The sequence below is a fragment of the Paraburkholderia sp. SOS3 genome (assembly GCF_001922345.1).
Classification (GTDB): domain Bacteria; phylum Pseudomonadota; class Gammaproteobacteria; order Burkholderiales; family Burkholderiaceae; genus Paraburkholderia.
Map to the genome: position 1 here is coordinate 1 of NZ_CP018812.1, position 54,774 is coordinate 54,774.

58 protein-coding genes, 1 tRNA gene and 2 pseudogenes (1 of these 61 only partly in view) are annotated in these 54,774 nt (G+C 63.0%); 38 read left to right on the forward strand and 23 right to left on the reverse strand.

Annotated elements, in window-relative coordinates:
* The first annotated feature begins 45 nt into the window (after positions 1-45).
* The 17 genes from BTO02_RS20040 (at position 46) to BTO02_RS20120 (ending at position 12,792) form a co-directional block, all read left to right on the forward strand.
* On the forward strand, positions 46-1,074 hold the full coding sequence (locus BTO02_RS20040) for a hypothetical protein (protein ID WP_156884064.1): 1,029 nt from the start codon (positions 46-48) through the stop codon (positions 1,072-1,074).
* Positions 1,075-1,102: 28 nt separating this feature from the next.
* Positions 1,103-1,537, forward strand: coding sequence for a hypothetical protein (locus tag BTO02_RS34385; RefSeq protein ID WP_156883922.1), 435 nt, complete (start codon positions 1,103-1,105; stop codon positions 1,535-1,537).
* Between the two features lie 2 nt (positions 1,538-1,539).
* A complete protein-coding gene (locus BTO02_RS20050; RefSeq protein WP_075159034.1) occupies positions 1,540-1,917 on the forward strand; it encodes a hypothetical protein in 378 nt (125 codons plus the stop codon).
* Positions 1,918-2,082: 165 nt separating this feature from the next.
* Positions 2,083-2,370: a hypothetical protein gene (locus tag BTO02_RS20055; protein WP_156883923.1), complete on the forward strand. Its 288-nt coding sequence runs from the start codon at positions 2,083-2,085 to the stop codon at positions 2,368-2,370.
* Between the two features lie 291 nt (positions 2,371-2,661).
* Positions 2,662-3,156 (forward strand): hypothetical protein, encoded by a 495-nt coding sequence (locus BTO02_RS20060; RefSeq protein ID WP_156883924.1) that lies wholly within the window; start codon positions 2,662-2,664, stop codon positions 3,154-3,156.
* A 16-nt stretch (positions 3,157-3,172) separates the two neighbouring features.
* Complete coding sequence (locus BTO02_RS20065) at positions 3,173-3,472, forward strand: hypothetical protein (RefSeq protein ID WP_156883925.1); 300 nt, start codon at positions 3,173-3,175, stop codon at positions 3,470-3,472.
* 4 nt (positions 3,473-3,476) lie between these two features.
* On the forward strand, positions 3,477-3,878 hold the full coding sequence (locus BTO02_RS20070; protein ID WP_075159038.1) for a hypothetical protein: 402 nt from the start codon (positions 3,477-3,479) through the stop codon (positions 3,876-3,878).
* Positions 3,875-4,582: a hypothetical protein gene (locus tag BTO02_RS20075; protein ID WP_075159039.1), complete on the forward strand. Its 708-nt coding sequence runs from the start codon at positions 3,875-3,877 to the stop codon at positions 4,580-4,582. Before BTO02_RS20070 ends, BTO02_RS20075 begins: the two co-directional genes overlap by 4 nt.
* Positions 4,582-5,058 carry a hypothetical protein gene (locus tag BTO02_RS20080; RefSeq protein ID WP_075159040.1) on the forward strand — a complete coding sequence of 159 codons (477 nt, stop codon included), beginning with the start codon at positions 4,582-4,584 and terminating at the stop codon, positions 5,056-5,058. Before BTO02_RS20075 ends, BTO02_RS20080 begins: the two co-directional genes overlap by 1 nt.
* A 29-nt stretch (positions 5,059-5,087) precedes the next feature.
* Complete coding sequence (locus tag BTO02_RS20085; RefSeq protein ID WP_075159041.1) at positions 5,088-5,594, forward strand: hypothetical protein; 507 nt, start codon at positions 5,088-5,090, stop codon at positions 5,592-5,594.
* Between the two features lies 1 nt (position 5,595).
* The gene (locus BTO02_RS20090) at positions 5,596-6,714 is read left to right on the forward strand and encodes a hypothetical protein (protein ID WP_075159042.1); all 1,119 of its coding nucleotides are present in this window, start codon (positions 5,596-5,598) and stop codon (positions 6,712-6,714) included.
* Positions 6,711-7,355: a hypothetical protein gene (locus BTO02_RS20095; RefSeq protein ID WP_075159043.1), complete on the forward strand. Its 645-nt coding sequence runs from the start codon at positions 6,711-6,713 to the stop codon at positions 7,353-7,355. Before BTO02_RS20090 ends, BTO02_RS20095 begins: the two co-directional genes overlap by 4 nt.
* Before the next feature lie 10 nt (positions 7,356-7,365).
* Entirely contained in the window at positions 7,366-7,752 is a 387-nt protein-coding gene (locus BTO02_RS20100; RefSeq protein ID WP_075159044.1) for a hypothetical protein, read from the forward strand.
* Positions 7,742-8,926, forward strand: coding sequence for a baseplate J/gp47 family protein (locus tag BTO02_RS20105; protein WP_075159045.1), 1,185 nt, complete (start codon positions 7,742-7,744; stop codon positions 8,924-8,926). Before BTO02_RS20100 ends, BTO02_RS20105 begins: the two co-directional genes overlap by 11 nt.
* The gene (locus BTO02_RS20110; RefSeq protein ID WP_083615276.1) at positions 8,926-9,585 is read left to right on the forward strand and encodes a hypothetical protein; all 660 of its coding nucleotides are present in this window, start codon (positions 8,926-8,928) and stop codon (positions 9,583-9,585) included. The genes BTO02_RS20105 and BTO02_RS20110 overlap by 1 nt, the downstream gene beginning before the upstream one ends.
* A 65-nt stretch (positions 9,586-9,650) precedes the next feature.
* Positions 9,651-11,246, forward strand: coding sequence for a hypothetical protein (locus BTO02_RS35420; RefSeq protein ID WP_075159046.1), 1,596 nt, complete (start codon positions 9,651-9,653; stop codon positions 11,244-11,246).
* Positions 11,247-11,466: 220 nt separating this feature from the next.
* Positions 11,467-12,792: a radical SAM protein gene (locus BTO02_RS20120; protein WP_198039298.1), complete on the forward strand. Its 1,326-nt coding sequence runs from the start codon at positions 11,467-11,469 to the stop codon at positions 12,790-12,792.
* Between the two features lie 20 nt (positions 12,793-12,812).
* On the opposite strand, the gene BTO02_RS20125 is transcribed toward BTO02_RS20120, so the two are convergent.
* Both BTO02_RS20125 and BTO02_RS20130 read right to left on the reverse strand, forming a co-directional pair.
* Entirely contained in the window at positions 12,813-13,493 is a 681-nt protein-coding gene (locus tag BTO02_RS20125; RefSeq protein WP_075159048.1) for a hypothetical protein, read from the reverse strand.
* On the reverse strand, positions 13,493-13,783 hold the full coding sequence (locus tag BTO02_RS20130; RefSeq protein ID WP_075159049.1) for a transcriptional regulator: 291 nt from the start codon (positions 13,781-13,783) through the stop codon (positions 13,493-13,495). Before BTO02_RS20130 ends, BTO02_RS20125 begins: the two co-directional genes overlap by 1 nt.
* A gap of 182 nt (positions 13,784-13,965) precedes the next feature.
* Between BTO02_RS20130 and BTO02_RS20135 the strand changes: the two genes are divergently transcribed.
* The 7 genes from BTO02_RS20135 (at position 13,966) to BTO02_RS20165 (ending at position 17,055) form a co-directional block, all read left to right on the forward strand.
* On the forward strand, positions 13,966-14,361 hold the full coding sequence (locus BTO02_RS20135; protein WP_075159050.1) for a hypothetical protein: 396 nt from the start codon (positions 13,966-13,968) through the stop codon (positions 14,359-14,361).
* 2 nt (positions 14,362-14,363) lie between these two features.
* Complete coding sequence (locus tag BTO02_RS20140) at positions 14,364-14,813, forward strand: glycoside hydrolase family protein (RefSeq protein ID WP_075159051.1); 450 nt, start codon at positions 14,364-14,366, stop codon at positions 14,811-14,813.
* 139 nt (positions 14,814-14,952) lie between these two features.
* Positions 14,953-15,459: a hypothetical protein gene (locus tag BTO02_RS20145; RefSeq protein WP_075159052.1), complete on the forward strand. Its 507-nt coding sequence runs from the start codon at positions 14,953-14,955 to the stop codon at positions 15,457-15,459.
* Positions 15,456-15,659, forward strand: a complete 204-nt coding sequence (locus BTO02_RS20150) for a hypothetical protein (RefSeq protein ID WP_075159053.1) — start codon at positions 15,456-15,458, stop codon at positions 15,657-15,659. The genes BTO02_RS20145 and BTO02_RS20150 overlap by 4 nt, the downstream gene beginning before the upstream one ends.
* Positions 15,656-15,844: a hypothetical protein gene (locus BTO02_RS20155; RefSeq protein ID WP_075159054.1), complete on the forward strand. Its 189-nt coding sequence runs from the start codon at positions 15,656-15,658 to the stop codon at positions 15,842-15,844. Before BTO02_RS20150 ends, BTO02_RS20155 begins: the two co-directional genes overlap by 4 nt.
* Before the next feature lie 24 nt (positions 15,845-15,868).
* Positions 15,869-16,321, forward strand: a complete 453-nt coding sequence (locus tag BTO02_RS20160) for a hypothetical protein (RefSeq protein ID WP_075159055.1) — start codon at positions 15,869-15,871, stop codon at positions 16,319-16,321.
* Complete coding sequence (locus BTO02_RS20165) at positions 16,321-17,055, forward strand: hypothetical protein (RefSeq protein ID WP_075159056.1); 735 nt, start codon at positions 16,321-16,323, stop codon at positions 17,053-17,055. The genes BTO02_RS20160 and BTO02_RS20165 overlap by 1 nt, the downstream gene beginning before the upstream one ends.
* Positions 17,056-17,110: 55 nt before the next feature.
* On the opposite strand, the gene BTO02_RS20170 is transcribed toward BTO02_RS20165, so the two are convergent.
* On the reverse strand, positions 17,111-17,434 hold the full coding sequence (locus BTO02_RS20170; protein WP_075159057.1) for a hypothetical protein: 324 nt from the start codon (positions 17,432-17,434) through the stop codon (positions 17,111-17,113).
* Positions 17,435-17,645: 211 nt separating this feature from the next.
* Between BTO02_RS20170 and BTO02_RS20175 the strand changes: the two genes are divergently transcribed.
* Both BTO02_RS20175 and BTO02_RS20180 read left to right on the forward strand, forming a co-directional pair.
* Positions 17,646-18,725, forward strand: coding sequence for a hypothetical protein (locus BTO02_RS20175; RefSeq protein WP_083615279.1), 1,080 nt, complete (start codon positions 17,646-17,648; stop codon positions 18,723-18,725).
* 25 nt (positions 18,726-18,750) lie between these two features.
* The gene (locus tag BTO02_RS20180) at positions 18,751-19,440 is read left to right on the forward strand and encodes a hypothetical protein (RefSeq protein ID WP_156883926.1); all 690 of its coding nucleotides are present in this window, start codon (positions 18,751-18,753) and stop codon (positions 19,438-19,440) included.
* A 149-nt stretch (positions 19,441-19,589) separates the two neighbouring features.
* Here BTO02_RS20180 and BTO02_RS20185 read toward each other — a convergent pair.
* The 6 genes from BTO02_RS20185 to BTO02_RS20210 form a co-directional block, all read right to left on the reverse strand.
* Positions 19,590-19,677, reverse strand: a tRNA-Ile gene (locus tag BTO02_RS20185).
* A 182-nt stretch (positions 19,678-19,859) separates the two neighbouring features.
* The gene (gene rpoD, locus BTO02_RS20190; RefSeq protein ID WP_075159059.1) at positions 19,860-22,259 is read right to left on the reverse strand and encodes an RNA polymerase sigma factor RpoD; all 2,400 of its coding nucleotides are present in this window, start codon (positions 22,257-22,259) and stop codon (positions 19,860-19,862) included.
* A gap of 149 nt (positions 22,260-22,408) precedes the next feature.
* A complete protein-coding gene (gene dnaG / locus BTO02_RS20195) occupies positions 22,409-24,292 on the reverse strand; it encodes a DNA primase (protein WP_075161221.1) in 1,884 nt (627 codons plus the stop codon).
* A gap of 168 nt (positions 24,293-24,460) precedes the next feature.
* Positions 24,461-24,907: a GatB/YqeY domain-containing protein gene (locus BTO02_RS20200; RefSeq protein ID WP_075159060.1), complete on the reverse strand. Its 447-nt coding sequence runs from the start codon at positions 24,905-24,907 to the stop codon at positions 24,461-24,463.
* Between the two features lie 161 nt (positions 24,908-25,068).
* Positions 25,069-25,281 (reverse strand): 30S ribosomal protein S21, encoded by a 213-nt coding sequence (gene rpsU / locus BTO02_RS20205; protein WP_075159061.1) that lies wholly within the window; start codon positions 25,279-25,281, stop codon positions 25,069-25,071.
* Positions 25,282-25,381: 100 nt separating this feature from the next.
* Positions 25,382-26,617, reverse strand: coding sequence for an NAD(P)/FAD-dependent oxidoreductase (locus BTO02_RS20210; protein ID WP_075159062.1), 1,236 nt, complete (start codon positions 26,615-26,617; stop codon positions 25,382-25,384).
* 98 nt (positions 26,618-26,715) lie between these two features.
* Here BTO02_RS20210 and tsaD point away from each other — a divergent pair, with 98 nt between their 5' ends.
* A complete protein-coding gene (gene tsaD / locus BTO02_RS20215; protein ID WP_075159063.1) occupies positions 26,716-27,741 on the forward strand; it encodes a tRNA (adenosine(37)-N6)-threonylcarbamoyltransferase complex transferase subunit TsaD in 1,026 nt (341 codons plus the stop codon).
* 105 nt (positions 27,742-27,846) lie between these two features.
* On the opposite strand, the gene folE2 is transcribed toward tsaD, so the two are convergent.
* The 4 genes from folE2 to BTO02_RS20235 all read right to left on the reverse strand — a co-directional run bounded on the left by folE2 (position 27,847) and on the right by BTO02_RS20235 (position 32,003).
* Positions 27,847-28,656: a GTP cyclohydrolase FolE2 gene (gene folE2 / locus BTO02_RS20220; protein WP_075161222.1), complete on the reverse strand. Its 810-nt coding sequence runs from the start codon at positions 28,654-28,656 to the stop codon at positions 27,847-27,849.
* A gap of 155 nt (positions 28,657-28,811) precedes the next feature.
* Complete coding sequence (gene dxs / locus BTO02_RS20225) at positions 28,812-30,722, reverse strand: 1-deoxy-D-xylulose-5-phosphate synthase (protein ID WP_075159064.1); 1,911 nt, start codon at positions 30,720-30,722, stop codon at positions 28,812-28,814.
* A 103-nt stretch (positions 30,723-30,825) separates the two neighbouring features.
* A complete protein-coding gene (locus BTO02_RS20230) occupies positions 30,826-31,710 on the reverse strand; it encodes a polyprenyl synthetase family protein (RefSeq protein ID WP_075159065.1) in 885 nt (294 codons plus the stop codon).
* Positions 31,707-32,003 carry an exodeoxyribonuclease VII small subunit gene (locus BTO02_RS20235; protein WP_075159066.1) on the reverse strand — a complete coding sequence of 99 codons (297 nt, stop codon included), beginning with the start codon at positions 32,001-32,003 and terminating at the stop codon, positions 31,707-31,709. The genes BTO02_RS20230 and BTO02_RS20235 overlap by 4 nt, the downstream gene beginning before the upstream one ends.
* A gap of 308 nt (positions 32,004-32,311) precedes the next feature.
* Between BTO02_RS20235 and BTO02_RS20240 the strand changes: the two genes are divergently transcribed.
* Together BTO02_RS20240 and BTO02_RS20245 are read left to right on the forward strand one after the other, a co-directional pair.
* Positions 32,312-33,418 (forward strand): aromatic ring-hydroxylating oxygenase subunit alpha, encoded by a 1,107-nt coding sequence (locus BTO02_RS20240; RefSeq protein ID WP_075159067.1) that lies wholly within the window; start codon positions 32,312-32,314, stop codon positions 33,416-33,418.
* 150 nt (positions 33,419-33,568) lie between these two features.
* Positions 33,569-34,453 (forward strand): sulfurtransferase, encoded by an 885-nt coding sequence (locus BTO02_RS20245; protein WP_075159068.1) that lies wholly within the window; start codon positions 33,569-33,571, stop codon positions 34,451-34,453.
* Between the two features lie 84 nt (positions 34,454-34,537).
* On the opposite strand, the gene BTO02_RS20250 is transcribed toward BTO02_RS20245, so the two are convergent.
* The 4 genes and pseudogenes from BTO02_RS20250 to polA all read right to left on the reverse strand — a co-directional run bounded on the left by BTO02_RS20250 (position 34,538) and on the right by polA (position 39,778).
* Positions 34,538-35,407: a dienelactone hydrolase family protein gene (locus BTO02_RS20250; protein WP_075161223.1), complete on the reverse strand. Its 870-nt coding sequence runs from the start codon at positions 35,405-35,407 to the stop codon at positions 34,538-34,540.
* Positions 35,408-35,605: 198 nt separating this feature from the next.
* Positions 35,606-36,415: pseudogene (locus tag BTO02_RS35650) on the reverse strand (NAD(P)/FAD-dependent oxidoreductase); the annotation flags it as partial.
* Positions 36,416-36,561: 146 nt separating this feature from the next.
* Positions 36,562-37,054, reverse strand: a pseudogene (locus BTO02_RS35655) (NAD(P)/FAD-dependent oxidoreductase); the annotation flags it as partial.
* Between the two features lie 63 nt (positions 37,055-37,117).
* The gene (polA, locus tag BTO02_RS20260; RefSeq protein ID WP_332262281.1) at positions 37,118-39,778 is read right to left on the reverse strand and encodes a DNA polymerase I; all 2,661 of its coding nucleotides are present in this window, start codon (positions 39,776-39,778) and stop codon (positions 37,118-37,120) included.
* Positions 39,779-39,932: 154 nt separating this feature from the next.
* On the opposite strand from polA, the gene BTO02_RS20265 reads away from it, so the two are divergent.
* Positions 39,933-40,676, forward strand: a complete 744-nt coding sequence (locus tag BTO02_RS20265; protein ID WP_075159070.1) for a TIGR00730 family Rossman fold protein — start codon at positions 39,933-39,935, stop codon at positions 40,674-40,676.
* A gap of 36 nt (positions 40,677-40,712) precedes the next feature.
* On the opposite strand, the gene BTO02_RS20270 is transcribed toward BTO02_RS20265, so the two are convergent.
* Positions 40,713-41,603: a transcriptional regulator GcvA gene (locus BTO02_RS20270; protein WP_075159071.1), complete on the reverse strand. Its 891-nt coding sequence runs from the start codon at positions 41,601-41,603 to the stop codon at positions 40,713-40,715.
* A gap of 110 nt (positions 41,604-41,713) precedes the next feature.
* On the opposite strand from BTO02_RS20270, the gene BTO02_RS20275 reads away from it, so the two are divergent.
* Both BTO02_RS20275 and BTO02_RS20280 read left to right on the forward strand, forming a co-directional pair.
* Positions 41,714-42,379: a chromate transporter gene (locus tag BTO02_RS20275; RefSeq protein WP_083615281.1), complete on the forward strand. Its 666-nt coding sequence runs from the start codon at positions 41,714-41,716 to the stop codon at positions 42,377-42,379.
* On the forward strand, positions 42,376-42,906 hold the full coding sequence (locus BTO02_RS20280; RefSeq protein ID WP_075159072.1) for a chromate transporter: 531 nt from the start codon (positions 42,376-42,378) through the stop codon (positions 42,904-42,906). Before BTO02_RS20275 ends, BTO02_RS20280 begins: the two co-directional genes overlap by 4 nt.
* A gap of 205 nt (positions 42,907-43,111) precedes the next feature.
* Here BTO02_RS20280 and BTO02_RS20285 read toward each other — a convergent pair whose 3' ends face one another.
* The gene (locus BTO02_RS20285) at positions 43,112-44,638 is read right to left on the reverse strand and encodes an AMP nucleosidase (RefSeq protein ID WP_075159073.1); all 1,527 of its coding nucleotides are present in this window, start codon (positions 44,636-44,638) and stop codon (positions 43,112-43,114) included.
* Between the two features lie 187 nt (positions 44,639-44,825).
* Here BTO02_RS20285 and BTO02_RS20290 point away from each other — a divergent pair, with 187 nt between their 5' ends.
* The 5 genes from BTO02_RS20290 to BTO02_RS20310 all read left to right on the forward strand — a co-directional run bounded on the left by BTO02_RS20290 (position 44,826) and on the right by BTO02_RS20310 (position 49,442).
* The gene (locus BTO02_RS20290; protein WP_075159074.1) at positions 44,826-45,236 is read left to right on the forward strand and encodes a hypothetical protein; all 411 of its coding nucleotides are present in this window, start codon (positions 44,826-44,828) and stop codon (positions 45,234-45,236) included.
* Positions 45,237-45,416: 180 nt separating this feature from the next.
* A complete protein-coding gene (locus tag BTO02_RS20295; protein ID WP_075159075.1) occupies positions 45,417-46,412 on the forward strand; it encodes a homoserine kinase in 996 nt (331 codons plus the stop codon).
* Positions 46,403-47,200 (forward strand): BPSS1780 family membrane protein, encoded by a 798-nt coding sequence (locus BTO02_RS20300; RefSeq protein ID WP_075159076.1) that lies wholly within the window; start codon positions 46,403-46,405, stop codon positions 47,198-47,200. Before BTO02_RS20295 ends, BTO02_RS20300 begins: the two co-directional genes overlap by 10 nt.
* A gap of 127 nt (positions 47,201-47,327) precedes the next feature.
* Positions 47,328-47,783, forward strand: a complete 456-nt coding sequence (locus tag BTO02_RS20305; protein WP_075159077.1) for a MarR family winged helix-turn-helix transcriptional regulator — start codon at positions 47,328-47,330, stop codon at positions 47,781-47,783.
* A gap of 141 nt (positions 47,784-47,924) precedes the next feature.
* Entirely contained in the window at positions 47,925-49,442 is a 1,518-nt protein-coding gene (locus BTO02_RS20310; protein WP_075159078.1) for a cryptochrome/photolyase family protein, read from the forward strand.
* A gap of 61 nt (positions 49,443-49,503) precedes the next feature.
* Here BTO02_RS20310 and BTO02_RS20315 read toward each other — a convergent pair whose 3' ends face one another.
* Complete coding sequence (locus tag BTO02_RS20315) at positions 49,504-49,680, reverse strand: DUF3563 family protein (protein WP_075159079.1); 177 nt, start codon at positions 49,678-49,680, stop codon at positions 49,504-49,506.
* A 92-nt stretch (positions 49,681-49,772) separates the two neighbouring features.
* Entirely contained in the window at positions 49,773-50,951 is a 1,179-nt protein-coding gene (locus BTO02_RS20320; RefSeq protein ID WP_075159080.1) for an extracellular catalytic domain type 1 short-chain-length polyhydroxyalkanoate depolymerase, read from the reverse strand.
* A 330-nt stretch (positions 50,952-51,281) separates the two neighbouring features.
* Here BTO02_RS20320 and BTO02_RS20325 point away from each other — a divergent pair, with 330 nt between their 5' ends.
* Positions 51,282-51,992 (forward strand): phosphatase PAP2 family protein, encoded by a 711-nt coding sequence (locus BTO02_RS20325; protein ID WP_075159081.1) that lies wholly within the window; start codon positions 51,282-51,284, stop codon positions 51,990-51,992.
* Between the two features lie 31 nt (positions 51,993-52,023).
* Here BTO02_RS20325 and BTO02_RS20330 read toward each other — a convergent pair whose 3' ends face one another.
* Entirely contained in the window at positions 52,024-52,866 is an 843-nt protein-coding gene (locus tag BTO02_RS20330; protein WP_075159082.1) for a TOBE domain-containing protein, read from the reverse strand.
* Between the two features lie 64 nt (positions 52,867-52,930).
* On the reverse strand, positions 52,931-54,774 hold the 3' portion of the coding sequence (locus BTO02_RS20335) for a CHAD domain-containing protein (RefSeq protein ID WP_075159083.1). 7 nt of this gene lie beyond the right edge of the window; the window shows 1,844 of its 1,851 coding nt (coding positions 8-1,851); its start codon lies beyond the right edge, outside the window; the stop codon is at positions 52,931-52,933.

Genomic DNA, 54,774 nt, shown 5'->3' on the forward strand with positions numbered 1-54,774 from the left:
GGCGCCGGCTCGATCGCCCTGACGGTCAGTGTGTGGCTGAACCTCGTGAACGCCGTGAACAACGGGCAATCCGGGTTGCGCGGTCCGTCGCAGAACGTCATCGCGACGCTCGGCACGTCGCCGAATGTGCCGAACCTCACGGCGACCTACCAGCTGTCGGGCGGCACCGATGGCGCTGCAGGCGTGTCGGACAACACGCTGCTCGGCGCCGATGGCCTTGTGCGCTCGGGCATGTATGCCCTGCGCAAATCGGGCGCACAGGTCGGCAACCTGATCGACTGTACGAGCCAGAACACATGGAGCGCGCAGCTCGCCTTCGGCCTGCAGGAAGGCATCTATTTCCACGGCGCGAACCCGGCGGGCACCAGCATCACGGACAGCGCGACGAATCTCGCGAATTCTGGCGTGGACGGGTATGGCTTCATGTGCCTGGTAGGCGACTGGACGTTCTTCAACGATACGGTCAACGGTGTCCAGCGCATGGTCTCGCCGGCGACGTACACGTCGGCGCTTCAGGCCGCGACGAGCCCCGAGCAGTCGATCCTGAACGCTCCAATCAACGGCATCATCGCGACGCAAAGTAGCCTGCAGAACCTGACGTATAGCGACGCGGAGATCGCGCAGTGCTCGACGTCGCGTCTCGATGTCGTGACGCTTGGCGCGCCGGCGGGCAGCATCTTCGCGTGCCGCACCGGCCAGAACGCGAGCAGCAATAGCGCAACGAATGGCGACAACTACACGCGCATGACGAACTACATCGCGTTCACGATCGCGAGCGCGTTCGGGTATGTGCCGGGCAAGGTGCAGACGATCAACCTGCGCCGCAACGTGAAGGGCGCGATGGACGCGTTCTTCGCGAACCTGCAGACCAACAACATGATCGGCAACGTCAACGCGCCGACACAACCCGGCTGGTCGGTGGAAATCGACGCGAAGAACAACCCCTTCAGTCAGGTCGCGCTCGGCTACATGCAGGCGCTCGTGAAGGTGACCTACCTGTCGATCGTCCGCTACTTCCTCGTGAACATCGAGGGCGGTCAGACCGTGACCGTAACGCCTGTCCAGAACCCCTAAGCCGTCCATCACCCTGTTGGAGTAAGCCATGCCGCAAAACGGTTTAAACCTCGGCGCGCGACTACAAGTTCGACATCCTGACGGCGACGGGCCCCCTCGTGCTGCCGACGCTGCTGAACTTCAAGCGCCGCAAGATCAACCAGAAGCTCACGGTCAAGCCGCTGAACAGCTTGCCAATCCAGCTCAACTTTCAGGAGGGCGGCTGGGAGGCTCGTTCGAAGTGTCGCGCGCCGATGCGACGCTGGACGCCTACTTCGCCTCGATCGAAGCCTCGTATTACGCGGGTGTGAACCAGCCACCCGGCTTTATTCAGGAGACCATCGAAGAAGTGGCCGGCGTCGTGAGTACTTTCCAGTACCAGGGCGTCGTTCTCTACTTCGAGGATGCCGGTGACGCCGAGGCCGAGAAAAACGTGATCCAGCGCGTGTCGTTTGCTGCCAGCACGCGCATTCAACTCAACTGACCATGACCGAACTGAACGTTACCGAAACCAGTGGCGACAAGCTGAACGACGAGCTCATGATCACGGGCGATACGCTCAACGTGCCGGTCGGCGACGGCCGCACGCTCACCCTCACCTACCCGGGCCCGCTCGCGCAATACGACATGGTGCAGGCGATGGGAGCGGAGGCAGCCGACAACGCGCGTCTCGTGCGTATGTACCTGCCGCTCATCTACCTGAGTGCGATCAACGACGAGCGTCTCTCGCCGTGCACCACGTTGCGCGAAATGCGCGGCCTCGTGACCCGTCTCGGCCATAAGGGGCTCGCCGCGCTTCAGCGCGGCGTGAATGCTTTCGACAGGCGCGACGAGAAAGATCTGGTCGATCAGGCAAAAAAATAAGCCGGACTCGGGCCTGCGTCAGGTGCTGATGCTGACAAGGTCGGGGGTCCCGTGGGAAGTCGCGACGAAGCTTTCGCGCTCGAATCTCCTGGGCTTTTGTATTGCCGTCGGCGAGCTTGAGGGCCGCAAGTGGTCGTGGTCACAGATGGAATGGGCGCGCCCTGAATGAAAACGTACCAGTCCTTCGGTGCCTTCGCGCGAGCGATGGAGCGCGCGGTGGCCGAGCTCGACGTCGCCTATGCCGCAGCAATGGAGACGGGCGCCATCCTCGTCACGGCAGAGGCCAAAGCCGAGTTCGGCCACTACCAGCGCGAAGACATGGGGCCGCTGACTCCCTGGGCCGAGCTGAAAGACGAGACGAAGCAGGAACACATTCAGGCGATCGTCGACGGCGAGGCAGCCGACGACGCTGGGCCGAACACGCCGCTGCTGGGTGAAAGGTGGCCTTCGTGACAGCGTCGAGCATGAATCTGACGCGCGCCAGTTTATAGTGGGTAGCGAGTCGGAGATCATGGTCTATCAGGAAGAAGGCACCGGAAGGCATTCCGCCGCGCCCGGTGCTCGCGACGGCGATGTACCGGCACGCCGAAAACATCGTGAATATCGTCGGACAGGCCGTCGAAGACACTCTGGCAGGCAAAAAATGATCAACGCGTACGCAATCGGCGTCGGCGCCACGTTGGAGGACAACGTATCCGGCCCGCTGATGCGCATCGTGGAGTGGCCGACAAGGCCAACGCCGCCATGCTCGAGTTCGCCTCGAATGCGCGCAAGGCGTCGGCGGCCGGGGCGAGCATCGCGCGCAGCTTCGACAAGGCGGCGACCGCAGCTACCGCGCTCGGTGACAGCGCAGGCAGTCTCACGCGCGCCAGTTACGTGCTCGACACGATGGCGGCCAGCAGCGCTGACCTCGCGCGCAATATGGCGGCCGCGCGAACCGAGGCTGCCGGCATGCGCACGCCCGGCGTCCCCGGCGGTCCGCGGGTGCCCGGTGGTGGCGGCCCGGCAGGTGCGACCGCTGAGCCGCGCGCGAGCGGCAGCATCGGCACGGCGACGGGCGTCGCCACGGCCGGAATGCTCTTTGGCGCATATGAGAACGCCCGCCTGACCGATCAGAACGTCAAGCGGTCGCTACCGCGCAGGTGCCGTTCGACCAGTGGCAGCCGAGCATCGAGAACCTGCGCGATCGCGAAATGGCGTACGCGAGCAAGTACGCGTGGCTACGGGCGGCCGCATTGAGCCGTTCGGCGAGTCGATGCTGGAGGGTTCCCGGCTGCTGCGTACGCTGTCGCCCGACAAGCAGAAGCAGATGATGGACTTCGCGATGCCGTACATCGCGCTCGAGGCGAAGCTGAAAGGCGTCTCGATGACCGAGTCCACGGACGCGTTTATCGGCCTGTCTCACATGGCGGTGCGTACGATCCGAAGCAGGCTGAGCCGCTTTTCGAGTCGATGCTCCAGGCGTCTCTCACCTCGCACGCATCGCTCGGGCAGATTGCGCGCGCTGCGAGCTACGCACTTCCGGCACTCCATGCGCCGGCGCAAATTCGAGTGATGTGATGCTGCTCGTCGCCACGATGATGCAGGGCGGCATCATGAACACGAAGAGTGGCACGTGGCTGAACGCAATGGCGGGTAACACCCTGCCGAACACGCTCGGTAGCGGGCTGTTCTCGAACAGGAAACAGAACGAGGCACTGCACGATCTCGGTCTATATCGCGGCAACCAGGCGCAGTTCTATGCGAATGGCAGCATGGACCTGATGAAAATCGTATCCATTCTTGCCGACGACCGGCAGAAGATGGAGCCGCTCAAGTTCAACGCCCTTCTGAAGATGGCGTTCGGCACGCAGGGTCAACGCGGCGCATCGTTCTTCAGCGAAGACACGACGCTGCAAAACCTGCATGCTCTGTCGGGGCTGAAGGACCTGTCCCAGCCGCCGATGGACGTGGCAGGATGATGCAGCAGGTCAGCACGGTCGGCCTTGCGGACCAGACCATCGCGAACGCCAACATCATGCTGATGAACGGCACAGCAACGCTCATGGGGCCGATCAACTCGGCCCTTCGAGGCGCGGGCTCGTTCTTCGGAGCGACAGCCGATTTTTCGAAAGACCATCCCATCGCGGGAGGCGCGCTCGACTTCGGATTGCTCTTCGGAGGCGCGGTTGCCGGTCTCACCACGTGGAAAGGCGCCAAGAGTGCGGCCGGATGGGTCGAAAAAGGCGTCGTCAGCCTCACGAAATATCTGACGCGCACGACGGCGACGCTGATTGCCGAAGCGGCGACGTCGCTCACAGGCGAAGCGATCGGCGCTGCCGCGATCGCGGAGGCCGGCGGCGCAATCTCGATCGGCGCGCTGGTGCTCGGCGGCATTGCCTACCTGATCCATCACGCGATGGATAGCGTGACGTCCAAGATGTCGCCGGACGATCAGGCGAAGTTCTATCAGGACGTCGCAGGCGGCGAGCCCATCTCGTTCGGGAACAAGGTCACGGCTCCGCCGCACCCGGCCAAGGCGCCTGACGTCCACGTGAACGTGAACGTCGATGGTCACGAAGTCGCGTCGCACGTTCAGTCGAAGATGATTCCGCCCAAAACTACGGGCCCCACCGGCATGAATCCGGACGCGGCGCCGTTTAGCCCTGGCATGGGGATGTACTGATGGCCGCACCTTTCGTCACGCTCACGCTCGACACGCCGAATGGGTCGTTCGTGTTCAGCGGCGCGGAGGTTCCGGAAAACATCCCATTCGGCGGAGCGCAGCTGCTCGACAAGCACGTCATGATCGGCGGCCGTCGTCGCATCAATGCGCTGGGCGCCGACGACATACCGTTGCAGTGGTCGGGGCTCTTCCTGTTCGCATCGGCGGTGCCGCGCGCCCGGTTTCTCGATTCGGTGCGGCGCGAAGGGCTGCAATGCACGCTGTCCTGGGATCAGCTGCGGTATCAGGTCGTCATCGACCAGTTCCGGGCGACGTACAAGTACCCGTTCCGGGTCCCTTACTGGATCAGCTTCGAGGTCATTCAGGACCAGACCGCGACGGTCGATTCCGTGCCTGCCGTTACGCCGGCACAGTCGCTAGCGACCGATATGGCGCGCATGGGACGCTTTCGAATTGCCTCGGTGATTCGACGTTAAACGGTCTGGTCGGCGACCTGCAAAGCGCGATGAGCGACATTCAGGCGGCCGCGCAGCCGATTGCGAACGGACTGAAGGCGGTCACGTCGTTCATCAGCGGCGTGGCCAACTGCGCCGATCAGGTCGTGAATGCAGCGGTGTCGACTGTCGCTGCAGCCGCGGCTCCGCTTGCCGCCGTTGCGACGCGCGTGCAGTCGATGATCGCGAACGCTGAAGGCGTCGTGGCCACTGGCGCTGGCGTGATACCCGGCTTGCCAGCATCGCAGAACGTCTTCAACGCACTGGCGAAATTGAACGCGACGGTGCAGTTGCCCGAACTGTACGAATTGCGCAGCATCACCGCGCGTATGCAGACCAACCTGCCGCTCGTTGCGACGCCGACCAGCCCAAGGTCGATCACGGTCGGCGGCGGCGATCTGTACACCATCGCGTCGCAGCAGTATGGCGACGCAAGCCGATGGACCGATATAGCGGCAGCCAACGGTCTTACGGACCCTGTTCTCACCGGCATCAACACGCTCATCATTCCCGCCTGACATGCTGAACCAGCTACCCACCACAGGAACGCTCGCCGCGCCGCGCGCGATCCTGAAGGTGGGGTCGAAGATCATCGAATGGGACCTGTGGGATGCCGAGCACAACGGTATCTATGAGGCGGGCACGATCCGCATCGAGGTGCCGGGCAACTATGCGGACTGGCCGTGGTGGACGCAGCAGACCGAGATCCTCGTTGACGTGTACGTCGGGTTTCCGAAAGACCCGATGAACTATTCCGCCGGCGATATGACGTTGCTCCAGACGTACCGGATCGATTCCATCCGGCCGAACTGGCAAACGCTCGGCATTTCTCTGGCCGGCCGCGACCTGACCTCGTTGCTGACCGATCAGAAGATCGACGTCAAATTCCCGAACCAGACCGCGAGCCAGATCGCGACGCAGATCGCGCAACAGGTCGGCCTGACGCCGAACGTGCAGGCAACGACGGATCTCGTCGGCCGGTTTTTCACGCTCGATCACGTGAGCCTGCACCACGAGAAAACGATGTGGACGCTGCTCACGTACCTCGCCCAGCACGAAGGGTTTCAGTGCTTCGTGCTCGGCCGCACGCTCTACTTCGGCAAGTTCAGCAGCGCGCTCTCGAACGAGCCGTTCCTGATCCAGTGCGACCCGCCAAACACTCAGCGCCCCTACCCGACCAGCAATGCGACGAACCTCGAGTTCGAGCACGACCTCACGCTCGCGCAGGACGTGAAGGTGCGCGTGCGCAGCTATCACGGCGACAAGAACGCGGTCTACACGTCGATTGCAACGGCGAGCCGCACCGCAAAACGCATCGAGCGGGACGCGGACCTTGCGCAGAGCGTGCAGACGTTCGACTTCATCTTCAACGGCCTGACGCAGGCGCAGTGCGACGCAAAGGCGCAGGAACTGCTTACGCAGATCAGCAAGCACGAGCTGAAGATGAGCGCCCGGCTGCCTGGTGAAACGCTGATTTACCCGTGGACGCCCATCGTCGTGCAGGGTACCGGAACGCCCTTCGACACCACCTATCAGGCCGCGCGCGTGCGCCGCACGTTCCGTGCGAAGCCAGCGAGGTTCGAGGTCACTGTGCACGGTAAGACGGTGACCGCTCAACAGACCGTGGCGCTTTCATGATCGAGCACATCAAGCGCGTCGTCTCGGAGTTCATGGCGAACTTCATGTCCACGAAGTACGGACAGATCAGCGCCTACAACCCCGACGACTACACCGTGAAGGTGCTGCTCATGCCGACGCTGAAGGAAACGGGCTTCATCCCGCTAGGCGCGCAATGGGTTGGCAACGGGTTCGGCGCGGTATTCGGGCCCGCGATCGGCGACGCAGTGCGGCTCGATTTCGTCGACGGGCGCGTTGAGGTAGCGATCGTCGGCTCGCGATTCTTCAATAACTCCGCGCGGCCGCCGGTTGTTCAGTCAGGTCAGGCCGCGATCGTCGACAGCACCGGATCCTTCGTGAGGCTGAACAACGACGGCACGATGACGTTCGGCGCGCCGGAGCAGATCAGCATGGCATCGAAGTCGATCGTGCTGCAGGCGACGCAGACCATTGGTCTTACCGCTGGCACCGAGGCGACGGTCTCCTCGCCGCAGATCGAACTGGACGGTCAGGTCACGCAGGGGACCGGTCCGCAGGGCGGCGAAGCCACGTTGAACGGCCCCGTGACCGTCAACAACGACCTCACCGCGCAAGGCAAGAGCGTGCACAACCACACCCACCTTGAACATGGTGCTGGAAGTCAGACCAGCCCACCGACCTGAGAGCAAGGCAATGCCCGATTCCTTCCACTGGTGGGGCCAGGACATTCAGTTCTCGGCCTCTGGGGACGATCTGCTTGCGACAGGCGTAACGGAACTCAACCAGCGCATCGTGCGCGGGCTGCTTACGCCTCCCGGCACGTACATCTGGCATCCGACGTATGGAGCCGGTCTCGGCCGCTTCGTCGGCCACGCGCTCTCGCCCGAAGAGCTTGCCGAGATCCAGTCGCTGATCAATTCGGTCGTGATGGTCGAGCCGGATGTGCAGAAGCAGCCGCCGCCGACGATCACATATCAGCACGACGCGACAGGGTTGCTGAGCGTGACGATCCAGTACATCTACGCGCCCACGGGCGTGCCGCAGACGCTGAACTTCAACGTGCCCGCATATGGCTCTTAACACGCAAAGCTTCACGACGATCGTCCAGCAGCAGGTCGCGGCGATCCAGTCGGCGGTCGCCTCTGCGGCGACGGGCGTCGCGGTCTTCCTGTCGTTCGTTATCGGTTCGCTCGAGCTCGCGCGCGTCGAGGCCGTCGCCGGCGTGACGATGTGGCTGCAATCGCTCGTGCAGCAGGTGCTCGCGACCGCGCGTCTTTCGACGTCCGAGGGCAACGACGTCGACACGTTCATCTCGGACTTCGGCTGCCCGCCGCGCGAGCAGGCTGTCGCATCGACCGGGCAGGTCGTCTTCTCGCGCTTCACGCCGACTGCGCAAGCGACGATCCCTGCGGGCGTTTTCACGCCCAATCCGGACGGCATCGGCGGCACGTATTCCGGCGGGGCAATGGTGCTCACCGCGGACGGTACGCAGCCGTTTCAGGTGATTCCCGATTCGTCCCAGACCTACTACAACGCAGCGGCGAATGCGTACATCATCCCGGCCGGTGTGACGAGCGCGCAGGTCACCGTGCAGGCGCAGAACGCTGGCACGCAGGGCAACGTCGCAGCAGGCAGCATCACGACGATCTCGACCGCTATCCAGTACGTCGACACTGTCACGAACCCGAGCGCCTTTGCGAACGGCGTGAATCAGGAGAGCGACGAAGCAGTGATGGCGCGCTTCCAGCTCTACATTCAGGGCCTGCGCGCAGCTATCAAATCGGCGGTGGAATCCGCCATCGACGGCCTCGAACAGGGCATCCAGTACGAAATCGTCGAGAACGAGGCGATCGACGGCACACCCTTCTACGGCTATTTCTATGTCGTCATCTCGCCGTTCACGGACACGCTGCAGGAAGCTGTCTATTCGGCTATCGATGCGATTCGCGGGCTGAGTATCCGCTTCGACGTGTTCGCCGCGTCGGACCTGACCGCGAATGTCACGGCGACGGTCACAGCGGCGCCAGGGTACACCCTTCCCGATGTCGAGGCTGCCGTGAAGAATGCGATCGAATCGTTCATCGCGTCGATCCCGCTTGGCGGCTCGCTGCTCTGGACGCAGCTCTTCTCGGTCATGTGGGCGGTCCCCGGCGTGGCGTCGGTCGCGAACAGCATGACCATCAACGGCAGCAACGCTGACCTCGTCGCAACCGCGCAGCAGACGATCGTCGCGGGCACGATCACGGTGAACTGATGGCTAAGGGCGATCAACAGGACATCTTCAGTCGCCTGAAGGCGCAGTTCCCGAAGTCGTGGTTCAAGGCATCGCCGAACTTCGACGCGACGCTACAGGGGCCCGCGTGGGCACTGTCGTCGATCTACGCGCAGATCACCTACGCGGCGCTGCAGACGCGCATCGCGACGGCGACCGACGGTTACCTCGACCTCATATCGAACGACTTCTTCGGCACGTCGCTGCCCAGACTGACGAACGAACCGGACGGCGATTTTCGCGCGCGCATCCTCGCGAACCTGTTCGTGAAGGGACCGACGCGCGCGAACATGTCGGCGGTCCTCACGCTTGTCACCGGGCGCACGCCGGACATCTTTGAACCGAGCAGGACCGACGACTCAGGCGGCTTCGACGGTGCTTTCTACTGGGACACCGGCGTCGGCAAGTGGGGCGCGCCGATGCCCTATCAAAGCTTCGTGACGGCCTATCGGCCCATCACCAATGCTCAGTCGCTCGGCGAACTGGATTCCTGGCGCTGGTCATTCGACTCATACGGTGCCTGGTCCGACGCGCAGATTACATCGGTGACGGATGCCGCGATCATCGCGGCCGTCGAGTCGACCAAGATGCTTGGCACAGTCGTATGGCTGCGTATCGCCAATAACCCGGTCACTCCCTGACCCACTCTCACCTTCCGCTTTAACGAGCCGCCTTCGGGCGGCTTTTTCTTTTTTCTGGAGCCTGAATGGATCGCGCAACCGTCTATACGCAGGAACAGGGCCGCAGCGTCGATTTCCTGTTCGCGCAGCGCGCCACGATGATCGCTATCGCGAAGCTCGCGCAAGCTGCGCTCGGCAGCAACACGATTGTGCGAGGTCTCGCCGTTACGCCGAATTCGCCGGCCGCGCTGAACGTGCTCGTCGGCATCGGCGAGATCTACACGATGGCGCAGGTCGATGCGACGACGTGGGGATCGCTGGGCGCCGACTCAGACGTCATCCTGAAGCAGGGCCTCAACATGGCGGCCCAGACGATCTCGACCCCCGCGCCGTCGACGAGCGGCTTCAGCATCAACTACCTGATCGAAGTCCAGTATCAGGATCAGGACACGACACCGGTCGTATTGCCCTTCTTCAACAGCGCGAATCCGCAGCAGCCGCTGAACGGTCAGGGTGGCAATGGCGCTCCGCTGCCCACCGAGCGTCAGGGCGTCTGTGCGATTCAGGCGAAGGCCGGTGTCGCGGCGACGACCGGCACGCAGGTGACGCCTTCGGTCGACGCGGGCTGGACCGCGATCGCGGTCGTGACGGTCGCCAATGGCCAGAGCACGGTGACGACCGGCAATATCTCCGTTCCGGCCGGCGTGCCGCAGATCACGAGCCTGCTGAAGATGATGCAGCTCGGCTCATCGCAATATGCAGTAGACAGCAGCACCACGGCAAACCAGGTCGCGCTCGCGCTGACGCCGCCCATCACGTCGTACACCGATGGACAGGAAATCGTCTTCAAGGCCGCAAACAATAACACCGGGCCGTGCACGATCAACGCGGGCGGCGGCTCGGTTCCTCTGGTTGGTGCGGCCGGTGCGCTTCAGGGCGGCGAGATCGTCGCGGGCAAGCAATACACGGTGCTATATAGCGCATCGCTCACGGAATTTGTTCTGAGCGGACAGACTGGCGGCTCTCTCCAAATATCTCCCGCTACGGCAAGCAATCATGCGGTGACGTTGGGGCAGGTTCAGAATCACGGCCTCCAAACCATCACTGGCACCGGAAACTTCACGGTCCCCGCGAACGTGTTTTTCCTGCGGTATCGCATGTGGGGCGGTGGTGGTGGCGGCGGCGGCGTCGGGTCGGCCGGGAATGGTGGCGCTGGTGGTGCGGGCGCCGGAGAATTTGCTGAAGGCGTAATCGCAGTAACGCCGGGCCAGATCATTTCCTGCGCAATCGGAGCGGCGGGAGCCGCTCCGGGCCCTGGCGGCGGTGGCGGCACAGGAGGAACGACGTCGTTCACGGCTGGTAGCACTACCATTACATGCGCAGGCGGTAGCGGAGGAGCGGCAAACGCAGCCGGCGGAGGCAATGGCGGAAGCGGTGGCACCGGCGGAACGGGGGCCGCTGGAACGCGCATCCCGGGCGCTTCGGGTGGATCAGGTGCTGGCGCCAGTGGAACAGGCGGCCAAGGCGGATCAACTGGGGGCGGAGGTGGTGCAGGAGCGGGTGGCGCCACTGGTTTGGCAGGTTCTGGCGCTGCGCCTGGCGGTGGCGGCGGTGGTTCCGGCGGCGCTGCTTCGAATAATGGTACGTCAGGTGGACGCGGTCAGATTAACTTCGAATGGTGATTTATGGAGATGCAAACCTACGCTCTTGTAGAAAACGGAATCGTAGTAAATACGATCGTTTGGGATGGCGACACTCAAGACTGGTCGCCTCAATCTGGGCAGACTGCCGTTCTTGTCCCGGCCAATGCAGGACCGGTATCGATCGGATGGACCTATAGCAACGGAGTTTTCTCCGTCTCGACATGATACGATGCACCCCAATAACATGGGGTGCAATGACATGATTCAAACGGGTGTTGGAGCCGCAATATCTCGGCTTTCCATGTCTATAAAGCACAGGATCGTCGGGCGGGCAATCTCCAGACTGGATAGCAGCGAGAAGTTGTCCGCCCCTGAAATTGAGCCGATCAATCCGGAAACGGATGAGCAGGTGCTTGCCCGTGCTGAGGCGATTATCGGTCGTGCGATTGATCTCGGCAGAAAGGGTCGATTGAAGGCGGTTCCCGAGGCGATCGCAGTCGGTGCTACTGAAAATTGCAACCTGGAATGCATCATGTGCCCGGGTCACGCTGGCATGAAGGGGCCGATGATCTCGGTCGATGAAGCAGAAATGCTTTTCGCATCGATGGCCATCGAGGGCGCTCATTTCGGCAGCCCTAAAATTTTAGACATGACGTCTGGTGAGCCGACGTTAAACCCTGAACTCGGCACGATTTACGGTCGATTCAAGGAGCTTTTCCCTGACGCCAAGATCTCAATGATCAGCAACGGGACCATCCCGGTACGCGGACGGATAAAGGAGGCATTCGAACATGCCGATCGCGTTGGCCTTTCAATGGATGGAGCGACTCAAGAAACGTATGAGCGAATCCGCCAAGGATCAGTCTGGAAGAACGTCGTGCGCAACGTGAAGGAAGTTGCCGAGATCAAGAGGTTAGGCGAGAACTGCGAGACGTTACAGATCATGATGGTTGTCATGGACCAAAATATCCATGAACTCCCGGAAATGGTGCGTTTCGCGCATTCGGTAGGGATCCCCCAAGTGTTTGCGCAGGCGGCCGAGGTACGTGGCGCCCCGTTCAACATCAAAGGTCTAAATGTTTCCTTGGATATGTCCAAGGAAAATCTTGCGCCAATCATCCGTGAAGCTAAAGATGAGGCGGAGCGCTTAGGCGTCGACTTATCGCTAACCTCTCATCTGGAAGACGCGTTACGAGATGACGTGCCGCAGCCGGTTTCGCCCGTGATACCGAATCGCGCAAAGGAAGCGCACAAACTGAGCGTGGCGATTAAGACTTGCAACGTGCCGTGGGTGCATGCTCCGCGTATCTCCAAGAACCGGCAAGGAATTTATCCAACCGTCGTGTGCTGCCATATGCCCCAGGTGCATGGGGCTGGAAATCTCACACATCATCCCGAGTTCATCGACAAGCCGATCAACGACATTTTTAACTCGGATTTCTATTGGGGAATTCGGGCAGGGTTGCTCGACGGTTCTCTGGCGGAGGACGCTTGCAGGGGCTGCCAGTACCATCAAATGACCCAATGGACGGCAGCCCAATTGCGAGAGCTTGAACAAGCATCGGATGCCGCAGAATCGGCGTAAAGCACTCCACAGAGCGGGAGTCAAAACTTGACCTTCATTTCCAGCACGTCGGCGTCATTCCACAGCGGCGGGATGTTCCGCGAGTTGCTATTGAGGCGCATGAAGTAGTGCCGGTATGACAGCGTGAACCGGCCATTGCCGACCGAAGCGCCGACGACAGGTGCAACGGACCAGTATGAGTCCGAGATGCTGATGTTCTGCTTCGGAACACCGGGCCATGCCTGCCAGTCGGATACGCTCTCCGACCAGCTATCCCGGTGGATGTATGCGCCGGCCTCGACGCCCAATCGCACGCCATGGAGCCAGTAATACGGCTCTAACGTGAGTGCAGCCCCCTGAGACCGGCCCTCGCCTGTGAAGTAGGCTTGAGGAACGTTCACTTTTGTCTGGTACCTGTGAGAGTTGGCGTCGTAGTTGTCGTCATTCGGCGTGCACCAGCATTCAGCGGCAGCGCGCCCAAGATTGACGTATTCGGCATGCCAGTCGATTCCCCACTTGCCGCGTGTGATGAGCGGGCCGGTGAGGCCTAGAGAGAATGCGGGCGGCTTGCTGGTGACGCTCGATCCGCCGGGGATGCCTTGCTGCAGCCAGCGGCCGTCTTGCGTTTGATACTTCGCGGCGCCGATGCCGATCTCGCCCTGCACGTAGTCGTTGATATAGTCGGCTCGCGCCTGCGTCGCGGCCGCGCAGCCGAGCGTCATTACGACGGCGGCTGCTCTCCAGCGGGAGCCGACAGGTCGATGGTTGCGCCGGCTTTGCGCATGCGATCGAGGATTCGCTCGATAGCATCGGCGCTCAATTCGAGTCGCGCCATCGCGAAGAACAACATGTGAGCGCTGATCTCGCGCCGGTTGTTCCCTGACGGCGACGTATATCGCCGAAATGCCCGATTGCCGGCCACACCGAACAGGTCGGCCATCTGCTGACCGGTGAGTCCGAGCTCCGTTTTCAGGCGCTCGATGTCCTCTGGACTCGGCGGCGTGTATTGCATGTCGTTTTGAGAGAGCGCGAAAAAGCGCACGAAAGCTGAGCTTCATGATCGTCCTTTCGGGGTGTCGGACCGCGCGAAGTGCGAGGTGCCAGTGCGATCAATGCTAGGACCAACGGTCCCATAAGTCAAGTGCGTCAAAACCAGCCGCCCACGAGGCGGCTTTTTCTTTTCTCGGGGACCCAATGACAGAGCAGAAAGCTGGCGCGTCCGCGCGCGTCGAAGAGCGCCTGAAAGATGGCGACCGGCGGTTCTCAAAGCTCGAGCAACGGCTCGACCGTAGCGACCGAGAAGTACGCGAGCACCTGCAGTCGCAAGACGAAAAGATCGCGGCTATCGCGGCCGCCGTAACGGAGATCAAAAAGGACACGCGCGTGATCGTCGAGACGTGGGACGAAGGCACGCGCGCCGTGCGTTTCTTCTGCCGGATCGCGCAAGGCTGGCGCTTCGTTTTGCGCCAGGTGCTGTTCCCCGTCGTGATCCCCTGCTTCGCCCTCTACGCAGTGCTTTTCTATGCGGTCCACGGCCATTTCCCTTTGTGGCTCGCTGACACCGTCAAGCTGATTCTCGCGATCGTCTAGCCATGAACATCACCCTGCTCGAAGCGGAACTGCGGCGCGACGAGGGCACGAAGTACTCGCCCTACATCGATTCGACCGGCAATCAGACGATCGGTGTCGGCCGCAACATGAAGGCGAACCCGATACCGAAGGACTGGACCTTCCCGCTCACGGATGCACAGGTCAACCAGCTGCTCGCCGAAGACATCCAGACCGCGTGCGCGAGCCTCGACCGGTTTCTGCCATGGTGGCGACAGCTCGATGAAGTGCGCCAGCGAGTGATGGCGAACATGTGCTTCAACATGGGCATCGGCACTCTGCTCACCTTCCGCAACACGCTCACAAACATCAAGCAGGGCTTTTACACCGCGGCCGCCACCGGCATGCGCGCCTCGCTGTGGGCGCGACAGGTGCACGGCCGCGCGCAGCGTCTCGCGCAGGCGATGGAGACGGGCGTCATGCCGACGACATAAAAAACGGCCCCACCACTTTCGAGACGGGGCCGAGGACGAGATTGCTCAAACGTCGAGCATCTTTACCTTAGCAACCGTTCCGCCTTCCACCAAGGTTTGCAATCGCCCCGCCGCGCGCGGGGCTTTTTCGTTTACGGCCATGAGCGTCCAACAAGTCCACGAACAGAAAGAAACCATCGAGGTCGACGTGCTGCTGCCCGGCCACGACCCGCGCACGACGACGTCGCTATTCCGGCGCTCACGCGCGCAACTCCTCGAGCGCGATGGCGCGCGGTGCTTCATCTCAAACAAGACGGCCGAAGAACTCGGTGCGCCGCTCGAGGCGCACCACCATCCGATCGAGCGTTGCTACGCCGAGATCATCGACTGGCCGAAGTTCGCCGCCGATTGCAAGCGAGGCCTGTGGGGCCCGCACGCCGCCGCGTTCGACTGGCTGTCATTTCTCGCCGCGAAGCCGTTCGACCCGTATCGCTTCGTCGACGACATGACCGTCAACGGCGTGCTTCTCGGCAAGCAGTTCCACACGGCAAAGGACGCCGGCATTCACATGCTGCCGTACCCGATCTGGATCGCGCAGAAATACGCGCGCGAGGGTTACCAGTTCTCTCCAACCGAAGTGATTCACCACGACCCGGAGCATCTATGAACCAGACGTCCCCTTTGAATACGGCGACCGCAGTCGGCGCGGGCGCTGTCGTCGCACCCGTTGTCTCGTATGTCGCAGGCCTGTTTCACGTCACGCTGCCGCTCGACGTGCAGAGCGCGCTCGTCGTGCTGATCGTGGCCGGCGCGCACAAGCTGACGCAGATGCGTGCCGCGAAGCAACCGGCCGCGCCAGCGCAGTGATCGGCGCTGCGTTGCTGGCGCTGGTAACACACGTACAAGTGCTGCCAGTGCTCGATAAGCAGTTCGACGTACAGCCCGGCGCGATCGTCTATGCCGAGATCCCGCCATCGACTCGCCTGAGCCTTTCCGTCGTGAAGGGCGCCGAAGCACCAACCGTCAAAGCCAGCATCCGCTGGAAGTTCTAACCACCTCTCCTGGAAACACTCACCATGAAGAAACTCATGCTGCTCGCGGCAGGCCTTGTCGCGTCCATCGCTATCCTCGCTGGCTGCACGTCGGCACAGCAACAGAACCTCGCGACGCTCGCCGCGCAGGCTCAAACGAACGTTGTAAAGGCGTGCGCGGTCGTGCAGCCGACGCTGCTCGATCTGAGCGCATCGATTCCGGGCGATCCGAATCTCGCGCTACTCGCGCAGGACAACGGCAAGCTGTGCGCGGCCGTCGCAACGCTCGATCCGTCGAACGTGCAAAGCCTCGTGAACACGGTGATCCCGCAGGCTATCGGCCTCCTATCGCTGCTGCCGATCGACGCCGGCACGCGGGCGACGATCCGTCTCGCGCTCGGCGCCGCGTCGATCGCGCTGTCGAACTGGCTGGCCGTCTACGGCACGCCCACCGCCGCGCCGCCGGCGCCGGCGTCGACCGCGGCCGCGAGCGCCTGATGGATCTCGCCGCGCTCTACGCAGCAGTGCTCCGTGCACAGGCTGCGTATGTGATGGATCCGGCGAAAGCGCAGGCTGCGTTCGAAGCTCTCGGCTGCCAGTGGATCGGCCAGTACAAGGATGGCGATAGCCAGGCGGTGCTGTCGCGCGACGCCGCCGGCGAGGTGTGTCTCTCGATCAGCGGCACGCGCTTCAGCGATCATCAGCTCGGCGATCTGTTCGATGACGTCGACCTGTGGCCGGTCGATGTTGGCGGCGGCGCGAAGGTCACGCGCGGCGCGTACGACGGCTGCCATGAGATCTGGCAGTGGGCACTCTCGCAGGTCCCGGCCGGTACCGTGTTCAACGTCGAGGGGCACTCGCTCGGCGGCTGGCGCACCTCGTACACGCCACTGTTCCTGCCGGCCGCGCAGATCGGCAAGCTACACTGCTTCGAGCCGCCCAAGGGCGCGAATGCCGCGTATTACGCGCGCTTCGAGAAAGAACTGGCCGGCATGGTGATCGTCGCGAATGGCCGCGACATCTGGTTCGGGTATCCGCGGCTCGACGATCTATTGCCGTTTCTCGTCGACTGGATTCACAGGCCGGGCGATGTGATGTGGCTGCACGACGTCGGCTATACGACCATTCAGGCCGATGCGTGGCCCGGGGGATTCGATGAGGACGATCACAGCATCGATCTCGTCGCGAGCCGCATTACGGCGATCTACGCGCCGCAGCCGAAGGCCGCTTAACAGGCTATCAGCTGTATTTTCGTTTTACAGTCCAAAGGCTGTATTTCGGCGACGCTCACGCGGGCGTCGCCGCACCTCCGTCATCACCCGCATCGCGCGGCTGCTCGTCAGCCTTCCCCTTGTATTCGCTGATGAAGCCCATCCTCGAGCGTTCGGTCTGCATCAGTATCCGGAACTCATAAAGCGCAACGAGCTGGCCTAACCCTTCAGCTTTCCAACACTTGTCGATCGTCTCGCGACAGGCATCCGCGTCAGCTACCAGCTGGCGCAGCCGTATGACCTCCAGCACAACATTGCGCACGTCCTGATCCGAGCGTGCGTAGATCGCGCGCAACTGCTCCGTCGTCGGTGACGGGAATTCCGGCAGCTTCGGTCGCATATTCTTCACACAAAAAATACTGTATGGATGTACAGTATACCCGTCGCATGCGACCTAAATCACCGCAACCCATGCGGTGAATATCCGCGCATTCTCCGCACGGCCTCACCCCGTGCTCCCGCCATTTTTCCGCGCGGATCGTAACGACGGCTGCCACGGCCGACACGTGGTCGTGGCCTTTCAACGTGCTTGATGATGGAGCTCAACAAGTATGACGACGTACACCGCAAACAACCCCGTCCCGATGCCGGCGTTGCCGACCATCTCGGGTGTGAAACAGGAATTTCTTGTCGCCTCGACCAACGACGGCGTTTCAACGTATGCGCCGGATGGCCTCGCACCAGCGCCGATTTTTGGCCTCGGTGGTCAACAGCTTCAAGGTAATGAAATCGTTGCAGGCGGCATCGCCACGCTCGTTTCATTTGTCGAACCGCTTTTGAATGACGGCGAGCTTTGCTGGATCCTCGTCGGGTGCACGGCAGGCGCAGTGCAAGTTGCCCCCGCAATCGCCAGCGAGCAGGCAGCGCAGTTGAGCCAGGTAACGACGGTTGCCGGCGCAACGCGAAACCTCGCGGCCATTCAATCAGCGGCCGCGTCGACTCTCACATTCACCGCCGACGAGCTGGTCCTCAAAACAGGTCTCGGCGGCCTCCCGATCATCCTGTCGTCGTTCAACGAGACGCTCAACCTGGCCGGACCGGTAGGCATCGGCGGAATGGATGCAGGATCGCCGCCGGCGAACGGCTATGTCGGCATCTACGCGGCCTGGAATCCGACGGCAGGAACGCGAGGCATTTTCGCGACGAACGCAACCAGCTCGATCGTCGGTGAAACGTACGGTGGCCAAAACTTGCCTACCGGCTTTACGTACACGGAACTGATCTCGGTCTGGCCCACTGACTCGGCCGGCAAACTGAAAGTGGGTTTTCAGAAAGAGCGCTCCATCGGGATCGCGCCGGTGACCGTTATGAATTCCGGCGTTCTGACCTCAACGTTTAAAGCTTTCAGCATTGCGTCGGCGGTTCCGATGAACGCCAAGTCGGCCGAACTCAATGGAAATGTCGGCGTGGGAGGGCAGACCGGTATCTCTGCGGACTTTATCGTCGCCTCGACCTCCACTGGTGCGGGCGTCGGCATGGTGGCGGGTTTCAACCCGCCCGATGTGTTCTCGGGAAATGGCAGCAGCAGGTCGATGATCACAATTCCTCAGACGCTCTTCTATGTGCTGACCACGACAGCAACAACGGGCGTCATCAACGCAGAACTCGGTTTGAATTCGTACTCCTTCTGATTAACCCACATCCATTGGAACAGAGATGACGACATACACTGCAACCAATTCCGTGCCGCTTGAGGCACTCCCGACCACGTCCGGTGTGGTTCAGAAATTCCGTGCGGCCGCGACGAACGACGGCCCGTCGACTTACGCACCTGATGGCCCCACCGCGGCCCCGATCTTCGGTCTCGGCGGCCAGCAGTTGCAAGGCGATGAGATCGTCGAAGGTGGTATCGCAACTTTGGTCTCGTTCGTCGGCTCACTGCTGAACGATGGCGACCTGTGCTGGGTGTTGCTGTCATGCGATGCCGGCGCCCAGCAAGTAGCGCCGGCCACCGAAAGCGCGCACGCCGTCCAATTGGGGCAAGTCGAAAACATTGCATCTCCGCTACCGCTTGCGACCTCTGCGTCAACAAGCCCAAATCAGGCGGTCAACCAAAGCCAAGTGCTGGGCGTAGCGCAAACGATCATCGATGTAACGGCATCCCGCACGTTAGGGACCACCTATACGAACACAACTGGAAAGCCGATCATCGTCTATGCTGCAGGAACATGCGGCGTCGGCGGCGGGTCTATCGCCATTACCATCGATGGTCTCGTCGCGCAGATTGGAAACGACAACACCACCGGTCACGCCATCGCGACCAACTTGATCATTCCGGCCGGCTCCGCTTACTCAGTTTTTATTACCGGATCGGTGACGCTGAATTCGTGGAATGAGCTGAGGTAACTTTATCGCCTCATCATCTTTTCGAGCAGCCACCTTCGGGTGGCTGTTTCGTTTCCGCTGCTCTTGAGGCGCAATCTCCCGATGCGCAATTGCGGAAAAGATCTTGGATTGCGGAAATCTTCTGTGGCTCGTTATTGCCCGCTAACCCTTGGTGGGCCGGGTGGGATTCGAACCCACGGTGTCCTTTCGGAGGCGGATTATGAGTCCGCTGCCTGCAACCAGCACGGCGTCCGGCCCAAGAAGAAAAAGACCCGGTCGCAAGGCCGGGCCTGATCGCTGATTGGCCGACATACTACACGAAATCGGGGCTTCCGGGACTGCTTCGCGTACCGTACGAAACACCCCGGAAGCCCCGCATGCAGATGGCGGCCCGACCGCTTCGCTTCACCGAATGAAGCCGAAGCGGCGGGTGGCTAACGTCAATTCCCTTCGAGGAACGACTTCAGCTTGTCCGAACGGCTCGGGTGACGCAGCTTGCGCAGCGCCTTCGCCTCGATCTGACGGATACGCTCACGCGTGACGTCGAACTGCTTGCCGACTTCCTCGAGCGTATGGTCCGTGCTCATCTCGATACCGAAACGCATGCGCAATACCTTCGCTTCGCGCGGCGTCAGCGAGTCGAGCACGTCCTTCACGACGTCGCGCATGCTTGCATGCAGCGCGGCATCGGCCGGTGCAACCGTGTTCGTGTCTTCGATGAAGTCGCCCAGATGCGAATCGTCGTCGTCGCCGATCGGCGTTTCCATCGAGATCGGTTCCTTCGCGATCTTCATGATCTTGCGGATCTTGTCTTCCGGCATCTCCATCTTCTCGGCCAGCGTCGCCGGATCCGGCTCGAGTCCGGTTTCCTGCAGAATCTGACGCGAGATGCGGTTCATCTTGTTGATCGTTTCGATCATGTGAACCGGAATACGGATCGTGCGCGCCTGGTCCGCGATCGAGCGTGTGATGGCCTGACGGATCCACCACGTCGCGTACGTCGAGAACTTGTAGCCACGGCGGTATTCGAACTTGTCCACGGCCTTCATCAGACCGATGTTGCCTTCCTGGATCAGGTCGAGGAACTGCAGACCGCGGTTCGTGTACTTCTTCGCAATCGAGATCACGAGACGCAGGTTCGCTTCGGTCATCTCGCGCTTGGCCTGACGCGCCTTCAGTTCGCCGGCCGCCATCTGACGGTTGGTTTCCTTCAGGTCCTTCAGCGGCAGCACCACGCGCGCCTGCAGATCGAGCAGACGCTGCTGCTGCTCGCGGATCGCCGGGATGTTACGCGTCAGGATCGCGCTGTACGAATGACCTTCGGCGACGATCTTGTCCGACCACTCGAGGTCCGTTTCATTGCCCGGGAAGCGGGCGATGAATTCGGCGCGCGGCATGCCGCACTTGTCGACGACCGTGTGCAGGATCTGACGCTCGACCTGGCGCACTTCGTCCACCTGCGCACGCAGCGTGTCGCACAGACGCTCGACGGTGCGTGCGGTGAAGCGGATCGACATCAGCTCGTTCTGAATCGTTTCCTGCGCCTTCAGGTACGACTTCGACTTGTAGCCTTCCTTCTCGAACGCGCGACGCATCTTGTCGAACCATTCGCTAATCAGCGCGAATTTTTCGAGCGACATGCGCTTCAACGCCTCGAGCTGGGCGGCATTCGCCGTCGCTTGCGCGGCGCCGTCGTCGTCCTCTTCCTCTTCTTCCTCGCCCTCTTCGGCTTCCTCGTCTTCACTCTCGATCGCTTCCGCTTCCTGCTCCGAGAAGCCGTCCGCGTCTTCGGCGTTTTCGTCGATCAGACCGTCGACGAGTTCGTCGATGCGGATCTCTTCGTTCGCGACGCGCTCAGCCATCGCGAGGATGTCCGCGATCGTGGTCGGGCATGCGGAGATCGCCATGACCATGTGCTTCAGGCCATCTTCGATCCGCTTCGCGATTTCGATTTCGCCTTCACGCGTGAGCAGTTCGACCGTGCCCATCTCGCGCATGTACATCCGCACCGGGTCGGTCGTGCGACCGAATTCGGAATCGACCGTCGACAACGCAACTTCCGCTTCTTCCTCGACTTCGTCGTCCGACGATGCGGCGGGCGCGTTGTCGTTCAGCAGCAGCGTTTCGGCATCGGGCGCCTGCTCGTAGACAGCCACGCCCATGTCGTTGAACGTGCTGATGATGCCTTCGATCGCCTCGGTCTCGGCGAAATTGTCCGGCAGGTGGTCGTTGATTTCCGCGTAGGTCAGGAAGCCGCGTTCCTTGCCGAGCTTGATCAACGCGCGCAGCTTGGAGCGCCGCTCCTCGAGCTCTTCCGCGGTGCCCGGCTGCGTGGAGGCGAACGCATCCTTCAGCAGCGCTTTTTCCTTCGCCCGGCGGTCGCGTGCCTTGGCCTTTTCGCCTTTGCCCTGAACGGGAGTTGCGACTTCTTCGTTCTGGGTGGTTGCGTCGTCATCGACGGATACTTCGTTCAGCTTTTTCGTCATGGAGTTCGCCGTACCGGCTGTAGTCTCGACTCGCGGCTGGTGGACAACAGCCGGTTGAACCGTGGATACTGGAGATTCGCGCACTGCCGCATCGTCCTGCGCGGCAGCCGCGTCCCTTGCGTCTTCCTTCGAGCTTCCGGCGCCCGGCCGTTTCGTCACCGCTGCGACAGCTTTCGCCGCCTGCACCGGGGCCGCTCGCGCGGCGGAAACGGTGGAAGTACGCTTCCTGGCTGGCGTGGCGCTCTCGGCAGACGTTTTTGTTACGGAAGTTGCGGACCTGGCCTCTGTGACCTTCGTGGTCGGCTGCCCTGAGCCTTTGCCTGTCGCTTTCTTTCCGCCTGTAGTCTTTACCATTGCAATCGCCTTTCGCCTTTGCCTGGAAATAAAACAAAACCAAAACCGCTGAAAACCTATTATTATAGCACCTGCGTTTCAGCCCTTCCCTCGTCACTTCCGCTTCACAGTCGCTTCACAGTCGCTTCACAGTCTTTTCTCAGCCGTCTTCACAGCCCGAGCAGGCGCTTCATGTCAGCGCACCTTTGACTCAAACCGTTGAATTCCGCCAGTTCTTCCGGCGTATGTCTGGACTGACGAGCCAACTGATCAAGGCGTTCACGGGACGCGTCATAGCGCATCTTGAGGATCGCCGCTTTCAGTTCCTCGCCAGCGAGCCGTTCATGCTCGCGACGCTCTTCGGCGACGCTCGCATCCTCGGGGTCTTTCAGCAACAAATCCCGAACGTTTTCATCATAGTCCAGAATTTCGCGAAAGATTTCCTCGAAGGTTGGGGCGTTCGCACCATTGCGCAATAGATCGGACAGCAATTGAAATTCGGCCGTTTCCCCCAATGCTCGCGCGTGGGTCAGCACCTCCTCGAATAGCTCCGCATGACGCGTTACTGCCAGCAAATCTCGTTCTGCGTCCTCGTCGAGCACCGCCGCGATGCGCGGATGCATGACGAGGTTGCGCAAGGCTCGCTGCTCGATACCGGTTACACTGCGCCGATCCTTGCGCGCGGGCGCCGAACGCGCAGCGGCGGCAATCCGCGCATCGACCTCGCACAGTGCGGCCACTTCGTCGAATGGCACATCGAGGCGATCCGCGAACATGTGCATGATCTGTGCGCGCAACGCGTTGGCCGGCAGCGCCTGCAATAACGGCTTTGCATCGAAGAGCGCGCGCGCCCTGCCTTCGGGCTGGTCCAGTTCCTTGCCCGCAAGGACCTCGTTGAGCATGAACTGCGACAGCGGCATGGCCCGCTCGACCTGCGCCGCAAACGCTTCGGTGCCGAACTCGCGCACATAGCTGTCCGGATCGTGTTCGGTCGGCAGGAACAGGAACCGGATCGTCCGGTTGTCCGCCGCATGCGGCAGGCACGCGTCGAGCGCGCGACGTGCCGCGCGCCGGCCGGCTGCGTCGCCGTCGAAGCTGAAAATCACCGTATCGGTCTGGCGCAGCAATTTCTGCACATGAATCGGCGTGCAGGCCGTGCCCAGCGTCGCCACCGCGTTCTGAAACCCCAATTGGGCCAGTGCGACGACGTCCATATACCCTTCAACTACCAGCACGTACCGTTGTTCCCGGATCGCGAGCCGCGCTTCGAAAAGCCCGTAAAGCTCGCTGCCTTTGTTAAATAGCGGCGTTTCCGGCGAATTCAAATACTTCGGCTCGCCGCCGTCGAGCACGCGGCCTCCGAAACCGATGACCTGTCCTTTCACGTTGCGGATCGGGAACATCACGCGCTCGCGAAACCGGTCGTAGCGGCGATTCTGGCCCTGCGCATCCGACTTTTCGCTGACGATCACAAGGCCAGCTTCGACAAGTGCTTCGTCCCTATAATTGGGAAACGCCACCTCGAGGTTCTGCCATCCATCCGGGGCGTAACCGAGACCGAAGCGCGCCGCGATCTCGCCGGTCAGTCCGCGCTTTTTCAGGTACTGAATCGCATTCGGCGCGCCACGCAGCTGCTTGCGGTAAAAATCGCACGCGGTCTGCATCACGTCCGACAGCGCCGTCGTGACGGCCTTCGATACGGCCGGGCCATAGCCTTCGCCGCCGCTACCATTCGCGCCGCCAGCTACGCCGCGCATCGACGGCTCATGCGGCACCGTCAGGCCCACCGCTTGCGCAAGCTCGTTGACCGCTTCAGGGAATGTCAGCCCCGCATGCTCGATCAGAAAGCCGATCGCCGTTCCATGCGCGCCGCAACCGAAGCAGTGATAGAACTGCTTAGTCGGACTAACCGTAAACGAAGGGCTCTTCTCGTTGTGGAACGGGCAAAGCCCCATGAAGTTCGCGCCGCCTTTCTTGAGCTGCACATACCGCCCCACCACGTCGACGATATCGACGCGGTTGAGCAGGTCCTGCAGGAAAGAGTGCGGAATCACGATACTTGCGTTGCCTTCAAAAGGACCGGTGCGCCGTCCGCCGGTTGCGTCGGCCATGCGTTCTGAACAGGATAGGACGCCCGCGCGGAAACGGACACAGGCAACAACATGCGAGCAGGCGCAAGGAGAGCGGCGTCATTCCCGCGCGACCTTGTCCGCGGAAAACCGTTACTTCGCGAGTGCGGCCTTGACCTTCGCCGATACCGCTGTCATGTCCGCGCGGCCCGCCAGTTTCGGCTTCAGCACGCCCATCACCTTGCCCATATCCTGCGGTCCGGCGGCGCCCGTCTGCGCGACGGCTGCCTGAACTTCCGCGGCGATCTCGTCATCGGACATTTGCGCGGGCATATAAGCCGCGAGCACGTCGAGCTCGCCCTTTTCCTTCGCGACGAGATCGGTGCGCCCCGCGGTTTCGAACTGGCTGATCGAGTCTTTGCGCTGCTTGATCATCTTGTCGATGACCGCCGTGACGCCGGCGTCGTCGAGCTCGATACGGTCGTCGACTTCGCGCTGCTTGATTGCCGCAAGCAGCAGCCGAATCGTGCCGAGGCGTTCTGCCTCCCGCGCGCGCATCGCGGCCTTCATGTCGTCGTTGATCCGAACCTTAAGACTCATCGTTCACCTGCCATACGTTGTGAAGGTGTTGCGGGAATGGAATGCGCGTCCGGGCGAGGCGTTGCGCGCCCTAGTGTGTAACACGCAGAACACAAAAACCCGCGTGAAGCGGGTTTCTCGAACGCGGACCACCTCGCGCCGGGCCGGGCGCCGCGATGCGATCAATAGAACTTCTTCGGCAGCATCTGGCTGCGCAGACGCTTGAAGTGCCGCTTGACGGCCGCCGCCTTCTTGCGCTTGCGCTCGGATGTCGGCTTTTCGTAAAACTCGCGCGCGCGAAGCTCGGTCAGCAAACCGTTCTTCTCGATCGTGCGCTTGAAGCGGCGCATCGCGACTTCGAAGGGCTCGTTTTCTTTTACGCGAATGGTCGTCATCTTTCAATAACGGTTTTGGGCAAAGGGTTGGAAGTATAGCAGACCTTCTGCATAAAAGCACGGATCAGTCAAGCCCCCCGGAGGGGGGTAACTTTTACGGTCAAATCGGCTGCGCTTGAGCGCCGTGCACAAACTCGGCCGCCGCCTGTCCCGCCGCGACGCCCGAAGCCCACGCCCACTGGAAGTTGTAGCCGCCCAGCCAGCCGGTCACGTCGACCGCCTCACCGATGAAATACAGGCCCGGCACGCGCGCGCTCATCATCGTCGACGACGACAGTTCGCGCGTATCGATGCCGCCGCGGGTCACCTCGGCCTTCCGGTAGCCCTCGGTGCCGTTCGGCACGAGCGTCCAGCGCGACAACGCGTCGCCGATCGCGCGCAGCGTCCTGTCCGGCAAATCGGCGATGCGTGCGTCCGCGGACACGCCGTGCGTCTCGAGCCACACATGCGCAAGCCGCGTCGGCACCCACTCGGAGAGCAGATTTCCGATCTGCCGTTTGCTGCCCGCTTTCGCGTCGATGAGCGCTGCAGCCGCGTCGCGTTCGGCCAGCAGATTGATGTGGATGGGCTCGCCCGGCTGCCAGTAGCTCGAAATCTGCAGCACGGCCGGGCCCGACAGGCCGCGATGGGTGAGCAGCAGGTCTTCGACGAACGCACCGGCAGCCTTTTTCGCGCCAGTCGCGAGGTGTACTTCGAGCGACACGCCCGATAGCGTCGAAAACGGCGCCCAGTCGGCGGCCGCGAAGGTCAGCGGGACGAGCGCCGGACGTGTGTCGATGAGCTTGTGGCCGAACTGTTTCGCGAGCCGGTAGGCGAAATCGGTCGCACCGATCTTCGGAATCGACAGGCCGCCTGTCGCGACCACAAGCGCGCGCGCCTTCATACGCCCCGACTGCTGCGTAGCTAGCACAAAGCTGCCGTCTTGCAGGCGGCTGACCTCTTCGACGCCGACCGGGCGGCGCCAGGCCACCTGGCCCGCATCGCATTCATTCTTGAGCACGTCGATTACCGCGTCGCTCGACTGGTCGCAAAACAGCTGCCCTTTATGCTTCTCGTGCCACGTGACGCGATAGCGCTTGAGCAGCGCCATGAAGTCGCGCGGCGTATAGCGCGCAAGTGCGGAGCGGCAGAAATGCGGGTTCGCCGACAGGTAATTGCCCGGTCCCGCATACAGATTCGTGAAGTTGCAGCGGCCGCCACCCGAAATGCGGATTTTCTCGGCGAGCCGCGGCGCGTGATCGATCAACGCGACACGACGCCCGAGCTGACCGGCCACCGACGCGCACATCATGCCGGCCGCGCCCGCGCCGATCACGGCGATGTCGAAAGTTTCCATGGCGCGCATTGTAACTGGCGTGGCTAGCGCCGCCGCAGCCTCAGGCGACCGTTGAGGCCCACTGCTATACTGTTGGGTTACCCGCTCCATTTCGCACCATGCTCGTTCTCGGCATCGAAAGCTCCTGCGACGAAACCGGTCTTGCGCTCTACGACACTGGGCGCGGCCTGCTCGCGCACGCGCTGCACTCGCAGATCGCGATGCATCGCGAGTACGGCGGCGTCGTGCCGGAGCTCGCTTCGCGCGATCACATCCGGCGCGCGCTGCCGTTGCTCGAGGAAGTACTCGAGCGCTCGGGCGTCGCTCAGGCCGATATCGACGCGATCGCCTTCACGCAGGGTCCGGGCCTTGCCGGCGCGCTGCTGGTCGGCGCGAGCGTCGCGAACGGCCTCGCGATGGCGTGGGACAAACCGACCATCGGCATTCATCATCTGGAAGGGCACCTGTTGTCGCCGCTGCTCGTCGATGCGCCGCCACCGTTTCCGTTCGTCGCGCTACTCGTATCGGGCGGACATACGCAACTGATGCGCGTGACCGACGTCGGCATCTACGAGACGCTCGGCGAAACGCTCGACGATGCGGCCGGCGAGGCGTTTGACAAGACCGCCAAACTTCTCGGCCTCGGCTATCCGGGCGGCCCCGAAGTGTCGCGGCTCGCCGAATTCGGCACACCGGGCGCCGTGGCGCTGCCGCGTCCGATGCTGCATTCGGGCGATCTCGACTTCAGCTTCAGCGGCCTCAAAACGGCCGTGCTCACGCAGATGAAAAAGCTCGGCACGAACGTCTGCGAGCAGAGCAAAGCGGACCTCGCACGCGGCTTCGTCGATGCGGCCGTCGAAGTGCTCGCCGCGAAGTCGCTTGCGGCGTTGAAGCGCACGAAACTGAAGCGGCTGGTCGTAGCGGGCGGCGTGGGCGCGAACCGGCAATTGCGCGAGGCGCTATCGGCGGCGGCGAAAAAGCGCGGCTTCGACGTGCATTATCCGGACCTGTCGTTGTGCACCGATAACGGCGCGATGATTGCGCTTGCCGGCGCGTTGCGGCTGCAGCGCTGGCCCGAACAGGCGCATGCCGATTATGCGTTCACGGTCAAGCCGCGTTGGGATCTTGCATCGCTCGCGCGCTAGACGGTCGCTGCTGACGTCATGGCGCGCGACGCATACGTACGTAACCACGAAAACACAAACGGCCGCATCGAGCGGCCGTTTGTATGAGCATCATCAAACCAGCAATTACCGCGCAACGCGCTTGTCGTTCTCGATCAGCGCATACGCGCTGTGATTGTGGATCGACTCGAAGTTCTCCGCTTCGAGCACATACGCAACGATCCGCTCATCTGCGTTGAGCCGTTGCGCGACATCGCGCACGAGGTCTTCGACGAACTTCGGGTTCTCGTACGCACGCTCCGTGACGAATTTCTCATCCGGGCGCTTGAGCAGCCCCCACAGTTCGCACGATGCTTCTTCTTCGGCAATGCGGATCAGCTCTTCAACGGCGATATCGCCGGCCAGTTCCGCATCGATCGTCACATGCGAGCGCTGGTTGTGCGCGCCGTACTGCGAGATCTGCTTCGAGCACGGGCACAGACTCGTGACCGGCACCAGCACCTTCAGGAACACACGCGTCACGCCGTCGCGCACATCGCCCGCAAGCGTCACCTCATAGTCGAGCAGGCTCTGCACGCCCGACACCGGCGCGGTCTTGTTCACGAAATACGGGAACGACACTTCGATACGTCCGGCGCGCGCCTCGAGCTTCTCGAGCATCGAGGCCAGCATCGGGCGCAGCGTCGTCGCATCGAGCGGCTCGGTGCGCTCCTCGAGCAAGGCGACGAAGCGCGACATATGCGTGCCCTTCTGCTCCGCGGGCAAGTGAACATCGAGGTTCCACGTGCCGATGGTCGGCTGTACCGCGCCGGCTTGCGTGCGAACCGTCAATGGATGACGCACCGCCTTGACGCCCACCCGCTGAATCGGAATCTGCCGGGTATCGACCGTGCTCTGCACGTCGGGCATCACGAAAGCGGGGTTCATCTGATTCATCTTTTTATCCTCACGGGCACGCGCGGGCGCGTGCGTGCAAATGGCGATCTGCAAATGGCAACCGCCGGCTTCAAGCCGGCGGTTCCGGATGGGCTCCACGGCCCATCGACTCGTATTGGAGAATGCCGCAACCGGCGGCAAGTGCGCCGTCAGGCTCAGGCGACGCGCTTCACCGACTTTCCGGCCGATGCCGCGCTGACATGATCGATGAACCGTTCGCGGATCGACTTCGCGATGCCCGCGCCGTCGAGACCGCATTCGGCGAGCAGCTTGGCCGGATCCCCATGATCGATGAACTGATCGGGGAGGCCCAATTGTAGTACGGGCCTGATAACCCCACTTGCCAGCAGGGCTTCGACGCAGGCAGAGCCCGCACCGGCCATCACACTGCCTTCTTCGACCGTGACGAGCGCATCGTGCGTTTCCGCCAGTTCGCGGATCAGCTCCGCGTCGACCGGCTTCACGAAGCGCATGTTGGCGACGGTCGCATCGAGCTGCTCGGCGGCGGCGAGCGACGGTGCGACCATCGTGCCGAACGCGAGAATCGCGATGCGCTTGCCCGCGGGCTGCGACGTTTCGCGGCGGATTTCGCCCTTGCCGACCGGCAGTGCGGCCATCTGCTTGACGGTCGCGACGCCCGTTCCCGCGCCGCGCGGATAGCGGACCGCCGTCGGGTTCGGCTGCTGAAGCGCCGTATACAGCATCTGACGGCATTCGTTTTCGTCCGACGCGGCCATCACCGTCATGTTCGGGATGCAGCGCAGGAACGCGAGGTCGTAGGCGCCCGCGTGCGTCGCGCCGTCCGCGCCGACAAGACCCGCGCGGTCGATCGCGAACACGACCGGCAGGTTCTGCAATGCGACATCGTGAATCAGCTGGTCGTAGCCGCGCTGCAGGAACGTCGAGTAGATCGCGACGACCGGCTTCATGCCTTCGGCCGCGAGGCCGCCCGCGAACGTAACCGCATGCTGTTCCGCGATGCCGACGTCGTAGTAGCGGTCCGGAAAGCGCTTCTCGAACTCGACCATACCCGAGCCTTCGCGCATTGCCGGCGTGATGCCGACCACGCGCGCGTCGAGCTCGGCCGCATCGCAAAGCCACTCGCCGAACACTTGCGTGTACGTCTTCTTGCCAGGCGCGGACGACGGCTTGATGCCCTCGGCCGGGTTGAACTTGCCGGGGCCGTGGTACAGCACCGGATCGGCTTCGGCGAGCTTGTAGCCCTGGCCTTTCTTCGTCACGACGTGCAGGAATTGCGGCCCGCGCAATTCCTTGATGTTCTGCAGCGTCGGGATCAGCGAGTCGAGATCGTGCCCGTCGATCGGACCGATGTAGTTGAAACCGAACTCTTCGAACAGCGTAGCCGGCACGATCATGCCCTTCGCGTGTTCTTCGAGCTTGCGCGCGAGGTCGAGCATCGGCGGCGCCACGCGCAGCACGCGTTCGACGCCCGCGCGCGCGGCCGCGTAGAAGCGGCCGGACATGAGCCGTGCAAGATGGCGGTTCAACGCGCCGACCGGCGGCGAGATCGACATGTCGTTGTCGTTCAGGATGACGAGCAGCGGCACGTCGTCGGCCACACCGGCGTTGTTCATCGCTTCGAACGCCATGCCCGCCGTCATCGCGCCATCCCCGATCACCGCGATCGAAAAGCGGTCTTCGTGCTGCAGCTTGCTCGCGATCGCCATGCCGAGCGCGGCCGAAATCGACGTGCTCGAATGCGCGGTGCCAAACGTGTCGTATTCGGATTCCGAGCGGCGCGGGAAGCCCGAGATGCCGCCGAGCTGGCGCAGCGAATGCATCTGGTCGCGGCGGCCCGTCAGGATCTTGTGCGGATAGGTCTGGTGGCCGACGTCCCAGACAATGCGATCGCGCGGCGTGTCGAACACGTAATGCAGCGCGATCGTCAGCTCGACGGTACCGAGATTGGACGACAGATGTCCGCCGGTTTGCGACACGCTGTCGAGCACGAAATTACGCAGCTCGCCGGCAAGCGAATGCAACTGGCGGAGGTCGAGGCGGCGCAGGGCGGCCGGGTCGTCAATGGTTTTCAGCAAGTCGTACATCGTCGTTCCATTGTAGGAAAACTTGCGCGCCCGCACTTCATTCGCGCCTACCCCTTCTGGTCTCTAGCGTGGCGGCGGGCTTTCGCGTTGGTTCTTCGCTTCTTCAGCTGACCCGGTTCACGACCAGGTCCGCAAGCTCGGCAAGACGCTGTGCGCGCGTGCCGAAGGGCGCGAGCGCCGCGTGTGCATCGCTGCGCAGTTGCGCCGCGAGCGCGCGCGATGCGTCGAGCCCGATAATCGATACATAAGTCGGCTTGCCGTCCTTCGCATCCTTGCCCGCGGTCTTGCCGAGCGTGGCCGAATCGGATGTGGCGTCGAGGATGTCGTCGACCACCTGGAATGCGAGGCCCACGGCCGCCGCATAAGCGTCGAGCGCGCGCAGCGCGTTCGCATCGGGCGTCTCGCCGGCCAGCGCACCCATGCGCACCGACGCGCGCAACAGCGCGCCGGTTTTCATACGGTGCATCGTTTCGAGTTGCTCGCGCGTAAGCTTGTGGCCGACGCTCGCGAGATCGATGGCCTGGCCGCCCGCCATGCCGATCGAGCCGATCGCGAGGGCAAGCTCGCGCGTCAGCGCCGCCTGCTGTGCGGCAGCAAGCGCCGCGCCTTCGGTCAGCGCGACGAATGCCTGCGACTGCAGCGCGTCGCCGACCAGCAGTGCCATCGCTTCATCGTACTGGATGTGCACCGTCGGCTTGCCGCGGCGCAGGGCATCGTCGTCCATGCATGGCATGTCGTCGTGCACGAGCGAGTACACATGCACCATTTCCAGCGCGGCCGCGGCGGCCTCGAGCGACTCGGCACGCGCGCTCGTCAACTCGCCTGCCGCGTGGCAGAGCAACGGACGGACGCGCTTGCCGCCGCCCAGCACCGCGTAGCGCATCGCCTCATGCAGGCGCGCCGGGGCGGTCGAGGTGGGCGGCAAGTAGTGATCGAGAGCCTGTTCCACGCGCTCGAGCACCGTGCGCATCCATTGTTCGAAATTCATAGATCGTCGTCTCCGCTATCAGCGGCGGTTGTGGGGAGCGGCTTCAGCGTTTCGCCATCAAGCACGCGAACCTGTTGTTCGACTTTTTCGAGTTGCTGCTGGCAGAACGCCACGAGGGCGGCGCCGCGCCGGTACGCGGCAAGCGACTCCTCAAGACTCAAGCTGCCGCCCTCCATGCGCCCGACGAGCCCTTCGAGCTCCGCGAGCGCCGCTTCGTACGTGTCGGGCAGCGGCGCACCGGCCTCTGCCGCAGGGGACGTATCAGCGTTCTGGTTGGATGCGGTGTTCGCCATGAATCGTCGCAAAATTAAAACAAGTCGGACATTCTACGGCAAAAGCGACATTTCCGATCTCACCACCGGCTCCGATGCCGTTGCGCATTGGGCACACGACATGCGGGCCATGGCATGCATGCGCGTCGCGTCCGTCAAAAAACTCTAGCGCCGATAGGGTAAAAACGCGAACTTCGAAGACAATTTTGACCCAAATCAGGTACTTAAAGTCCCCAAGGAGGGGGAAACAGGTATAATCGCGGGCTCCCTAAATCGAATCTTCGATGGTTGGGTTGTTCACTGCTTTCACGTCTTCATCGGGAGTGGGAATGTCCAATCTGAGCAATGCGCTGCAGTTGCGAGCTATTCATAGTCAGCTGCCAGTCGCCGCTTACTTTGACGAAGCGCTTCTTACGCGCGAACTCGAAACCCTTTTCAGGAAAGGTCCTCGTTACGTCGGGCACGAATTGATGGTGCCCGAAACGGGAAACTATTTTGCCCTGCCGAGCGAAAGCGAAGGTCGCGTCCTCGTTCGCAACCAGCAATCGCAGGTCGAACTGCTGTCGAACGTGTGCCGGCATCGCCAGGCGATCATGCTGAACGGTCGCGGCAGCACGGAGAATATCGTCTGTCCCCTGCACCGCTGGACGTACGACCTGAACGGCCAGTTGCTCGGCGCGCCGCACTTCGCGGACAACCCCTGTCTGAATCTCGGCGCCACGCCGCTGCAGAACTGGCATGGGCTGCTCTTCGAAGCGCAAGGACGCGATGTCGCGAAAGATCTCGCGCGCCTCGGCACGAAAGACCACTTCGCCTTTACGGACTATATGTTCGATCACGTCGAAGTCCACGAGTGCAATTACAACTGGAAGACCTTTATCGAGGTCTATCTGGAGGACTATCACGTCGTGCCATTCCATCCGGGCCTTGGCAGCTTCGTGAATTGCGACGACCTCAAGTGGGAATTCGGCGACTGGTACAGCGTGCAAACGGTAGGCGTCCATAACGGCCTCGCGCGCGCGGGCAGCCCGACATACGCGAAATGGCACGACGAGGTACTGCGCTTTCGCGACGGCAAGCCGCCCGAATTCGGCGCGATCTGGATGGTGTACTACCCGGGCATCATGATCGAGTGGTATCCGCACGTGCTCGTCGTGTCGTGGCTGATTCCGCGCGGTCCGCAAAAAACCACCAATGTCGTCGAGTTTTATTACCCTGAAGAAATTGCGCTGTTCGAACGGGATTTCATCGAAGCCGAGCGCGCCGCCTATATGGAAACGGCCCGCGAAGACGACGAGATCGCCGAGCGGATGGACGCGGGCCGCCGTGCGCTGATGGAGCGCGGCGAATCTCAGGTCGGCCCGTATCAAAGCCCGATGGAAGACGGCATGCAGCACTTCCACGAGTTTTTGCGCCGCGAGTTGGGGACGATCTGATCTCCAGTCATGGCGAGGCGCGCGTCGCTTCGCAAGACGGCGCGGCATTGAACGACGTGTAAAGGACGGGCTTCGGGCCCGTCTTTTTTGTTTAGACTACTAGACACATCGTCCGGCACCGTCCGGCCTCGTTTGCTTTGAGGAGCCGCCATGTCCCAGAACGCCACACCTCACACCCATCACACGACGCTCATCTCGGCCGAGAATCTCGCCGAGCGGCTCGCATCGGCGCCAGACAACGTATTCATTGCGGACTGCCGGTTCGATCTGGTCGATGCCGAAGCGGGTCCGAAGGCGTATGCGGCCGGCCACTTGCCGCATGCGCATTATTTGCATCTCGATCGCGACCTGTCCGGAGCCAAGACCGGCAAGAATGGGCGCCATCCATTGCCCGACCGTCAACATCTCGTCGATACGCTGGCCGCACTGGGTCTCAGGCAAGGTCAGCAGGTGGTCGCCTATGACGCGCACGGCGGCATGTATGCGGCGCGTTTGTGGTGGCTGCTGCGCTGGCTCGGCCACGATTCGGTCGCGCTGCTCGACGGCGGGTTGCAAGCCTGGCAGGCGGCCGGGCAGCCGCTCACGCAAGATGTGCCACCCACCACGCGCGGCGACTTCAAGGCCGGCAAGCCGCTTGCGGTGACCGTCGACGCGCAGGCCGTCGAACACAACCTGAACACGCATGAGCGCACGCTGCTCGATGCGCGCGCCGCCGATCGGTATCGCGGCGAGAACGAGACGCTCGATCGCGTCGGCGGTCATATTCCCGGCGCGTTGAATCGCTTCTTCAAGGACAACCTCACGGCAGACGGCCGCTTCAAAGCGGCGCACACGTTGCGCGACGAGTTCGGCGCGGTCATGCCCGGTGTCGCGCCGGAGCGGGTCGTGCTGCAATGCGGTTCCGGCGTAACCGCATGTCATAACGCACTCGCGATGGAGATTGCCGGTTTGCACGGCGCCGCGTTGTACCCTGGATCGTGGAGCGAATGGAGTGCGGACCCGGCCCGGCCGGTTGCGACCGGGGCCAAACCTTGAGCCCGAGCCTGGGCGCAGCGGACAGGCGGGATATCGCGAGCGCGCGAGGCGCCAGCGCGGCCGTTACACGCCGCCTGCTTCAGATCAAACGCCGTGCTGCCTGAACCACGCAAGCACACGGCGCCAGGCATCTTGCGCATCGGCCTTTCGATAGCTCGGCCGATAATCCGCGAAGAAAGCATGCCCCGCATCGTCGTACACGACGAACTGCGAACCGCGCGCCTGCTGCGGCCCCTGCGCGATCAGCGCTTTCATTTTTGCGAGCGTGTCCTGCGGAATGCTCTGGTCCTCGCGACCATACAAGCCGAGCACGGGCACCTTCAGATCGCCGACGTGGTCGATCGGATTCGACGGCTGCAACGTCGTCGGCGTGCCGACCACGCGCCCATAAAATGCGACCGCCGCCTTCAGACGCGGATTGTGCTCCGCATAGAGCCACGCGATGCGCCCGCCCCAGCAGAAGCCCGTCAAGCCGACGCGGTTCAGATCGCCGTTATGCTCGCCGGCCCACGCGAAGGTCGCATCGAGATCCTGCAGGACCTGCTCGTCCGGCACCTTGCTGACGAGCTGCTCGTTCAACTGCTGCATGCTCGTGTAAGCGGACGCGTCGCCCTGCCGCACATACAGGTCCGGTGCGATCGCCAGGTAGCCGGCCTTCGCGAAACGCCGGCATACATCGGCGATATGCTCGTGCACGCCGAAGATTTCATGGACGACGATGATGACCGGCAAATGCGTCTTGCCCTTCGGCTGCGCCCGATAGGCGGGCACCAGGGTATCGCCGGAATGGATGCCGACTTCGCCCGCTTCGAGGCCTTCGCTGTCGGTATGAACGGTTTGCGCGGAAACCGGCAGCACCGAAGCCGCAAAGCCGGTGCCGATGGCGGCCTTGATGAACGTGCGGCGATTGAAAGGGACGTGCGGAATCAAACTGTCGATTTCAGGCTTCAGCATGCTGCGCTCCTCGATAAGCGGCAAAGTCGAACGGCCAATGTCGAACGACCAATGTTGAACAGCGGTGACCAGCATTCGGCCGGCATCGTCGATGCATGCGAGAGCGGACAAGCGGGCAGCCGAAACCGCAACAGGATACGCCTCCCGTGCGGCGGCTTGCAGAAGTGGCCGAGCCTCAGGCTCGCGGTTCGCCGCGACTCAGTGCAACTTCACGCGAGGCGACGTCGTGCGATGCAGCCAGTGCGCGAACGTATCGAGCACCATCCGCGCATAGCCGTGCAACGCGGCGATATGTAACCGATAAAGCGACATGTACATGAAGCGCGCGAACAGACCTTCGATCAGGAAGTTGCCGCCGATCACGCCGCCCATCAGATTGCCGACCGCGCTGAAATGGCCCAGCGATACGAGCGAGCCGAAATCGCGATACGTGAACTCCCGCAACGGGCGGCCCGCAAGCCGGTCCGCGATCGCCTTGAGCAGAAAGCTCGCCTGCTGATGCGCGGCCTGCGCGCGCGGCGGCACGTTGCGCTCGTTGCCGGGCCACGGGCAGGCTGCGCAGTCGCCGAGCGCGAAGATGTCGTCGTCGATTTCGGTTTGCAGCGTGCGTCGCACGACCAGTTGGCCAAGCCGGTTAACGGGCAGGCCGTCGAGTTCGCCGAGTACCGCGGGCGCCTTGATACCGGCTGCCCAGACTGTCAGATCGGCGCGCATGGCTTTGCCGCTCGCGGTGCGCACGACACCAGGGGCGACTTCAGCGACGGTCTCGCCGACCATCACCTGCACGCCGAGCTTCGTCAGCAATTCCGTCGTCGCCGTCGACACGCGCTCCTGCAGCGCGGGCAAAATGCGCGGGCCCGCTTCGATCAGCACGATGCCGATATCGTGGCGCGGATCGAGCTTATGCAAACCATACGCGGACAACACGTGCGCGGTGTTGCGCAGTTCGGCCGATAGTTCGACGCCGGTCGCGCCGCCGCCGACAATGGCAACCTGAATGCGCGGCTCGCCAGGCTGTGCGGCAAAGGCTTGAGCTTGGGTTTGAGCCTGTCCGTGCCCTTGCGCTTGCGCCACGTCCGCCGCGACGACCGACTGAGCCTCGGCCTGCTGCGCCGTCCTGAGTTCGCCCGCATGCTCAGTCTGGTGCTCGGTCCGATACTCCGCCCGCACGCACGCCGCAATCAACCGCTTGCGGAAGCGCTCGGCCTGCGGCACCGTATCGAGCGCAATCGAATTCTCCTGCGCGCCCTGCACGCCGAAGAAATGCGTCGTGCTGCCGATCGCGATCACAAGCGTGTCGTATCCGAGCTCGCGCTGCGGCAGCAACTCCGCGCCGTCGTCGTCCGCGATGGCGCCGAGCGTGATGCGTTTCGCCGCGCGATCGAGCTTCTTCAGCTCGCCCTGCTGAAAATCGAAACCATGCCAGCGCGCCTGCGCCGCATACGGCAGTTCCTGCGTGAACGGATCGAGACTGCCCGCCGCCACCTCATGCAGCAGCGGTTTCCACACATGCGTCGGATAGCGGTCGACCAGCGTGACGTGCACGCTCGCGTGCTCGGCCCGCTTGCCGCGGCCATAACGGTCACCCAGGCGCGTGGCCAGTTCCAGCCCGCCCGCTCCCCCACCAACGACGACGATACGATGCATCGAGACTCTCCGGTTTCTGATCCACGAGTTAGACGTCGCCGCGGCGTGCGCCGCGGATGAACCTCAATGCGCCTCTTCCCAGTTCGCGCCCGCGCCGACTTCCGCGACAAGCGGCACCTTCAGCGATGCAACGCCGCACATCAGCTCGGGCAGCCGCTCGCGAACCTGGGACAGCTCTTCATCGGGTACTTCGAGTATCAGTTCGTCGTGCACCTGCATGATCATGCGCGTGCCGATGCGCGATTCGTCGAGCCACTTCTGCACGGCGATCATCGACAGCTTGATCAGATCGGCCGCGGTGCCCTGCATCGGCGCGTTGATCGCCGCGCGTTCGGCGGCCTGCCGGCGCGGCCCGTTGCCGCCGTTGATCTCGGGCAGCCACAGACGGCGCCCGAACACCGTCTCCACATAGCCCTTCGCCTTCGCGCTCGCGCGCGTATCGTCCATATAGCGTGCGACGCCGGGATAGCGCGCGAAATAGCGGTCGATATAAAGCTTCGCCGCATCGCGCGTGATGCCGAGGTTCGATGCGAGCCCGAACGAGCTCATGCCGTAGATCAAGCCGAAGTTGATCACCTTCGCGATGCGACGTTGATCGGAGCTCACTTCGATTGGCGTGACGCCGAACACTTCGGACGCAGTGGCGCGGTGGATGTCCTCGCCTTGTGCGAACGAGCTCAGCAACGACTCGTCGCCCGAAATGTGCGCCATGATGCGCAGTTCGATCTGCGAGTAGTCGGCCGACACGAGCTTGTGGCCCGGCGGCGCGATAAACGCCTCGCGGATGCGCCGGCCTTCGCCGCTGCGCACCGGAATGTTCTGCAGGTTCGGATCGTTCGATGCAAGCCGGCCCGTTACCGCAACCGCCTGTGCGTAATTCGTATGCACGCGGCCGGTGCGCGCGTTGACCATGCGCGGCAGCTTATCCGTGTAGGTCGACTTCAGCTTCGACAGGCCGCGATGCTCGAGCAGCAGCTTCGGCAGCGGGTAATCTTCGGCGAGCTTTTGCAGCACTTCTTCATCGGTGGACGGCGCACCGCTCGGCGTCTTCTTGATCACCGGCAGTTGCAGCTTCTCGAAGAAGATCTGTCCGATCTGCTTCGGCGAGCCCATATTGAATTCGCCTTCGGCGAGCACGTACGCTTCCTTTTCGAGCTCGATGAGGCGCAGCGCAATCTCGTTGCTTTGCTGCTGCAGCTTCTGCGCGTCGATCAGCACACCGTTGCGCTCCATCTTGCGCAGCACGCGCGCAGTCGGCAATTCGATGCTGGCGTAAACGAAATCGAGCCCGGCTTCGGCCTTCACCTGCGGATAGAGCGTTTGATGCAGCTGCAAGGTGATATCGGCATCTTCGGCTGCATAGGCGGCGGCCTGTTCGAGCGCGACTTCGTCGAAACCGATCTGCTGCGCGCCCTTGCCCGCGACGTCCTCGTACTTGATCGTCTTCAGGCCCAGATGACGCAGCGCGAGACTGTCCATATCGTGCGAACGGTGCGATTCGAGCACGTACGACTGCAACAGCGTGTCGTGTTCGATGCCCTCCATCGCGATGCCGTAGTTCGCCAACACCTGCTCATCGTATTTCAGATGCTGGCCGACCTTTTTCCGATCGGCGCTTTCGAGCCACGGCTTGAGCTTCGCGAGCACCTCGTCGCGCGGCAGTTGCACCGGCGCATCGGGGCCGCGATGCGCGACCGGAATATATGCCGCATGCCCCGGCTCGACCGATACCGACAAGCCGACGAGTTCGGCGACCATCGGATCGAGCGACGTCGTTTCGGTATCGAACGCGGTTATTTCCGCGGCGTCGATCTTCGCGAGCCACTCGTCGAATTTTTCCCACGTCTGCACCGTCTCGTAGTGTCGCACGCCATCGATGACCGGCGCGGGCGTCTCGCCTGCGCCCGGCCCTTCGACCGCTTCCGCCGCTTCGACTTCGCGCAGCCAGGTCTTGAAGCCATGCCGCGTGAAAACATCGCGCAGTTCGTCGCGCGCTTCCTCGCGCGAAGCAAGCGACGCTTCGATCGAATCGATATGCTGGCTCAGATCGCATGCTGTATCGACGGTCACGAGCTTCTTCGCCATCGGCAGGAAATCGAGCGCACGGCGCAGATTGTCTCCTACCGCACCTTTGATCTCGGCCGCATGTGCGACGATGCCATCAAGCGTTTCGAATTGCGTGAGCCATTTGACGGCCGTCTTCGGGCCGCACTTCTCGACGCCGGGCACGTTGTCGACGGTATCGCCGATCAACGACAGATAATCGACGATCCGCTCGGGCGGCACGCCAAACCTGGCGAGCACGCCTTCACGATCGAGCGTCTCGTTCGTCATCGTATTGATGAGGGTGACATGGTCAGTCACGAGCTGCGCGAGATCTTTGTCGCCGGTGGAAACGACCACCTTCATGCCGTGCTTCTCGGCCTGTTTCGCAAGCGTGCCGATCACGTCGTCGGCCTCGACGCCGTCGATCATCAGAAGCGGCCAGCCGAGCGCGCGCACCGCCACATGAATCGGCTCGATCTGCCGGCTCAGGTCGTCCGGCATCGGCGGGCGGTTGGCCTTGTACTGCGGGTACCAGTCGTCGCGGAAGGTCTTGCCCTTCGCGTCGAACACGCACGCGCTATACTCTGCCGTGACTTCCTTGCGCATGCGGCGCAGCATATTGATGATGCCGTACAGCGCGCCCGTCGGTGCACCATCGGGGCCGCGCAAATCAGGCATCGCATGATAGGCCCGGTACAGATAACTCGAACCGTCGACCAATAGCAGGGTCTTACCTTCCAGTGCTGTTCCCGGTCCATGCTTTGCATCGGCTGCCGGTTTGGCTTGCAGGTCGGTGTTGAGCCCAGCTTCCAGATCTCGTTCTTCAGGCATTATGACTAAGAGAAAAGTAATTCCGAGTCTGCGTTCACTCGCAGATCAAGAGCGCGCAACGGCCAAGAAGGCGCGCGCATCGTGGCAGATGTTCACGATTATGGCAGAGTTTATCGAGGCGACCGAGTACCTGTCGGAGATCCGGCCGGCGGTCAGTATCTACGGTTCGGCGCGCCTGAAACCGAACTCGCCTTACTACAAACTCGCCACGCAAATAGCACGCAAACTGTCCGATGCGGGCTTCGCGGTCATCTCCGGCGGCGGCCCCGGCATCATGGAAGCGGCGAATAAAGGTGCGCATGCGGGCAAGGCGCCGTCGGTCGGCCTCAACATCGAATTGCCGCACGAGCAGTCGGGCAACCAGTGGCAGGATATTTCGCTGCGCTTCAGGCATTTCTTCACGCGCAAGGTGACGTTCGTGAAGAACTCCGACGCGGTGATCGTCATGCCGGGCGGCTTCGGCACGCTCGACGAACTGGCCGAAGTACTCACGCTCATTCAGACGAAGAAGTCGCGTCACGTGCCGATCATTCTGGTCGGCGCCGAGTTCTGGAAGGGTCTGCTCGGCTGGTTCCAGGAAGCCCTCGTGCCGATGGGCCTCATCAATCCCGAAGACATGAACCTCATGCAGGTGATCGACGACCCGGACCAGGTGCTCGAAGCCGTGCTGTCGTTCTATGAGGAACGCGAAGAGGCCGAGGTGCATCCGACCAAGTCGGACGAAGACCGGATGTTCTACCTGTAACGCTGCAACGCTTTATCGCGAATGGCGGTGCGCTCGCTAGCGCGCATCCGTCTGTTTCGACTGCGCTTCGAGCCAGCGGCAGAACTGCGTAACGAGCGGCGCATCGGCCACTTCGCGCCGCGCCACCCACCAATAGCCGCGCAACGCGATGCGCGGCCCTTCCAGCGGCATCACGAGACGCCCCGACGCGAGTTCGTCGTCGATGATCGGCAGCGGCCCTAGCGCAACGCCGAGGCCGTCGACGGCCGCCTGCAGTGCCAGATAGAAGTGGTCGAACGATTGCTTCTTGCGGCACTTCGATTTCACGCCCGCGGTAGCGAGCCACTGGCGCCATGCGTCGGGACGCGTATCGGAATGCAGCAGCACGTGACGCGAAAGATCGTCGGCCGCGTTGATCGGCGAGCGCTTCAACAGCGCGGGACTGCAGACCGGCGCTTCGCTTTCGTCGAGGAAATGGCCGCTCACGCAGTTCGGCCAATGCGCGGGACCGCGCCGCACTGCGATGTCGAAGCCGTCGATCGACTCGACCGGCGCATTCGATGTCGCAAGACGCAGTTCCACGTTCGGCGCGATGCGCTGAAACTGGCTCAGACGCGGCAGCAGCCATTTCATCGCGAAGGTCGGCAACGCGTTGACGCGTAGCACGTGCACGACGCCGGTATCGCGCAACTGTTCAGTGGCGGATGCGAGGTTGTCGAACGCGGTCTGCACCTGCGCAAGATAACGGCGGCCGCCGTCGGTAAGCCGCACGCGCTTGCCGATGCGGTCGAACACCTGCACGCCGACCCATGCTTCGAGCGCGGCGACCTGGCGGCTGATTGCACCGTGCGTCACATGGAGTTCGTCCGCGGCGGCGCTGAAACTTTCGCGGCGCGCCGCGGCTTCGAACGCGCGCAGCGCGGGAAACGGGGGTAGCTTGCGCGTCATGCCCACGATTATGCTTGTGAGTTCAAGTCACAAGCAAGCGCCCAAAAAATCGTTTTGTATTGCTCGCGAACAGCGCTACCCTCCGTAGCCTGTACCAAGGGGCGATTTCAATGAATCAACACTCCTCCTCTTCCGCGCAGGGGGCGTCGGGCGCGTCGGCTACCTCGGCCTCGAACACGCAAGCGTTGCCGGAAAGCGACGTCGCTCCGAATGCCGTCCCTACCGTCGGCGATCTGTTCAAAGGCTTCCTCGGCCTCGGGCTCACGTCGTTCGGCGGCGCGTTGCCGCTTGCGCGGCGCACCGTCGTCGAACGGCACCGCTGGCTGTCCGGCGCCGAGTTCACCGATCTGCTCGGGCTGTGCCAGTTTCTGCCGGGTGGCAACGTAATCAACCTGTCGGTTGCGATCGGCATGCGCTTTCACGGCTGGCGCGGCGCGCTCGCGGCACTGCTCGGTCTGATTGCCGGGCCATCGCTGGTGGTGATCGCACTCGGTGTGCTTTATGAACACACGCAAAACGATCCGCATGTTCAGCATCTGTTCGCCGGCCTTGCAGCGGCGGCGGCAGGCTTGCTGATTGCGATGGCGGCAAAGATTCTGATGCCGCTGCGGCGCAACCCGGTCGCGGCCGGCATCGCCGCGCTCGGCTTCGTGGCGATCGCGGTCATGCGCTTTCCGTTGCTGCCGACGATGCTCGTGCTCACGCCGCTCAGCATCGCGCTCGCCGCGCACGCGGCTGCGAAGTCCTCGAAGTCCTCGAGCGGAGCCGGACGATGATCGCCACGCTCGTCGCGCTCGCGCTGATCTTCAGCCAGCTATCGCTGCTCGCGTTCGGCGGCGGCAATACGATCCTGCCGGAGATGCAGCGGCAGGTGGTCGATGTCCATCACTGGATGCCGGCCAGCGAATTCAGCGCGCTGTTTGCACTCGCGCAGGCAGCGCCGGGACCGAACATGATGGTCGTCACGCTGGTCGGCTGGCACGTGGCCGGCTGGGCGGGCGTGCTCGTCACATCGATTGCGAAGTTCGGTCCGTCGTCGCTCGTCACCGCGCTCGCGTTGCACGCGTGGGAGCGCTTCAAAGACCGGCCGTGGCGCAGCATCGCGCAGAAGGGACTCGTGCCGGTCACCGCGGGGCTCGTTGCGGCAAGCGCCGTGCTGATTGCACGCGCGTCGGATTCGACGTGGCTTGCGTGGAACATCACGGGAGTTTGCGCGGCGCTTTCGTTCACGACGCGCATTCATCCGTTGTGGCTGCTGGCGGCGGGGAGCGTGATCGGGTTGGTTGGGTTGGGTTTTCTGTAGGCCTTTGCGTGTGGACGCGGTACAGTGCAAAGACTGGTCTCCGACAAAGCCACCAACGGAGTGATCAACGCCGGTGGCCGAGTTTTTCCTTCTTATGACGGCCGCGGAACAAAGTCCGTCAACGCCGGGCGCGTCGACACGCGAAACTCAAGCCCAGCGGTCAGCGTACCGACTGTCCTCGTGACAGACGCCAATGCGCCCACACTCACTGAAAGGCCACTTCCGCGAAACTCCTCAACTTCCGGCTATGCAACCGATGCAAGCCATCGGCCCGCAGCAACTCCATCGCGGCCACCCCGATCTGCAGATGCTGGTCCACCTGCGCACGATAAAACTGATCGGCCATGCCGGGCAACTTCAGCTCGCCGTGCAGCGGCTTGTCCGATACGCACAGCAACGTGCCGTACGGCACGCGGAAGCGAAATCCGTTCGCCGCAATCGTCGCGCTTTCCATATCGAGCGCAATCGCTCGGCTTTGCGATAGCCGCTGCACCGGCTCGCGATGGTCGCGCAATTCCCAGTTGCGGTTATCGACGCTCGCCACCGTCCCCGTGCGCATCACGCGCTTCAGTTCCACGCCGTCGAGCCGTGTGACCTGCGCAACCGCGCGCTCGAGCGCGACCTGCACCTCGGCGAGCGCCGGAATCGGCACCCACAGCGGCAAATCGTCATCGAGCACGTGATCTTCGCGCACGTAGCCGTGCGCCAGCACGTAGTCGCCGAGTCGCTGCGTATTGCGCAGCCCCGCACAATGGCCGAGCATGACCCACGCATGCGGACGCAGCACCGCGATATGGTCGGTGATCGTCTTTGCATTCGACGGCCCGACGCCGATATTGACCATCGTGATGCCGCCGCCGTCCGCGCGCTTCAGGTGATAGGCGGGCATCTGCGGCAGCCGCGGCGGCGACGTGCCTTCGCTCTCCTGCTCGCCGAGATTCGCGTTGTACGTGATCACGTCGCCGGGCTCGACAAACGACGTGTACTCGCCGCGATAGGCGCGCAATTCCGCATCGTCGGTATGCGCCATCATCGTACGGCCGAGCTTCACGAACTCGTCGATGTAGAACTGATAGTTCGTGTACAGCACATAGTTCTGGAAGTGCGTCGGCGACGTGGCCGTGTAATGCCTGAGCCGATGCAGCGAGAAATCGACGCGGGCCGCGGTGAACAGCGCGAGCGGATGCGGTTCGCCCGGCATCGGTTCGTACGTGCCATTGACGATCCGGTCGTCGAGCAGCGCGAGGTCCGGCGTATCGAACACGTCGCGCATCATGACGAGGCGGTCGCGGTCGAGATCGCCCTCGAGGTGGATGCCCTCCGCAAACGCAAAATGGATCGGAATGGCCTGGTCCGAGACACCCACTTCGATCGCCACATGATGGTTCTTCGCCAGCAGCCGCAATTGTTCGCGATAGTAATTACCGAACAGGTCGGGCCGTGTCACGGTAGTTTCGAATACGCCCGGGCCCGCGACGAAACCATATGAACGGCGCGAGTCGACGTGCGTGTTGACTTCGGTACGCACGCGCACGAACGGATAGCACGCGCGCACGCGGCGCTCGAATGCTTCGTTGCGCCGATAGCGCGCGAAAGCATCGCGCAAGAACGACGTGTTCGCTTCGTATATTGCGGAAAGACGCGTGACAGCCTCGGTGGGATCGTCGAACGCCTCCGTCGTATACGCGCTGGCCGGCGTCTGCACCAGGCGCTGATTGGTCTCGTAGTTCATTTCACGTGCCTCGGTTGATAGGCTCACATTACCACGGAACCCGCGCCGCCCGGCCGGCTGCCACGCCGCCAATGCGCTTGCGCCAACGCGCCGCGCACAATCGTCGAAAGCGGCGCAAAATAAGGCGAAGCCGGCCGTTGGCCGAACCGGATTTGCTAGAATCGCATCACCCTCTCGGAGAATCACCATGAAGCCCCTCCTTCCCGCTGCCGTCGCACTGGCTTTCGCCGTGTCAGGGGCCGCGCTCGCGCAGCCCGCCGCTGCCGACCAGGTGCCGCCTGCGCAGCAGCAGACCACCGCCCCGATGTCCGCGAACGAGCGGGCGGGTCTGCCGGATCTGGACGCGATCAACCGCCCCGCGGCGGAAGTCAGCTCCAAGGTGGATATCAACGTGCCGCGCACGCCGAGCTTCTACGAACGCAGCGGCAACGGCACCGAGATCACCGAGTACCGCGACCGCGGCAAGCCTGTCGAAATCGACGTGCGCTCGAACTTCGGCACGCGCTACCAGATGAGCGCGCCGATCGACACCTCGCCGCAAGTCCACGATAGCTCGCGCCCGACCACGCGCCTGCCGTCCTTCAACATCAAGTACTGAACGAACGTTGCCCGCGGTGCGCGCGAGGCTCACGGCCCGGAAACACCGGACCTGTCCATGCAAGCACCGCGCATGATTCGCGTCATCGCATAAACGCACGCTACAACCGGTTCATCACCCTCGACCACCCCACTGGCGGCCCAAGAACGCCAGCCCACCAACCCGACCGATGTTTTCCGCATGGCCGTCTTCACTGCTGTAACCGAAGCCCAACTCGCGCAATGGCTGCGCCACTATGACCTCGGCGACGTCGTCGAATTTCGCGGCATCACGCCCGGCATTGAAAACAGCAACTTCTTTCTGACGACTTCGCGCGGCGAATACGTCCTGACGATCTTCGAGAAGCTGACCGATCGCCAGTTGCCGTTCTATCTCGACCTGATGCGGCATCTCGCCGCGCATCGCGTGCCGGTGCCCGACCCGGTGCCGCGCGACGATGGCGCGCTGTTCGGCATGCTGCACGGCAAGCCTGCGGCCATCGTCACGAAGCTCGAAGGCGCGCCGGAACTGGCGCCCGGCGTCGAGCATTGCGTCGAAGTCGGACAGATGCTCGCGCGCATGCATCTCGCGGGTCGCGACTTCGCGCATCATCAACCGAACCTGCGCAGCCTCGCCTGGTGGGAAGACACGGTGCCTGCCCTGCTGCGCTTCGTCGACGGCGCTCAACGCGCGCTGCTGACCGACGAACTCGCGCATCAGCACGCGTTCTTTGCATCGGCCGGCTATGCGGCGATGCCCGGCGGCCCGTGCCACTGCGATCTGTTCCGCGACAACGCGCTATTCGCGCACGCGGCTCCCGGCACCGGGCACGAAGTGCGCCTCGGCGGCTTCTTCGATTTCTACTTCGCGGGCTGCGATAAATGGCTTTTCGACGTCGCGGTCACCGTCAACGACTGGTGCGTCGATCTGCCGACCGGGCGTCTCGACGACGCGCGTGTCGAAGCATTGCTGCGTGCGTATCAGACTGTCCGTCCGTTCACGCACGAGGAAAATCGCCACTGGGGCGATATGCTGCGTGCGGGCGCGTACCGTTTCTGGGTCTCGCGCCTGTATGATTTCCATATGCCGCGCGCGGCCGAACTGCTGAAACCGCATGACCCCGGTCATTTCGAGCGCATTCTTCGCGAACGTCTGCAAGGCGTCGCACTCCCAGGCATTCACACCTCATGCAACTGATCGAAGTCCCCGCGAAGACCGGCTATGTGTGGTTCCGGCAGGGCATATGGCTGTTCCGCAAGAACCCGCTCGCGTTCCTGACGCTATTCTTCGCGTACCTGCTCGCAATGACGCTGATTTCGCTGATTCCCGTGATCGGCGGCGTGTTGCCGCTCGCGTTGATCCCCGGCATCGCGGTCGGCTTCATGGCGGCATGCCGCGATACGATCGCCGGTAAGCCGGTGTTCCCGACCATCCTCGTCGATGGCTTCCGCTCATACGGCTCGACGGTCACCAAACGCCTGCTGCTGTTGGGATGCCTCTATATCGTCGCGATGGCGCTCGTGCTGGCGGGCTCCGCGCTTGCCGACGGCGGCGTGCTGCTGCGGCTCATGGTGACCGGCGAGGCGATGCAGCAGGAGGCGCTAGCGACCAGCAACCTGCCGCTCGCGGTCCTCACCGCGCTCGCTTTCTACGTGCCCGTCGCGATGCTGTTCTGGTTCTCGCCGATACTCGCAGCGTGGCACGACGTGCCACCGGTGAAGGCAATGTTCTTCAGCATCGTCAGTTGCTGGCGCAACCGCGGGGCATTCGTCGTGTACGGCGTGCTGTGGCTCGCGGTGGCGATCACCGTATCGCTCGGGCTATCCACGCTGCTGCAGGCGCTCGGCGCCAGCGACCACGCGCTGATCGTGCTGATGCCCGCATCGATCATCGTCACGACCATGCTCTATTGCTCGTTCTATGCAACGTATCGCGGCTGTTTCGGCGTCCAGGGACCCGAACAGCCGGCGCCGCCGGTCGTCTGATTTCGCGGCGGCTCGGCTCGTGCTCGCCAGCGTCACCCGATTGCGGCACAATGCTTAGCACGCGATCAATTCGCGCGCTCTCGCCGCTCTCCTGCCGCTCTCTTGCATTCCTTCGCCGAGATGCATCATGACCCAGCGCCCGCTTTTGCCGCTTACGCTCGACACCCAGCTCTGCTTCGCACTGTATTCGGCGTCGCTTGCGATGACGAAAGCCTACAAGCCGCTGCTCGACAGGCTCGGTCTGACCTACCCGCAATATCTCGCGATGCTCGTCCTGTGGGAAGGCGACGACGTGACGGTCAAGGATATCGCTGCGCGGCTCAATCTCGATTCCGCGACGATCACACCGCTGCTCAAGCGCCTCGAGGCGCAAGGTTACGTCGAGCGCACGCGCGGCACCGACGACGAGCGGCTCGTCTTTATCCGCCTGACAAAAGCCGGTACGTCGCTCAAGCGCGCTGCGCGTGAGGTGCCTACCGAAATTCTCGGTGCCACGGGTCAGGCACTGGAATTCGTCGTGCGCTTGCGCGACGACCTCGCGCAGTTGCGCGGGACGCTCAGTGAACATCTCGAACGCGGGTAGTCCTTTCGTGGCGGCGCACGATTAAACGCCGCAGCCGATGCGCAGTTCGAGCAGGCGCTTTTCTTGCACCGGCTCCAACCGGGACAGCCCGGCATTTGCTGTCTCGCCGGCCCACCATTTCTATCGCCCGATCCCATCACGATGACCGAACCGCGGCAACTCGACGCTTCCTTCGACCACGGCCTTGTCTGGTTTCGCCGCGATTTACGCACCGGCGACAACGCTGCGCTTTACTACGCGCTCAAGCATTGCCGGCACGTCTGGTGCGTCTTCGTTTTCGATTCGACGATCCTGCAACCACTGATCGATCGCGCGCGGGAACGTGATCCGAAGCAGATGCCGCGGGACCGGCGCGTCGATTTCATCGTTGCAAGCGTCGCAGAACTGGACCGGTCGCTGCGCGACGGACATGGCGGGCTGATGGTTTCGCATGGCGATCCGCGCGACGTGATCCCCAAGCTCGCGGAACGCTTGAAGATCGACGCCGTATTCGCGAATCACGACTACGAACCGTCGGCGATCGAGCGCGATGAAACCGTCGCGGACCGACTGCGCGACGCGCAGCGCGAACTGATCACGTTCAAGGATCAGGCGATTTTCGAGCGAGACGAGGTGCTGAACGGCCAGAACAAGCCGTTTTCGGTTTTCACGCCGTATCGCAATGCGTGGCTCAGGAAGCTGACGCCGTTCGACCTCAAGCCTTACCCGGTCGAACGTTACGCGAAGAGCCTCGCGAAGCCGCCGGCGGAATTCGACCACGGCATACCGTCGCTCAGCCAGTTGGGTTTCGAACGCAGCAATCTCGCCGACCTGAAGTTGCCGCCGGGCATGAGCGGCGCACAACAGCTACTGGAAGACTTTCTGACGCGTATCGACAGCTACGCAGACCGCCGCAACTTCCCGGCCGCCGCGGGCCCTAGCTATCTGTCCGTGCATCAGCGCTTCGGCACCGTGTCGATTCGCACGCTCGCGCGGCTCGCCAACGATCTGTCGCTGCAGCCCGACGGTGGCGGCGCCTCCGCGTGGCTAACCGAGCTGATCTGGCGTGACTTCTATTTCATGATTCTTACGCACCACCCGCAGGTTGCAGACGGTGCGCCGTTCAAGCCCGAGTTCGACAGCGTGCGCTGGGAGCGCGGCCATGAAGCCGACGCCGCGTTCGCGGCCTGGCGCGAAGCGCGCACCGGCTATCCGCTCGTCGACGCCGCCATGCTACAGATCAATACGACCGGCTATATGCATAACCGTCTGCGCATGGTGACCGCGAGCTTTCTCGTGAAGGATCTGGGTCTCGACTGGCATCTCGGCGAACAGTACTTCGCCGAGATGCTGAACGACTTCGACCTGTCGGCGAACAACGGCAACTGGCAATGGGCGGCGTCGACGGGATGCGACGCGCAACCGTGGTTTCGCATCTTCAATCCCGTCACGCAGTCGGAGCGGTTCGATCCGCAGGGGCGCTTTATCAAGCGCTATTTGCCGCAACTCGAAAAAGTGCCGCCGAAATGGATACACGCGCCATGGCTGGCGAGCGCGGAACAGTTGGCGGAATGGGGCGTGGTGCTCGGGGAGAATTACCCGCCGCCGATGGTCGACCATGCGCAAGCGCGGCAGTTGACGCTCGAGCGCTTTGGGCGAGTGCGGCCTCGAAAGGGTTGAGGTCGCGCCGAAACCGGCCAGCCTTTCGGCCGACCGACGCACGCCCACGGTCAACCAATGCTTAGTGCTGGCTCATCCACGCCGGTTGACGGCGTTGCGCTTCGCGATCGAGCTTGCGCATACGGAATTCGAGGTCGTACAGATCGGTTGCTTCCGACAGGTACGCATCCTGGCGTTCTTTCGCGACTTCGTCAGCGGATTTCGTCAGGAACAGGAAAAGGCGGCTCAGCAGGTACATGGTTCAACCCCTTGGAAGAGTAAAGCTAAGGGATAACCCTTAGTTGTTGCTCCGCATTATAGGGAAAACCCGAACCCAACACCAGCTTTTCTTTAAGGAGAGGTGTAAAAGTCGCCACTGTCGGCGCGCTGTTGCTTACCGGCGCCTTCCGGCGCCACGCTGCGACGCTGATATCTGAAGAATTCCCATATCAAGCTGCTTGCATCGGGCCCCTTCGACGAATGGAACGGCACGGCGTCGTCGCCACCGCTCCATGCGTGACCGAGACCCTGAACGCGGCACAGGCGCACGACGCGCCGCCCGCCGCGAACGTAGTCTCGCGTCACGACGGTCGCTTTGCGATCCTCTTTTGTGTCGCCTGCCTTGCGGACACCGCTCGCGTCGATGAGGCCGTTGAGCCGCAGAAACTGCGTGGCCAGCTGATCGGCATTGACCGGCGCGACCACGGGGTCGCCTTCGCCTTGCATGATGATCGCGGGCATGCCCGGATACGCATCGACGTCGGCGGCACGATCGACGAGCCCGACCGGATCCTGGCGCGCGCCCCGGCGCATCACGTCCATCGCCGTGATACCCGAATGTGCTTCGCCGAATGCCGGGCCCGAATGCAGCGCGACGGCCGCGAACCGCTCGGGATAGCGCATCGCGAGCAGCGACGCTAGGCCGGCGCCGGCCGACAGGCCCGCGACATACACGCGTTCCGGGTCGAGGCCATGTTCGGCCACCAGCGCATCGACGAGCGACACGACGGCTAGCGCCTCCGCGCCGCCGGCGTTGTCCGAATCGTCATACCAATGCCAGCAGCGATGCGCGTGGGCATGCTTCGATTGTTCCGGATAGACGACCGCGAAGCCGAAGCGATCCGCGAGCAGGTTCATCCGCGTGCCTTCGGCGAATTCGTCGATGGTCTGCTTGCAGCCGTGCAGCATCACGACGAGCGGCGCGCCGTGGCGCGGTTTGCCGGCCGGCAGATAAAGGCCGTACTGCAGATGATTCACGAGCCGGCCAGGCGCTGCCGGCGCCGAGTGGAACGAGCGCGTCCATGTGCCGCTCGCCCACGCCGCAGCACGCGGCCGCACGCGCGATTCGCGCTTGCCCGCGTGCTGCGCGTCGCGCGCCGCCGTCTTGCGTACCTTGACCGGAGGGCGCGTCGTGGCGGGCCGCGCGGGTCGCTTGGACGTCCGCTTCAACGTCGCATGCGCATGCTCTTTCTGGATGGCGATCAACCGTTTGAGGCCGCCGAGCCATATTTTTGTCAGACTTTTTGCCATGCATACCTCGCAAAAAGGATCGGTGTCTGCCTGCAGATGAGGGCTCTTGTGCATTGCACAATAACATCAATCCCGCTGCGATGCTGTCGACGTGACAGGCGCCTGATTCGTTAACAGGCGTGAATGCAGTCGAGCAATCCGCAGGCACGCGCGCGACGGATTCCGTCAGCGGCCTCGCGCCGACATAACGTGGAATTCGGCGTTTTTTTACTTATAGAATACGCGCGCGGTACTGCGGCGCTACCGGAGCACTTCCCTGATCGGCCGCAGCGGCCGCCGGGGCCGCTGCGCGGCTCAAGCCTGTTCATTCGATGCCTGTTGCTTTTTACCATGCCCGACCTGCCACTCCATTTCTGGTATGTGACGAGTAGCTGCGGCGGCGCCAGCGTGACGCTGCCGCTGACCGTCGCGATCGCGCTCTGGCTCGCGGTCGGCTATTCGTCGCGGCTCGCGCTCGGCTGGCTCGCGCTGATCGCCGGCGCCGCATCGATCGTGCTCGTGACGAAGCTCGCGTTCCTCGGCTGGGGCATCGGCGTGCGCGACTGGGATTTCACGGGCGTGAGCGGCCACGCGATGATGTCGACCGCGATTTATCCGGTCGCGTTTTTCCTGATCCTATTGCCGACGCGACCGTCCATCCGCGTGGCCGGCATCATCGCAGGGTTCTGCGTAGGCATTGTGATCAGCTTCTCGCGCATCGTTGTCGAAGCGCATTCGCCGTCGGAAGCGGTCGTAGGCTGCGTGATGGGCGCGGTAATCGCGCTGCTCTTTTTACGCCTCGCGCGGCACACGACGCAAAGCCACAACCCGCTGTCGATATTGCCGGTGATGATGAGCCTCGTCGTGCTCGTCGCCGCGTTCCACCATATCCATATCCCGACACATCGCTGGGTCGAGCATGTCGCGATGAAGATGTCGGGTCATACGCGGCCGTTCGTCCGCGCGCGCTGGAAGGCCACGCGCGGCCGCAGTCATATGCTCGGCGCGCCGCTGTCGCGCGCGCACGATTCATTGGCTGCACCGCAGGCGCAGTCGGCCTGAGCCGTCTGATCGATATCGTGGTTGCGCGGGTCTATTCCGTCACCCCAAGAATCACACTGGAAGCTTTGAACGCCGCCACCACGGGCTGCCCTTCAGCGAGCGCAAGCCTGTCGACGCTTTCATTCGTGATGATCGCGGTCACCACCGTCGTCGCGTCGAGGGCCACAGAGACCTCCGCATTGACCGCGCCGCGCGTCACCGCAGCCACGGTGCCACGCAACTGATTGCGCGCGGACAGCCGCACGGGCGTCGCGCCGTCATCGGCCAGCAGGAGCACCCACGACGCCTTGACGAGCGCAAACGCGGCAACACCTTCCTCGAGCCCGAGCGTTTCGGTGCTTTCGTGCGTCAACACGGAAACGACGATCTGCCCGCCCGGCAGCGCAAGCGACACCTCGTCGTTGACCGTGCCTCGATGGATCGACGCGATCTTGCCGAACAGCTGATTGCGCGCGCTCGTCTTGATGCCGATACGGCCGATCAGCGCCCAGTTGCCGGCGAAGCCTTCGATCGCCGCGCCCGCGCGTTCGAGAAACTTGCGATGCTCGCTCTCGACCGCGCGAAACGTATCGATCAGACCCGATGCGCGCGGCGTCAGCGTCGTGCCGCCGCCGCCCTTGCCGCCCGTCGACCGTATCACGAGCGGTTCGCCCGCGAGGTTGTTCATCGTGTCGATCGCATCCCATGCGGCCTTGTAACTCATGCCGACTGCCTTCGCCGCACCGGTGATCGAACCGGTTTCGCGAATCGCGGCGAGCAGCGCGATGCGTGACGCGCCGCCGAGCGTCTGTTCGCCCGCTTTGAACCACACTGAACCGGCAAGCTCGAGCGGCCCGCGCCGCTCCGGTTCGTCTTCGTCTACGCGATCTGTCATGGTTGTATGTGCAACGAATTGTATTGTGCGAGTGCCGGCGCATTATAGCGGCGGCACCTGAAATTCAGCCTCCCGCGCCGCCGCTTGCGACCTTCGGCTTGCCCAGGTCCGCGAGCAGGCGCTCGCCCTCCCTCGCCGTATGACGTTTGAGCGCTTCGCACCAGCCTCGCGCGAAACCGAGCTGATACGGCGGCACCTCGAGTTCCTCGAGAAAATGCAGCGCGACGACCGCGTCGTTGCCGTCGCCAAGCACGCTTTGCATGCGCGACAAGGTCTTCGCCGCGTCGCGGCGCGTCTTGTGCGAAACGATTGGCTCGAAGAACTCGAGCGTATAGCGCAGCCGTTTCGCCTGAATGCGCACCTTGTGCCGCGTCGCCGCGTCGAGCGCGGTCAGCTTCGTTTCGCGCGTTACGTGCTTGTAGTGTCTCGCGATGCGCTTTTGCACGTAGCCGCGCAACGAGCGGCCACGCTGCTTGGCGGGCGTGCCGCGCAGCGACAGATCGCTGATCCATTCGAGCCATGCAAGCGTGAGTTCCGCATAAGCGGGAGAGCGCATCGCCTCCTGAACGCGCGCACGCGCGTCCATGCGCCACCGCTCGGCTGCTTCGCGCGTGGCATGCCAGGCGGCCGCATCGACATCGGCCTTCGCGAGCTCGGGCAGCGTCGAATCGGTAAAGACATCCCAGTCGCGCGCCTCGCCGAGCAGGTCGCTCAGCCATTTGAAGCGCGGCTCGACGCGCATAGTCCACATGTCGTCGATCCACGCGGGAAATATCTTCGTTGCGGTTTTGAGCCTGCGCTGGGCGACGCGCATCTGGTGAATGAACTCGACGTCCGGTGCATCGCGCACGGCCGCTTCATTGCCGAACCATTGGTCTGCGATATTGCGTTCGATCGCCAGCAACGCCCGATGCGGTGTACGCGCGCCAGCGAGATCGATCGCCTTGGCCCGCGCCGGCGCTTCGTCGCGCGATACGTCGACGCGGCAGACGCGGTCGAATGCGTCGGCGAGCACCGGAAATGCCGGCAACCGGGCAGCAAGTTCGTTCGCGACCGAGAAGAGCGCGGCCAACGCGGCTTCGGGCGTTCGCGCAGTGTGCACGGCGCGAGAAGCCGCTGCCGGTGCCGCCGCGAATGTCGCGGCACCCGCAGCATCGGCCGGGTCGACGGAAGATGAGGCTTGAGTGGCAGCTTCGGCGTCATGCGATGCATCGGCATCGGCCGCTTTTGCCTCTCGTGCCTCTTGTGCCGCTTCGTCGTTTTCGTCGTCCTCGTCGCCGGGCCAGCGTGTCGCAACGCGCAGTTCGCGCAACGCGAGCGCGGGATCGAGCTGAGCGCGAATACAGTGCACGACGTCGAACGCGACGTCGACGGTGACGCCCTGCGCCGTCTCGCGGCGCCATTCGACACGCCGTTCGCACGCGAGCGTCGCGACGCTCGCCAGCTCGCCCGCACGGCCAAGCGCACGCGCGAGTTCGTGAGGCGCATCGTTGAATGCATCGTCGAGCGAAGCATCGTGTTCGAGCGCGATATCGCAGACAACCTCGCAAATCGCGACGCCCGGCGCATGCCATTCCCGATGCGTGGCAACGGCGCGCCTGCCGTCTGTCGTCGCTTCGGTCACGAGGCGCCAGCCGGCGCCGGCCAGGGCGCCGTCGTTGTCGAAGCCATACAACGTGCGCGGCGCCACGTTATCGGCGGGCGTGTTATCGGCCGCATCGGCATCGGCATCGGCATCGGCATCGGCATCGGCATCGGCATCGGCATCAACGGAAACACGCTCGAAACCGGGCAATGCATCGACCGCTTCGGTCAGCGCGGCATCGATTCGCCCGTGCGATTTCCCGTGCTGTTCGAGCCACGCGATGACAGTAGGCTCCGGCAGATCCAGCACAATTTCCAGCACGC

Coding starts and splice junctions, on each gene's coding strand:
- tsaD (WP_075159063.1), top strand. CDS start 26,716: ATGCTCGTTCTCGGCATCGAAAGCTCCTGCGACGAAACCGGTCTTGCG.
- BTO02_RS20330 (WP_075159082.1), bottom strand. CDS start 52,866: ATGACAGATCGCGTAGACGAAGACGAACCGGAGCGGCGCGGGCCGCTC.
- BTO02_RS20265 (WP_075159070.1), top strand. CDS start 39,933: ATGACTAAGAGAAAAGTAATTCCGAGTCTGCGTTCACTCGCAGATCAA.
- BTO02_RS20325 (WP_075159081.1), top strand. CDS start 51,282: ATGCCCGACCTGCCACTCCATTTCTGGTATGTGACGAGTAGCTGCGGC.
- rpsU (WP_075159061.1), bottom strand. CDS start 25,281: ATGACGACCATTCGCGTAAAAGAAAACGAGCCCTTCGAAGTCGCGATG.
- BTO02_RS34385 (WP_156883922.1), top strand. CDS start 1,103: ATGCCGCAAAACGGTTTAAACCTCGGCGCGCGACTACAAGTTCGACAT.
- BTO02_RS20250 (WP_075161223.1), bottom strand. CDS start 35,407: ATGCTGAAGCCTGAAATCGACAGTTTGATTCCGCACGTCCCTTTCAAT.
- BTO02_RS20305 (WP_075159077.1), top strand. CDS start 47,328: ATGACCCAGCGCCCGCTTTTGCCGCTTACGCTCGACACCCAGCTCTGC.
- BTO02_RS20160 (WP_075159055.1), top strand. CDS start 15,869: ATGAAGAAACTCATGCTGCTCGCGGCAGGCCTTGTCGCGTCCATCGCT.
- BTO02_RS20085 (WP_075159041.1), top strand. CDS start 5,088: ATGAGCGACATTCAGGCGGCCGCGCAGCCGATTGCGAACGGACTGAAG.
- BTO02_RS20270 (WP_075159071.1), bottom strand. CDS start 41,603: ATGACGCGCAAGCTACCCCCGTTTCCCGCGCTGCGCGCGTTCGAAGCC.
- BTO02_RS20095 (WP_075159043.1), top strand. CDS start 6,711: ATGATCGAGCACATCAAGCGCGTCGTCTCGGAGTTCATGGCGAACTTC.
- BTO02_RS20130 (WP_075159049.1), bottom strand. CDS start 13,783: ATGCAATACACGCCGCCGAGTCCAGAGGACATCGAGCGCCTGAAAACG.
- dxs (WP_075159064.1), bottom strand. CDS start 30,722: ATGTACGACTTGCTGAAAACCATTGACGACCCGGCCGCCCTGCGCCGC.
- BTO02_RS20240 (WP_075159067.1), top strand. CDS start 32,312: ATGTCCAATCTGAGCAATGCGCTGCAGTTGCGAGCTATTCATAGTCAG.
- BTO02_RS20060 (WP_156883924.1), top strand. CDS start 2,662: ATGCTCGAGTTCGCCTCGAATGCGCGCAAGGCGTCGGCGGCCGGGGCG.
- BTO02_RS20150 (WP_075159053.1), top strand. CDS start 15,456: ATGAACCAGACGTCCCCTTTGAATACGGCGACCGCAGTCGGCGCGGGC.
- BTO02_RS20100 (WP_075159044.1), top strand. CDS start 7,366: ATGCCCGATTCCTTCCACTGGTGGGGCCAGGACATTCAGTTCTCGGCC.
- BTO02_RS20110 (WP_083615276.1), top strand. CDS start 8,926: ATGGCTAAGGGCGATCAACAGGACATCTTCAGTCGCCTGAAGGCGCAG.
- rpoD (WP_075159059.1), bottom strand. CDS start 22,259: ATGGTAAAGACTACAGGCGGAAAGAAAGCGACAGGCAAAGGCTCAGGG.
- BTO02_RS20300 (WP_075159076.1), top strand. CDS start 46,403: ATGCAACTGATCGAAGTCCCCGCGAAGACCGGCTATGTGTGGTTCCGG.
- BTO02_RS20175 (WP_083615279.1), top strand. CDS start 17,646: ATGACGACGTACACCGCAAACAACCCCGTCCCGATGCCGGCGTTGCCG.
- BTO02_RS20310 (WP_075159078.1), top strand. CDS start 47,925: ATGACCGAACCGCGGCAACTCGACGCTTCCTTCGACCACGGCCTTGTC.
- BTO02_RS20245 (WP_075159068.1), top strand. CDS start 33,569: ATGTCCCAGAACGCCACACCTCACACCCATCACACGACGCTCATCTCG.
- BTO02_RS20235 (WP_075159066.1), bottom strand. CDS start 32,003: ATGGCGAACACCGCATCCAACCAGAACGCTGATACGTCCCCTGCGGCA.
- BTO02_RS20210 (WP_075159062.1), bottom strand. CDS start 26,617: ATGGAAACTTTCGACATCGCCGTGATCGGCGCGGGCGCGGCCGGCATG.
- BTO02_RS20285 (WP_075159073.1), bottom strand. CDS start 44,638: ATGAACTACGAGACCAATCAGCGCCTGGTGCAGACGCCGGCCAGCGCG.
- BTO02_RS20105 (WP_075159045.1), top strand. CDS start 7,742: ATGGCTCTTAACACGCAAAGCTTCACGACGATCGTCCAGCAGCAGGTC.
- BTO02_RS20230 (WP_075159065.1), bottom strand. CDS start 31,710: ATGAATTTCGAACAATGGATGCGCACGGTGCTCGAGCGCGTGGAACAG.
- BTO02_RS20280 (WP_075159072.1), top strand. CDS start 42,376: ATGATCGCCACGCTCGTCGCGCTCGCGCTGATCTTCAGCCAGCTATCG.
- BTO02_RS20120 (WP_198039298.1), top strand. CDS start 11,467: ATGATTCAAACGGGTGTTGGAGCCGCAATATCTCGGCTTTCCATGTCT.
- BTO02_RS20200 (WP_075159060.1), bottom strand. CDS start 24,907: ATGAGTCTTAAGGTTCGGATCAACGACGACATGAAGGCCGCGATGCGC.
- BTO02_RS20140 (WP_075159051.1), top strand. CDS start 14,364: ATGAACATCACCCTGCTCGAAGCGGAACTGCGGCGCGACGAGGGCACG.
- BTO02_RS20075 (WP_075159039.1), top strand. CDS start 3,875: ATGATGCAGCAGGTCAGCACGGTCGGCCTTGCGGACCAGACCATCGCG.
- BTO02_RS20125 (WP_075159048.1), bottom strand. CDS start 13,493: ATGACGCTCGGCTGCGCGGCCGCGACGCAGGCGCGAGCCGACTATATC.
- BTO02_RS20065 (WP_156883925.1), top strand. CDS start 3,173: ATGCTGGAGGGTTCCCGGCTGCTGCGTACGCTGTCGCCCGACAAGCAG.
- BTO02_RS20135 (WP_075159050.1), top strand. CDS start 13,966: ATGACAGAGCAGAAAGCTGGCGCGTCCGCGCGCGTCGAAGAGCGCCTG.
- BTO02_RS20320 (WP_075159080.1), bottom strand. CDS start 50,951: ATGGCAAAAAGTCTGACAAAAATATGGCTCGGCGGCCTCAAACGGTTG.
- BTO02_RS20070 (WP_075159038.1), top strand. CDS start 3,477: ATGCTGCTCGTCGCCACGATGATGCAGGGCGGCATCATGAACACGAAG.
- BTO02_RS20170 (WP_075159057.1), bottom strand. CDS start 17,434: ATGCGACCGAAGCTGCCGGAATTCCCGTCACCGACGACGGAGCAGTTG.
- polA (WP_332262281.1), bottom strand. CDS start 39,778: ATGCCTGATTTGCGCGGCCCCGATGGTGCACCGACGGGCGCGCTGTAC.
- BTO02_RS20050 (WP_075159034.1), top strand. CDS start 1,540: ATGACCGAACTGAACGTTACCGAAACCAGTGGCGACAAGCTGAACGAC.
- BTO02_RS20165 (WP_075159056.1), top strand. CDS start 16,321: ATGGATCTCGCCGCGCTCTACGCAGCAGTGCTCCGTGCACAGGCTGCG.
- BTO02_RS20315 (WP_075159079.1), bottom strand. CDS start 49,680: ATGTACCTGCTGAGCCGCCTTTTCCTGTTCCTGACGAAATCCGCTGAC.
- BTO02_RS20145 (WP_075159052.1), top strand. CDS start 14,953: ATGAGCGTCCAACAAGTCCACGAACAGAAAGAAACCATCGAGGTCGAC.
- BTO02_RS20055 (WP_156883923.1), top strand. CDS start 2,083: ATGAAAACGTACCAGTCCTTCGGTGCCTTCGCGCGAGCGATGGAGCGC.
- BTO02_RS20290 (WP_075159074.1), top strand. CDS start 44,826: ATGAAGCCCCTCCTTCCCGCTGCCGTCGCACTGGCTTTCGCCGTGTCA.
- BTO02_RS20180 (WP_156883926.1), top strand. CDS start 18,751: ATGACGACATACACTGCAACCAATTCCGTGCCGCTTGAGGCACTCCCG.
- BTO02_RS20090 (WP_075159042.1), top strand. CDS start 5,596: ATGCTGAACCAGCTACCCACCACAGGAACGCTCGCCGCGCCGCGCGCG.
- BTO02_RS35420 (WP_075159046.1), top strand. CDS start 9,651: ATGGATCGCGCAACCGTCTATACGCAGGAACAGGGCCGCAGCGTCGAT.
- BTO02_RS20080 (WP_075159040.1), top strand. CDS start 4,582: ATGGCCGCACCTTTCGTCACGCTCACGCTCGACACGCCGAATGGGTCG.
- folE2 (WP_075161222.1), bottom strand. CDS start 28,656: ATGAATCAGATGAACCCCGCTTTCGTGATGCCCGACGTGCAGAGCACG.
- BTO02_RS20295 (WP_075159075.1), top strand. CDS start 45,417: ATGGCCGTCTTCACTGCTGTAACCGAAGCCCAACTCGCGCAATGGCTG.
- BTO02_RS20275 (WP_083615281.1), top strand. CDS start 41,714: ATGAATCAACACTCCTCCTCTTCCGCGCAGGGGGCGTCGGGCGCGTCG.